Raw genomic sequence first — 54,292 nt, 5'->3', positions numbered from 1 at the left:
AAGTCAATCGTTCGGCGGCGTCCTTAGGACGCGCGCCCCCGGAGGGCAATGGTTTCGGCCCGCCGCGGCCCTCCTGTCCCCGCCCGCGTGAACATCGGCTGAAAGCGCGTGCGGCAACCAGAGCAGCCGCGCCGGTTCAGAAACCGCCCTTGCCCGCCGCCCGCATTGCGCTGGTATACAGCCGGCGATAGGCGGCCAGCATCTTCTCCGCATCGAATTCGGCTCGCGCCTTCTCACGATTGGCTGCGCCGATCTCCTCGCGCAGCCGCTTGTCGACCGCGAGCGTGACCAGTTCGGCCTCGAGCGCTTCGTCCTCAGAGTTGGCGGCGAGGTAATTGCGATTGGCGGCGGACACCATCTCGGCAATGTCGCCCACCCGCGGCGCGACCACCGGTCGACCGGCGGCCATCGCCTCGACGACCGAGACCGGAAACTGCTCGCTGTCGCTCGACAGCGCGAAAATGTCGAACAGCCCGACGACCCTGGCGGGATCGGCAATTGCGCCGGGAAGATGCACCCTGTGGTTGATCCCGAGCCGGTCGGCCTCGGCCTCTATTGCGGCGCGTTCCGGCCCTTCGCCGCAGATCACCAGATGCCAGTTGTCGGGCAGCGGCGCAAAAGCGCGGACGAGCCGCGGCAGGTTCTTGACCTTGCGCAAGCCCGCGAGCGTTCCCACCCAGTTTTCACCCGGCCGTTTGAGGAGCCGACGGATCGCGTCGTTGCGCGGTTTCTTGGCGAAGGCTTTGGTGTCTATGCCGTTGGCGATGCGCTTTACCCGCCCGAGCGGCTGCTGCCATTCGACCAGTGCGATCTCCTCGAGCTGCTCCGAGGGGACCACCAGCCCAGCCGCCTTGCCCAAGGCGATCCGCCGATACCAGGTACGGCGACGCATGCGCCGGACCAGTTCCTCCTCGTCGAAGCCGTCCTCGTGATGGATCAGCGGCGGCAGGTCGTAGGCCTCGGAAAACAGCGTATGCGCCATCACCGCATCCATCGCCCCCCAATTGTAAGTCAGCACGAGATCGTAACTGCGCATTGCGCGGGCGAGCCTGTGCAGACGACCCGGCGTCGGCAGGCCCTTGAGCGAGGGAAATTCCGGCTGCAATGTCACCGCGATGCCGCGGTGGATGCGCTCGGCGGCGCCGTTTTCCTCGCTTTCTGCCGAGACGATCGTGTGCCGCAGCCCCGGACCGAAGCCGTTGATCAATTGCACCGTGCGCAATTCCTTGCCCCCGGGAGCGAAGGTGGAATGCAGATGGAGGATATGCGGCTTCGCGGTCGCGGCCGTGGCGTTCATGCGACCCGAGCCAGCAGCGCGTCGATCGCCGCGCGGGTTTCAGGCTCGTCGAGCGTCGGGGCGTGTCCGGTGTCGGGGACGGTCACCGATGTCGCTTGTGGAATTCGACGTTTCATCTCGGCAAAGGTGTCGGTCGAAAACAATGTCGAATCGCCGCCGCGCACCACCAGCACCGGGCGCCCCGCCAGCGCTTCGTAGGCGGGCCACAGATCGGGCGGCACAGCACCGGCGTCGCTCTCGGCATCGAGGATCGGGTCGGCGATCTTCATGTCGTAGTCGAAAGCGATCCGGCCGTTGCTGCATAGCGTCATCCCGCGCTTGGCCATCGCCAGCCAGTCCTCGGTTTCGAAAGTGGGGTGCGACTGGCCGTGCACCTCTTCGAGCGCGCGGGCGGCGTGCATCCAGGTGGGGAAGCTGCGCCCCTGGCCGATATAGGTCTTGATCTTGTCGAGCCCGTCGCTCTCGACCACCGGACCGATATCGTTGAGCACCGCCGCGGCGATGCGCTCGGGCGCAAGCGTCGCCAGCATCATCGTTATAAGCCCGCCCATCGAGGTGCCGATCGCGACGAAGCGATCGACCGCTTCCTGCTCGAGCAGCGCCTGCACGTCGGCGACGTAGTTGGGCACCGCGTAGGTCGCGCTGTCGGACGCGTAATCGCTATTGCCGCGTCCGCGCATGTCCGGCGCCAGAACCCGCCAGCCCGCCGCCGACAGATGCAGCGCCAATTGCTCGAAATCGCGGCCGTTGCGCGTCAGCCCGTGCAGACACAGCACCGGCGGGCGCCCTTCCGCGCCGGGTACCTGGCTCGGGTAATCGCGGAAATACAGCGCCAACCCATCGGGGCTCTGCCAGCTCTTCTCGGAATAGGGCTTGTCCATGAGGTGGGAATGTCGTCCGTTTCGCTGCTTCGCCGTAAGTTGCGGCGCCGGCCTTGCGCCCGGTCGCCCGCTAGCCCACTATTGCTGCATGCGCGAAGAACCGCAAGCAGCGAGCTATCGAGCCGACACACCGATCGCCGCGTTGGCCGAGTGGCTGGGGGATCGGGTGGCGCCCGCAGATTTTCCCGAAACCGTGCTGCGTTTCCGCAACGACCGAGCGGCGGCAGAGGTCGGATTGGACGGTCTCGCCGAGCCGCAATGGCTGCAGCATTTCGGACGGTTCGCACCGCTTGCGGGCAACCTCCCGCAACCGCTTGCGCTGCGCTATCACGGCCATCAGTTCCGCGTCTACAATCCCGAGATCGGAGACGGGCGCGGCTTTCTCTTCGCCCAATTGCGCGACGTCTCGGGCCGATTGCTGGACTTGGGGACCAAGGGCTCCGGCCAGACGCCGTGGAGCCGCGCGGGGGACGGACGCCTGACGCTGAAGGGCGCGGTGCGCGAGATCCTCGCGACCGAGATGCTCGAGGCGCTGGGGGTCTACACCTCGCGGACCTTCTCCGTCGTCGAGACCGGCGAAGAGCTGATGCGCGGTGACGAGCCTTCCCCCACCCGCTCGGCGGCAATGGTGCGGCTGAGTCATGGCCACATCCGCATCGGCACCTTCCAGCGTCTGCTCGCGCTGGAGGAAATGGGTCACATGGCAGAGCTGGTCGATTACTGCCTCGAGCAGTTCCCCGGCCCGTCCCCGCCCGCCGATGCGCCGGGCCGCGACGAGCCGGCGGTGCGGTTGATGCATCAGGTGGTCGAACGGCTGGCGGATCTCGCCGCCAGTTGGATGGTCGCCGGTTTCGTCCACGGCGTACTCAACACCGACAATATGAACATAACGGGCGAGAGCTTCGACTACGGTCCGTGGCGGTTCCTCCCGCGCTGGGATCCCTCCTTCACCGCCGCCTATTTCGATCATGCAGGCCTCTATGCCTTTGGCCGCCAACCCGAGGCACTGCACTGGAATTGCGGACAATTGGCGGTCGCCTTGCGCCTGCTTACCACCGCCCCGCCGCTGATCGCCGCTCTGGAGCGCTTCGGCGACCTCTACATGGCGGCCGTCGGGCGGCGGTGGTGCTGGCGGCTGGGCGTGGCGAGCCGGGGAAGCCAGGCGGACACGGCGCTGGTGGGAGTATGTGAAAAGGCCATGGTGGCGAGCGGCGAGTCGCCCGACCTGTTCTTCCACCGCCATCGCGGCGGACGCGAAGCGGCGGGCGATCTCGCGGCTGCACTCGCGTCCTACGAAGCTGCAGACTCGCCGCATCCCTATTGGGACGAACCCGCGCCCCAAAGCATGCTGATCGAGGAGGTCGAAGCGCTATGGGCGGCGATCGATCAGCGCGACGATTGGCAGCCGCTGCAGGAGAAGATCCGTGCGATCCGCAGGATGGGAGATGCGTACGGCCAGCCGCCGACACCCGGCGGGCACTGACGCGGCCACCTTCGGCCGGCAAGACCGGGTACGGTGCCAAGCGAATTGACGCTGGGCGGATCAGGCACCAAATAGCTCCGCCCCGGATCCGGAGAGAAACAGGATCGGGGACTTCGGCGAGCGAGCATGGTAGCGCCGAGGACTGCGAAGAAATTCGACTTGAACGAGGTGCCGATTCCCGTGTCCGACAATCAGATCATCTCCTACCAGCCCGCGACGGGCGAAGAATTGTGGCGCGGCGAGATCGGCAGCGTCGACTCCTGCGTGGAACGGGCGCGCGAGGCCCTGCGCGACTGGGCCAATCAGTCGCTCGGCCAACGTATCGAACTGGTCCGTCGCTTCGCCAATGAAGTGCGCCGCCAGGCCGAGCCCTTCGCCGAACTGATCGCGCGCGAAACCGGCAAGCCATTGTGGGAAGCGCGCACCGAGGTGGAGGCGGTCATCGGCAAGGTGGAGATCTCGATCACCGCCTATGCCGAGCGAACCGGCCAGAAGAAGCTCAACAGCGCGCTGCAGGGCACTGCTGCGGTGCGTCACAAGCCGCATGGCGTGATGGCGGTGCTGGGTCCGTACAACTTCCCCGCGCACCTGCCCAACGGCCATATCGTACCCGCCCTGATCGCCGGCAATTGCATCATCTTCAAGCCCAGCGAGAAGACCCCTGCGGTCGGCGAATTCCTGGTGAAGTGCTTCCACGCGGCGGGCATCCCCGAGAACGTCGTGCAATTGCTGATCGGCGGCCCCGAGGAAGGCAAGGAACTGGTTGCGCATTGGCTGGTCGACGGCGTGCTGTTCACAGGCTCGGCGCGCGCGGGCGTGGCGATCAACCGCAAGCTGGCGACCGAACCGGGCAAGATCGTCGCGCTCGAGATGGGGGGCAACAATGCCATCGTCGTCACCGACACGCCCAAGGTCGACGATGCCGCTGTCACGATCATCCAGTCCGCCTTCACCACCGCCGGGCAGCGCTGCACCGCCGCGCGGCGGCTGATCGTGACCGATTCGATGTATGACGAGATCGTCCCGCGCGTGAAGACGCTGGCCGAACGGCTGATCGTCGGCGAACCCTTCGCCGATCCGCAGCCCTTCATGGGACCGGTGATCGACAACCAGACCGCCGACCTGCTCACCGAAAGCTTCGTCGCGCTGATGAGCCGCGGCGCCAAGCCGATCCTGCACATGAAGCGTCCCGACGAGGACAAGCCGTTTCTGACGCCGGGGATCCTCGACGTCACGGACATGCACGAACGCCCCGATGTCGAGCTGTTCGGACCGCTGCTCCAGGTGGTTCGCGTTCCCGATCTCAACGAGGCCATCACCGAGGCGAACATGACCCGCTATGGGCTATCCGCTTCGCTCGTCGGCGGGTCGCCGCAGGATTTCGAAATGTTCTGGAACGAGATTCGCGCCGGGATCATCAACTGGAACCGGCCGACCAATGGCGCATCCTCGGCCGCACCCTTCGGCGGGGTCGGCCTGTCCGGCAACCATCGCCCGGCGGCCTTCTATGCTGCGGATTATTGCGCCTACCCGGTCACCAGCACCGAGATGCAGCAACCGCGCGCCAGCCTGGGTGTCGGGCTCAAGGAATGAGCCTGCGCGGCCGCGTTACGGGTTGCTGGTGACGAGATCGATCTCGGTCACGCCCGAGGGCAGCCGGCGACCGTAAACCACGAAGGCGTTCTCGCCGCTGGTACCGCTCAGGATGTTGTCGCCGCCGGCCTTCACATGCTCTGCCGAATAGCCATTGGCGAGCGCGCGCGTGTGATAGAAGGCAAGCACATCGTCGAGCGGCACCGGCGTCAGGAAAGACACCACGCGCAGCGCGCAGCCGCCCTCGTCGGTGCCCGCCGCTTCCTGCGTGTTGCCGCGCGGATAGACCGGGAAGGTGCCGGGCAGCTTGGCCGCCCAGGCGGTGGTGTATTCGACCCGCGAGTCGCAATTGGCACCGCCGGGTGCGACCGCCGCCTGCGCTGCTTTCTGCATCGCCGGCGTCACCGTCTGAGCGGCTCCCAGATCGCGCGGTGCGGGTACGGCCCGCAGGGCATCGGCCCCGCCGACCAACTCCGCCGCGCGGGTGCGCGCCGCCGCAATCGCTTCGGGCGTGCGGTTGATATTGGGCAATGAGCGATCGCTCGATCCGGATAGCGCCGCGTTTCCTTCAGCGCTTCCGGCAAGATCGGGATCGGTCATCAGATCGTCGTTGAGCGCCTGTTCGGTCGCCGGATCGAGTTCTGCACCCGCCTCGGCATCCTCGGGTTCATCGCTGCAGGCAGCCAGCAGGGCGAGCGGCAGGGCGAAGGTGGCAAGGGTCAAGCGCATCGGGGCAACTCCGGCTGATAAGTCGAAGCGAGGCATACGCCAATGCGCGGTTGCTTGACCAGACGCCCGGCACCGCTTGCGCCATTGCGGGACGGATGGAACGCAAAGATGAAGACGCCGCAGCTCTCGGGATGAGAGATGCGGCGCCTTCCGCGGCCCGGTGGAACCGCGTCTCGATCCGGGGTGGGCCCGGACGAAACTGGCTGGTGTGTCAGCGGCAGCGGGTGCTGGAGCGGTCGATCTGCCGGCCGAGCAAGGCTCCGCCCGCCGCACCGAGAATGGCGCCCAGCGTCCGGTCGCCGCGACCTGCCACCTCGTTGCCGATCAGCGCGCCAACACCCGCGCCGATCAGCAGGCCGGTCGTGCCATTGTCCTTGCGGCAGTAGTAGCGCCCGTCGTTGCCGCGCCAGACGCGCGTGTCGCGGCGGACCGGCTGACCATAATTGGCAGCGTAGCGATCGTCATAGGAGCGGCCGCGGCCCCGGCCCTGGTAGCGATCGCGCCGGTCGCGACGGTCATAGCGATCGTCGTCATAGCGATCGGAACGATCCCAGCGGTCGCGGCGATCGGGCCGGTGGTCGAAAGTCAGATCGCCAAAGCTGCTGGCTGCCGTGTGATTCTGGCCGAAGGCCGTACTCGCGACCGACGCGTGCGTGGCGGGCGCCGCGGCGGCCGGGGCGGAAAGGGCAAGACCGGTGGCGGCGAGGGCCATTCCGGCGAAGGTGAATGCTTTGGCCATTTTTCAGTCCTTTGCTTCCTGCGATGCGCCATCGCGTCGCTCGATTTGTTCAGTAATATCGGCCTGATTATGAACGGCATGCAACCGGCGATTCAGCTTGTTCACTTTGCGACGAGCCGAGCTTTGGCAGCAGGCAAGTTGATGCTTGCAGCCTCTGATGAGCAGCCCTAGCCGCCGATGATGAACCAGCCAGACGCCGACTCGCGGCCTTCCGGATTGCCCGTGGCGATCGGCGCCTATGTGATCTGGGGGTTCCTCCCGCTCTACCTGCTGCTCGTGCGGGCGGTACCGGCATTCGAATTTGTCGCATGGCGGATCATCTGGACGCTTCCGATCTGCCTGCTGATCGTGGGGTTTAGGCGCCAGGGGCCCCAATTGCGCGCGGCACTCGCGGACTCCAAGAGCCTCCGCTGGCTGTTCCTCAGCGCTACCCTGATAGCGGTGAACTGGGTCGTCTACGTATGGGCGATCCAGAACAACCACGTCTATGCGGCGAGTCTGGGCTATTACATCAATCCGCTGGTCAACGTGCTGCTGGGCACGCTGCTGCTGGGCGAAAGGCTCAACCGGGCGCAATGGATCGCGGTGGCGCTAGCCGCGCTGGGCGTGGCACTGCTGGCGGAAGGCGCGCTGACCACCCTGTGGATCAGCCTGACGCTGGCGTTCAGTTTCGGCGTCTACGGAATGGTCCGCAAACAGGTGCCGGTCGGGTCGCTACCCGGGCTGACGATCGAATCGGGACTGCTGCTGGTCCCCTCGATCGGGGTTGCGGCCTGGTACGCGATGCAGACGGGCTCGTCCTTCGCGGTCAGCACCGAGTTGAGCCTGGCGATCGTGCTGGGCGGCGTGTTGACCGCGATCCCCCTGCTGATGTTCGCGGTCGCGGCCAAGCGGATGCCCTATTCCACGCTCGGCTTCATCCAGTTCCTCGCGCCCAGCATCGTCTTCGTGCTGGGTCTGACCGTGTTCGAAGAACCGCTCAAGCCAGCCCAGGCCGCCTGCTTTGCCTGTATCTGGGCGGCCGCAGCGATCTTCGGCTGGGACATGTGGCGGCAAAGCCGCGCGCCCAAGACCGCCTAATCGACGAGGCGCCAGGCCAGGGTTTCGCCGGCATGGAAGGGCACGATGGCAGTTTCGCCGCCGGAAACTTCATCGGGGACCGTGACCGATACTCGCTCGAGCGTGATGCGATCCTCGTTCGCGGGTAACCCATAGAAGCGGGGGCCGTTCAACGAAGCGAAGGCCTCGAACCGGTCGAGTGCATCCTCCTCGTCGAACACCGCCAGATAGCTTTCGAGAGCGAAGGGAGCGTTGAATATCCCCGCGCAACCGCAAGCCGATTCCTTGTCCCGGCGGTGATGCGGCGCGCTGTCGGTGCCCAGGAAATATTTGGCCGATCCCGAGGTCGCGGCGCGGCGCAGCGCCAGCCGGTGCCGCTCGCGCTTGGCGACGGGCAGGCAGAACATGTGCGGGCGAATGCCGCCCACGAGTATGGCGTTGCGGTTGATGTGAAGATGCTGCGGCGTGATCGTCGCCGCCACCTGCGGGCCCGCCGCCTCGAGGAAATCCACCGCCTGCTCGGTGGTGATGTGCTCCAGGATCACCTTCAGCTGCGGCAGTCGCGCGACGAGCGGAGCGAGCACGCGTTCGATGAATTCCGCTTCGCGGTCGAAAATATCGACTTCGGCATCTGTCACTTCGCCATGGATGCACAGTGGCATGCCAATGGCCGCCATCCGCTCGAGCACCGCGTCGATGCGGCGGATGTCGGTCACGCCGCTGGCCGAATTGGTCGTTGCGCCTGCGGGATAGAGCTTGGCGGCGGTGAGTACGCCGTCGGCAAAGCCGCGTGCCAGATCTTCGGGATCGGTGTCGTCGGTGAGGTAGGCGGTCATCAGCGGGGCGAAGTCCAGCCCTTCGGGCACCGCGGCCATGATCCGCGCGCGATAGTTCGCGGCCATTTGCGCAGTCGTAACCGGCGGCGAGAGGTTGGGCATCACGATCGCGCGGGCGAATTGCCTCGCGGTGTGGGGAACCACCGCGCGCATCGTCGCGCCATCGCGGAAATGCAGGTGCCAGTCGTCGGGCCTGCGGATGGTGAGGGACTCGGGAGCGGGTCGAGAGGTTTGACTCATGGGGTTTGCCTATGGCGTGCAGCGGCCTATCTGTCACCCATGCCAGCCACCCGTCTGTTCGACCGCGCCGTGATCCGGCTGTCCCCACAATCGGATGAGGAAGATGTTGCAGCTTTCCTCCAAGGGTTGGTCACCAACAATGTCATGGGCGCCTTACCCACCTATGCCGGGCTGCTCTCGCCGCAGGGCAAGACGCTGTTCGATTTCATCGTCTGGCCAGCAGGCCACGGTCAGCTGCTGATCGATTGCGAGAAGGATGGCGCCGACGAGCTGGCCAAGCGTCTCTCGCTCTATCGCCTGCGCCGCAAGATCGCCGTTGAAGTGGACCCCGAGGTGGCGGTGCATTGGGAAGCGCATCTTGGAGATGGCGCGGTGCCCGATCCGCGTCTGGCCGATCTCGGGCAGCGCTGGCTCGCCCCGACCAGCGCAGACGACGAGCCGACCGACGCAATCTGGCGCGCCCATCGCCTCTCATTGGGGGTCCCCGAAGGTCGCGCCGAGATGGGCGACATCCTGTGGCTCGAGGCCAACGCGATCGAACTCAACGGCGTCGCCTTCGACAAGGGCTGCTACATCGGCCAGGAAAACACCGCGCGGATGAACTGGCGCCAGAAGGTCAACCGACGGCTGGTGGTGGTCCCGCTGGATCGATCGGACGAGAAGCGTCGCCGCGCCGTCTATCCGGAGCTCGGCCCTGGACCGGGGTATGCGGTGGATCACCTGCGGGTCGTCGATCTCGATCCGGCCGATCTGCCGGCCTGGCAACGCCCGGCGGTCAGCCCGGCGGAGTGAATCCAGCCATCGAGGTGGTGAGCATTTGTTCCGCCCGGTCGCGCGCCGCCGTTTCGGGAAGGCCCAGCGAACGCGCCAGTGCAGCGCCGATCAACGCGTCGCCCATAGCAATCAGGACCAGCGCCAGCGTTTCCTGGTGGACGCGCATGATCTCTTCGTGCGTTTCGGCCTCTTCGGGAGCTATTTCGTCGACCAATTGGTGAATGGTTTCGACGATCGGGGTGAGCGCATCCTCATTGCCCGTCAGGATCATCCAGCTCGCCAGTGCGCCCGCGCCTTCCTTGTCGAAGGCATCGAAGGCGAGATCGACGACCTGACGCGGCGAACCCTGCCCGGCCCGGCTGGCGCGCACCGCCACCGCGATCGCTTCGCAGACATTCGTCGCGAGATGCGCTGCGAGCGCCTTCTGCAACCCTGCAGCAGAACCGAAATGGTGGAGCAGGTTGGCATGGGTGCGTCCAACGCGTGCTCCCACCGCCTTGAGCGTGATGGATTGCGGACCCGTCTCGATCAGCAACGTACGAGCCGCTTCGAGTGCGGCGAGCCGCGACTCTTCGGGGCTGAGGCGTTTACGACTTGCCATGGATTCCCATGCGTAATAGATTCCTAACCATTGTGGTGACCAGAAACAGCCCCATCGATCCCGGATCGGACCTAGAGCCCGGCAGGGCCGACGACAAGCGGCAGATCGCGGCGCGTGGAGCCACTCCCGAAGAACACGCGCTGATCGTGCGCGACCAGCGCTTCGACCGGCAGCACAAGACCGCGCGCTGGTGGCATTCGAACGATCCGGTCGCCACCGCCTGGTACAATTCGGTCAGCGCCAGCCTGCCGCGCGGCGAAGCCTTCTTCATCGACACGCTCAAGACCTTCCGCGCCGACCTCCCGCCGCGGCTCGCTGCCGAGGTCAAGGCGTTCACGCGGCAGGAAATCAACCACACGCGCGAGCATGTCGCCTTCAACCGGCTGGTGCAGGATCACGGCTACGACGTCGAAAGCATCGACCGCGGCATTCACGATATGCTCGCGCTGACCGAAGGCCGCCCGCCCGAATTCAACCTCGCGATCACCATCGCGCTCGAGCATTTCGCCGCGATCATCAGCCGCCAGCTGCTCGCCCATCCCGAATATCTCGCGGGCGCCGACCCGGTCGCCGCGGATGTCTGGCGCTGGCATGCGACCGAGGAAATCGAGCACAAGGGGCTGGTCTACGACGTCTGGCTCCACGCCACCCGCGACTGGAGCGCGTGGAAGCGCTGGAAAGTCCGCTCGCTGATCGCGCTGCTGATCACACGCAAATATTTCGGCAACCGGGTGCGCGATGCGATCGGGCTGCTGATGCAGGACGGGTTCGACCGCCGCACCGCAAAGCGCAAGCTGCGCGCCTTCCTGTGGTGGAAGCCCGGGATGATGCGGCGGATGTTTTTCGAATGGGCGGCGATCCTCAAGCCCGGCTTCCACCCCTGGCAGCACGACGACCGGGCGCTGATCGGGCTGGGCGACAGTCCCTACGCGGCCGCGGTGATGCCCGCCGAGTAGGCCCGACAGCGGCTTATTGACATTGATGTAAGTAACGACTATCTGACTTGACGACATTCAAGCGATGGAGTCGTTCCATGAACGCACCTGCCCAGATCGATGCCGCTGCCCCCAAGAGCAAGACCATGCGCCCCGCGCCGACGCCCGAGGGTCTCGAAATCATCATCCGCGACGAACGCTTCAACCGCGACGCCAAGCCGCGGCGCTGGTGGGCGGGCGACGCGTTCGGCACCGCCTGGCACAACGCGCTCTCGGCCACCTTCCCGCGCGGCGAGGCCTTCTTCATCGAAGCGGTCAAGGCGCACCGCGCCGGTGCCGACCCCAAGCTCGAGGCCGAGATTCGCGCCTTCGTCCGCCAGGAAATCAACCACACCCGCGAGCATGTCGCCTTCAACCGGCTCGCCGAGGATGCGGGCTACGACATCGCCAAGATCGACAAGCGCGTCGAGCAATTGCTGGCGCTGACCAAGGGCCGCCCGCCGATCGCCAATCTGCTCGTGACCATGGCGCTCGAGCATTACACCGCGATGATGGCGCATGAATTTCTCGCCAACCCGAGCCATTTCGAGGATTCCGACCCCGAAGTGCGCGCGATGTGGCGCTGGCACGCGGTCGAGGAAATCGAGCACAAGGGCGTCGCCTACGACACCTTCGAGCATGCGACCCGCGACTGGACCCCGTTCCGTCGCTGGATGCGCCGTTCGGTGGTGATGCTGATCGTCACCCGCCGCTTCCTCTTCAACCGCTGGATCGATGCGATGGACCTGCTGGCGCAGGACGGCATCACCGGCTGGAAGGCGCGCTGGGGCCTCTTCAAATACCTCACCGTGACGCCCGGCGTGCTGCGGCGGATTTTCCCCGCCTGGCTGAGCTATTTCCGCCCCGGCTTCCATCCCTGGGACCACGACGATCGCGCGCTGATCGGCAAATACGAGGGCGAGTTCGAAGCCGCGCTGATGCCGGCGGAATAGCTTCCGTTCTTCCAACATGGTCCGGCGCCGTCGAGCTAGGTCTCGGCGGCGCTGGAAGTGTATGGTCTGCTAGGCCGCGTCGAGAAGATCGACCGGTGCGACTCTGCCTTGCTCATCCAGATCGAGGGCGAAGCACGTCACCGCTGCCTCGTGTCCGCGCGCACGGCTGAACCGCTCGACGATCTTTCCGGCGGGCCGGAACCCCGTCTTGTGCAGCACGCGGCCCGATGCCGGATTGTCGAGGAAATGCTCCGCGCTTACCCGATTCCAGCCGCGCATCCGCGCGACCTCGAGGATCCCATGAACAGCTTCGGTTGCGATCCCGCGCCCCCACCAGGCACGCCCCACCCAATAGCCGAGCTCATGCCCGCCGCCGTCCAGTGGCTCCAACCCGATACAGCCCACGACCGGGGCTCCTGCCATCTCCGGCAGGGTGATCAGGAACTTCGCTTCATCCCTCTTGCGCGGCAGACAGGCGAATGCCTGCGCATCGGCCGGCGTATACGGCCACGGCGCGCGGGCGAGATTGCGCACCACGGTTTTGTCATTGATGGCTTCGTAGATCCCCGGCCAGTCTTCGGGCCAGATCGGACGCAGCATAACCCTCTGGCTGCGATGGAACATCGGACTTCTCCCCGGTGTGCCCCTGCGCCGCTCCCGCTAGGGGCCGCGCATGACAATTTCGCTTCTGCGGACGATTGAATCCGCGGCTTTTCGAGGGAGAAACGACAAGAGGGAGACGGACCCCCTGAAATCAGGATGGTCCCATCTCCCTCTGCGTCTGCCGGGTTTCGACCCGGCCGGGACCATCCTGATGGACGATCCTGTTATCGAATCATCCGATTATTCGGCGGCTTCCGCCTGCACGTCGACCGAGACGTATTTGCGGCCGAGCTTGCCCGAGTGGAATCGCACGATGCCATCGTTGAGCGCGAACAGCGTGTGGTCCTTGCCCATGCCGACATTGACCGCCGGGTAGAACTTGGTGCCGCGCTGGCGCACGATGATATTACCGGCGACCACTGCCTGGCTGCCGAACTTCTTCACGCCGAGGCGGCGACCTGCGGAGTCGCGACCGTTGCGGGACGAACCACCTGCTTTTTTATGTGCCATCGTCGGGTATCCTTACTTCTGCTCTTCGGCCTTGTCGGCCGATGCTTTCTTGGCGGGAGCCTTCTTCGCAGCAGGCTTCTTGTCGGCGACGGCCTTCTTGGGTGCCGCCTTCGCGGCTTCGGCCTTGGCTTCGCCAGCAGGCGCAGCGGCGGTCTTGTCGGCAGCCTTGGGCGCGTCGTCGGCCTTGGCAGCCGCAGCCTTGGGAGCCGCCTTGCTGTCGCCGACCTGCATGATGCGCAGCAGCGTCATCTGCTGGCGATGACCGGCCTTGCGGCGATAATTGTGCCGCCGGCGCTTCTTGAAGACGATCACCTTCTCGCTCTTGGCCTGAGCGATGATTTCCGCCGAAACGGTAACCTTGCCGGCTTCGGCGAGATCGTCGCCCTCGCCCGCGAGCAGGACATCGCCCAGCGTAACGGTGTCGCCGGCTTCGCCTGCGAGCTTTTCAACTGCGATCTTGTCTCCGGCGGCAACCCGGTATTGCTTGCCGCCCGTGCGCACGACTGCGAACATGGTGCTTTTCTCTCATTCAAAATGCTTTGCCGCGTTCTTGCGAAGACACGGCGCGCCCGTCGACCCGCCAGATGGCGAGGCCCGGAAAGATGGGTGCCGTTAAGGGAATGCCCCCACCAAGTCAACGCTCGACCGCGCGAAAATTCGTTTCAAAATTCTCCGGGGGTCGTTCGCCAACGCGGTGGCGCGACGGCTGAGCCGTGCTATCAGGCTGGCGATGCCTCACCCAGCCCGTCTTGCCCTTCCCGCCTTGGGTGTTCTCGCTCTGAGCGCCTGTGCCAGCCCTTCCGCCGACTATCCATCGCTGGCGATCCGCGACGTTGAGCGCGCGCGAGGCCAGTTCGAACCCATCGCGGTCGATCCGATAGCCGTTCCCGAGGTGCCGGTGAGCTATGAAGGCAGCCTCGAAGAGCGCCTGGCAGGGTTGGTCGGAGCCGCCCGCAGCGCCCACCAGCGGTTCGTCGCCAGCGCCCCCGCCGCGCGCCGGACCGTTGCGGCCACGGGCCGCACTGCTGTCGGCAGCAGCGCCTGGGGAGCCGCGCAGGTTGCGCTGGCCGACCTCGATTCGATCCGCAGCGATACCGCTATCGCTCTGGCGGATCTCGATATTCTGTATATTGCCGCCGCCATTGCGGCCGAGGATCGGGCGCAGATCGATGCCGCGCGATCGCTGGTCATCGAGCTGGTAGAGGAAGAAGACGAGCTGCTCGCCGAACTGCGCGAGCGCGTGGAACCATGAGTCTCGTCTGCGTCGAATGCCCGGTTCGCGACCGTGCGGCTTGTGCCGTGCTCGAGGAGGACGAGCGCAACGCGCTAGCCAGGGCCGGGCGGATGCGCGACCTGAAGCGCAACGAAACGCTGTTCGCTGCGGGCGAACCCGTGTCGAGCTGCGCAACGCTGGTTTCCGGTGCGCTCAAGGTCGCCACCATGGATGCCGAGGGGCGCGAGCAGATCCTGGCGCTCATCCATCCCGCAGGTTTCGTTGGCGAATTCTTCCGCCCCTTCGCCGAACACGATGTGATCGCATTGTCCGACAGTCGGCTTTGCGTATTCGCCGGCCCGACCATGGAGCAAGCGATCGATGCCTATCCAGCGCTGGCCCGTGCGCTGCTGCGGCGCGCGCAGGAGGACCTTCATGCGAGCCGGGTGCTGCAGGCGCTGACCGGCAAGGCTTCGGGCAAGGCACGGGTCGCAGCGCTGTTGCTCGGCTTCGGCCAGGCGGCGAGCGATTCGCCCTGCCATCCCGCAGCGCAGTTCGATCTGCCGCTGTCCCGGGGCGAGATGGCGAACATGCTGGGGCTGACCATCGAAACCGTCAGTCGCCAGATTACCGTACTCGAGCGCGAAGGCGCGATCGCACGCAAGGGAAAGCGCGGGATCGAACTCGTCGACCCCGCGCTCCTCTCCGAAGCGGCCGCCTGACCGCCTCTCCCCACTTGGCCCGCTAGATCGTGGCGACGATCGTCACCATGGCGATCGCCCAGGCCAGGATCAGGACGGGCAGGATCATCATCTGGACCATCGCATCGCGTCCGAGCAGACGTCCGGTGTGCGTGGAAATCCCCAGCCGCTTGAGTTGTTTCAGATCGAGCGGGCGCTGCCCGGCCTGCGGCGCAAGCCGGGTCCAGATCATCGGCACGCCGAAGCCCGCGAGGATGAAGATCGTGAAAATCGCCATGGGAATCGCGAGACCGGGGCTCTGCAGACCGATCCCGAGCACCGCGATGAAGCCGAGATAGAGCGCGACCGTCGCGCCATAGAGCGCCTTGGGCATTTCGAAGCTGCGATCGACCACCACCTGATGGCGTGGTTCCGCACGGATGATGGCATGTTCGGCGACGATCTCGCGAGTGAAATGCTTGGACATGATCGGAACTCCCGGTTGCTGTACAGCCGCTTTGCGCCGAACGGGAGCGGCGTTCCTTGACTACGATCAAACGCGAATAATTACTGCCAGCGAGCGAGCGCGTCGTGATCCTCGGCGCGAGGCTCGATCCAGTGCCAGCCGTCGCCGCGCTTCTCGCGCTTCCACAGCCAACTGGCCGACTTGAGGTGGTCCATAAGAAAATCGACCGCCTCCAGCGCGCCGCGCCGATGCTGCGCCGCCGCGGCGACGAGCACGATCCCCTCGCCGGGCGTCAGGACTCCGATCCGGTGCCAGACAAGCACACCGTCGAGCGCGAATCGCTCCTTCGCCTGCCCGGCCAGCCGCTCCATGCCGGGTAGGGTGAGCGGTCCGTAATGGGTGAGTTCGAGCGCCTTCACCGGCACCTCGGACGAGCCTGGGCGCACCTTGCCCAGAAAGCTCACGATTCCGCCAGACTGCGGATGCGCGGCGTTGAAGGCGGCGAGCGCCTCGCCGACCGACAGCCCGCTATCGAGCAGGCGAACATCGGTCGGGGTTTCGAGTGCGAGCCTAGCCACCGCTGACCGGCGGCAGGAGCGCCACCTCTTCGCCGTCCTCTGCAAGCAGTGCGGTCTTGTCGGCCAAGACCCTTCCGGCGCAGGCGAGATTGACCCGCTCCTCGCGCAATTTCGCGGCGACCTGCGGCCCAACCGCTGCGAGCAATCCGTCCCAGTCGAGCGGCGCCGGAGCCTCTCGCTCGGCCATCCCCGCCAGATCGCGCAAAGGCCCCAGAAAGACGATCCGGACCGCCATCAGCCACCGGTGACCGACATGTGGCGCGCCAGGGCGGGTGCTTCGCCGCGCGCGCGGATGGCGAAACTGTGGCGCTCGGGCTTGACCGCGAGGGCGCGATCCAGCGCGGCGTCGAGCGCGTGCGGCCCCGGATCGCTGCGCAGCGCGGCTCGCAGATCGACCGCCTCCCCGCCGCCAAGGCAAGGATAGAGCTGCCCGGTCGCGGTTACCCGCATCCGGTTGCAGGAGCCGCAGAAATTCTCCGTCAGCGGCGTGATCAGCCCCAGGCGTCCACCGGTCTCGGCGATATCGAAATAGCGTGCCGGGCCGCCGCTGCGATGTTCGGAGGGCTTCAGCGTCCAGCGCTGTTCGAGCCGTGCTCGCAAGGCATCGAGCGGCAGATAGCTGTCGATCCGGTCGCCGTCGATCTCGCCCAGCGGCATGGTCTCGATCAGCGTGATCGCGTGCCCCTCGCCATGCGCCCAGGCGATCAGATCGGGCAGTTTGTCCTCGTTTATTCCCTTGAGCGCCACCGTGTTGAGCTTGACCGCGATACCAGCCTCTTTCGCTGCGGCGATGCCTTCGAGCACCTGATCCAGCGCATCGCGGCGGGTGAGCTGCGCGAAGCGCGCCGGATCGATCGTGTCGAGCGAGACGTTGACCCGCCGCACCCCGGCGCGCGCCAGCTCGTCGGCATGGCGCGCCAGCTGGGTGCCGTTGGTGGTCAGCGTGATCTCGTCGAGCCCTTCGCCGACATGACGGCCCAGCGCGCGGACGAGATCGATCATGTCGCGCCTGACCAGCGGCTCGCCGCCGGTAAGGCGGATCTTGCGCACCCCGCGGGCCATGAAGGCGAGCGAGAGTCGGTGCAGTTCCTCGAGGCTAAGCACCTCTTTTTTGGGAAGAAAGCGCATCATTTCGGGCATGCAATAGCTGCAGCGCAGATCACAGCGATCGGTCACCGACAGGCGCAGGTAAGTGATACGACGCTGGAAAGCATCGATGAGCGGGCTGGTGTTCATGATGGCTCTACGAGCGGATCGCCCGCACCGGTCCCGTCGCTCTCGAAATATTGGCCCGTGATCCCGGGCGCGTTGCCAAGATAGGCTTCGAAGCCATCGAGCGCGGCGCCCTCGCCCGCCACCAGATTGACGCGCCGCGGCGCATGCGCGCGCGCCAGCCCGGCGGCGATCGCGAGGCGCCATTCGCGGTGGGTGTGGTCGGCGGGGGCCAGCGTGACCATGACATCCTCCCCGCTCTCGAGCGCGGCGGCAATATGCGCCAGCCAGTGTTGATGGAACAGCCCGGCCGCGGCGAGCGGCTCGGGCGGCAGATCGTCCACCGCGATCCGCTTCATCCGCGGCGCTCGCGGTGCAGCGTGATCCCGATCCGCTCGCCCGCCTCGGCGATTGCGAGCTTGACGATCTTGACGGTCACCGCCTCGATGCGCGCGTCCTGCAGGAAGAGCGTTTCGCAGACATGATCCGCAACCGCCTCGATCAGCTTGAAATGTACCCCTTCGGGGAGCGCGTCGGAGGCGGCGAATTTGAGATCCATGTAGTTCTTCGAGGCATCGAGCGAAGTGTCCGGCTCGTAGCGGTCGAGCGGCTTCAGCCGCGCGGTGATCGCGAATCGCAGCGGCTGCGGCTTGCCGGTCTCCTCCGAATAGATGCCGGTGAGGACATCGTGTTCGAAATCGGCGACTTCCAGATGCAGCGAATCACTCATGCGTCCCTCTAGCCCGGATTGGACCAGCGCGCGAAGATCGCGGTGGGGAGCAGCCGCGCGCCCTCGCCGGTTTCGGCGACCGCGAGATCGCCATGCTCGATCACCCCGGGGAGCCCCGCGAAGACCTCCTGAAGCAGACCTGCGAGCGCGAGGCTGCTCATTCGCACCGCATAGACGGTGAGGAACAGGAACTTGCTGTCGGCATCGAGCAGCCTGCGGCAATCGCCGACCAGCCCGGGCAGGCCCGATTCGAGCCGCCAGACCTCGTTGCCGGGGCCGCGCCCGAATTTGGGGGGGTCGAGGATGATGCCATCGTAGCGCCGCTCGCGCCGGACCTCGCGCGCGGTGAATTTCTCGGCGTCGTCGACCAGCCAGCGGATCGGGCGATCCTCCATGCCCGACAGCGCGGCGTTCTCGCGCGCCTGCGTCACCGATTTCTTGCTGGCATCGACATGGGTGACCCGCCCGTAACGGCTCAGCGCCAGCGAGCCGACCCCGGTGTAGCCGAACAGGTTGAGCGTCTCGGCGTCCTCGCGCCCGTCCAATTGCTCTCCCATCCAGCCCCACACTGGCGCCATGTCGGGGAAGAAGCCGAGGTGGCGGAACGGGGTGCACTGCGCGGTGAAGCGCGCCTCGCCATAGGACAGCGGCCAGCCCTCCTCGGGCACCGAGACGAAGAACTGCCAGCGCCCGCCGCCATCCTCGTCCGAGCCGGGGACGAATTCGCCATGCGCGTCCCACTCCTCGAGCCGCGGCGACCACATCGCCTGCGGTTCGGGCCGGATGAAGCGGTACGGGCCATAGGACTCGAACTTGCGACCATGTCCGCTGTCGAGCAGGCGATAGGCGTCCCAGCCCTCGCCCACCATCAGCACCGGGTCCCTGCGCAGCTCCGCCATCAGCCGCGCGGGCTCGCATGCGTCAGGATGAAATCGCGCACCGCATCGTAGCCGCCGGACAGCTCGGTATAGGCTTCTTCACGCGCGAACAGATCGCCGACCCGCAACGGCAACGTCGGCCGCGTCCCGGTCGCCCGCTCGACCGCATCGCGGAACTTCGCCGGGTGCGCGGTTGCCAGCGTGACGATGGGAACATCGGCAGGCAGGTCGAGCGAGTGGGCGGCGTGCAGCCCGATCGCGGTGTGCGGGTCCACCACCTCGCCCGCCCGATCCCAGGCCCAGCGCATCGCCTGCGCCATCGCGCTCTGGTCGGCGCGGGCGCTGGTGAAGAGCGAGGCGGCGCCTTCGCGCTGGGCATTGCTGAGCAGCATCGCGCGCGAGGTCTCGAAGCCGCGCATCTGCCCGGCCAGAGCGCTGCCATCGCGCCCGCCGATATCGAACAGCAGACGTTCGAAATTGGAGCTGACCTGGATGTCCATGCTCGGAGCGGCGGTCGCGGTGACCTCGCTTTGCGAATAGTCGCCGCTCGTCAGGGCCCGGTGGAGGATGTCGTTGACATTGGTCGCCACCGCCAGCCGCGCGATCGGGAGCCCCATCCGCGCGGCGACATGCCCGGCGAAGACATCGCCGAAATTGCCCGTCGGCACGCTGAACGCCACCGAGCGCTCGGGCGCGCCGAGCTGGAGCGCGGCGGCGAAATAGTAGACCACCTGCGCCATCAGCCGCGCCCAGTTGATCGAATTGACCGCGCCCAGCCGGTGCTTGGCGGTCATCGCCTCGTCGGCGAACAGCCGTTTCACCATCGCCTGCGCATCGTCGAAGCTGCCGTCGATCGCGATATTGTGGACGTTGGGGGCGCGGACCGTGGTCATCTGGCGGCGCTGGACATCGCTCACCCGCCCCTTGGGATGGAGCATGAAGATCTCGACCTTGTCGCGCCCGGCGACCGCATCGATCGCGGCGCTGCCGGTGTCGCCGCTGGTCGCGCCGACGATGGTGAGCGTGCCTCGCTCGCGCGCGAGGAATTCCTCGAACAGCAACCCGAGCAATTGCAGGGCGACATCCTTGAAGGCCAGCGTCGGCCCGTGGAACAGCTCGAGCAGCCAGTGCCGCTCGTCGAGCTGGACCAGCGGGGTCACCGCCGCGTGCGCGAAGCGGCCATAGGCTTCATCGCACAATTCACGGAGCCGCTCGAGGCTCAGGCTGTCCCCTACGAAGGGGTGCATCACGGTCGCGGCGAGCTGCGCATAGGGCATTCCGCGCATCGCCGCGATTTCGTCCTGCGAGAAATGCGGCCAGTTCGCGGGCAGATAGAGTCCGCCGTCACTCGCCAGCCCGGCAAGCGTCACACCGGCGAAATCGAGCGTCGGAGCGCTGCCTCTGGTCGAGATGTAATCCATCAAGGCTGCGCCTAGCTTGCGGCCCTGCGCTGGGCAAGCAAGCCGCGCTTTAGCGCGGCGAAGCCGGGTCGCTCCTGCGCCCTGCCGTGAGGCCCAGCTTCTGGCGCAGGACGAGACCGTAGATCACGAGAGCGGTCAGCGCGAACAGGAACCACTGACCCGCGTAGGCGAGGTGATTGTTGGGCAGATCGGCGGGGTCGGGCGCGGCCAGCGGTTGCAGCCCGGCGACCGGCTCGATCGCGACCAAGCGCACCGATTGGCCATAAGAAGCGACAATCCCGGTGACGGTCCCGCCCTCCCATGCAGGAGGGAACGGTTCGCGCGACCAGCCCACCGCGACATTCGCGCTGGTGCCGTCCGGCAGGAGGCAGCGCGCGATCTGCGCCCAGCCCTTCTCGCCGCGGCGCGAGGTACCCGCGATGCTGTCGAAGCCGGTTACCCGCTCGCACTCCACGGTGCTGCGGCGAAACAGGGCGGCCTCGTACTGCGCCGGGGTAGGCCAGGCGACGGCGGCCCGATCGCTCGCCGCGGCGTAGCGGGCGATTAGCGCCTCTTTCTCGTTCATCCGTCCCAATTGCCAGAAACCCAGCGCGATCATCACCGCCACCGCCGCCAGCACGATGACGGTGGACAAAACGGGGATGCGAGCAATCGTCGGTCCGCTCATTCGGACCGTCCGGCTTCACCGGCCTTGTTGCGATATTCCGCGATCAGCAGCAGCGCCTTGGAGACCCGCAGACCGCCCAGCACCGCGCCGATGGTGATCGGGACCCACAGCAAGATATGGACCCAGAAGGGCGGGCGGACCGCGGCGTCGAGCCAGATCGCCAGCCCGGTGATGAGCGCGCCGATGATCAGGGTGAGAAAGGCGGCCGGTCCGTCCCCGACGTTGAACCGCTCGTAATCGAGCTGGCAAGCGCTGCAGCGCGGCGCGAATTTGACCACGCCATCGAACAGGGCGCGCTCCCCGCAGCGCGGACAACAACCGAAAAGGGCGGCCTCCGCAAGGGAAGGCCGCCCCGATTCCGTGTCCGGCGAACCGGGCTGCATCAGTGGACTTCGGCGCCCCAGCCGCCCCAGACATAGACGGTGATGAAGAGGAACAGCCACACCACGTCGACGAAGTGCCAGTACCAGGCAGCGGCTTCGAAGCCGAAATGCTGGCGCGGGGTGAAGTGCCCCAGATAGCTGCGGCGCAGGCAGACGATCAGGAAGATCGTCCCGATGAGCACGTGGAAGCCGTGAAACCCGGTCGCCATATAGAAGGCCGAGCTGTAGGTGTTGCCGCCGAACTCGAACGGAGCGGCCGCATATTCATAGGCCTGGATCGAAGTGAAGATGATGCCCAGGATGATCGTCGCCCACAATCCCTTCTTGAGACCCTCGCGATCGCCATGGATCAGCGAATGGTGCGCCCATGTGACCGTGGTGCCCGAACACAGCAGGATCAGCGTGTTGAGCAACGGCAGCGAGAACGGATCGATCACCGCCTCGATCGCCTCGGGCGGCCATACGCCACCGATCACGTCGGACAATTCGCTGGGGAACAGCGCGAAGTCGAACCAGCTCCAGAACCAGCCGACGAAGAACATCACTTCCGACGCGATGAACAGGATCATGCCGTAGCGCATGTGCAGTTGCACCACGGGGGTGTGATCGCCGCGCTCGGCTTCCTTGACGATGTTCGAGAACCAGCTGAAGAAGGTCGCGATCAGACCGGCGATACCCAGGCCGAGCACCAGATGCGCGGCCTCCATCTCGTGCATGAACAGCACCATGCCGGTGGTGAAGGTCAAAGCCGAAAGCGAGCCTACGAACGGCCAGATGTCGGGTTCGAGAATGTGATAATCGTGATTTACGGTGCCAGCCATGGGTCTTTCGGTCCTCTGGATCGGATGTGAGGGCCCTTAAAGCGGCTCGCGCTCCGGGTCCAGTGCCTTACTCGCCGCCGCTTTCCGGACGGTCCTTGGCGCGGTGGAAGGTGTAGCTCAGTGTGATCTGCTCGACATCCTTGGCGTTCTCATCGGTGAGAATCGCGGGATCGACGTAGTAGAGCACCGGCATGCGGATCTCCTCGCCAGGCTGGAGCACCTGTTCGGTGAAGCAGAAGCACTGTATCTTGTTGAAGTAGCGCCCAGTCTGTTCGGGCTCGACGTTGAAGGTCGCGGTCCCCGTGATGGGCACATCGCTGTCGTTGCGGGCGGTGTAGAAGGCCAGATCGCGCTGGCCGATCTGGACCGTGTCGGTCGATTGCTCTGGCCGGAAGGTCCACGGCACGTCGGTTGCGGTGTTGCCGTCGAAGCGAATCGACATCGTTCTTCCACCTGCGCTCTGCGCCATCTTGGCAGCCAGCGCCGCATCGGATTCGCTGGCGCGCTGGGTCGTCCCGCCGAACCCGGTAACCTGACAGAACAGGTTGTAGAGCGGGACTGCAGCATACCCCATTCCCAGCATGGCGGCGGCGCCCAAGAACGCGAAGAAGGCGGTCCGCGCGTTGCGATTGTCGAGGGTGGCCGTAGTCATGCTCAGTCGCCCATCCTTACGATCGTGATCGCGTAGAACAGCACCACGAAGAACAGCAGCACCGCGCCCAGCGCGAGATTGCGGCTGCGCCGGCGGCGCTTGAATTCGGTTTCTTCTTCGGGCGTCATGCGGTCACTCCATTGACGACCAGCACCCGGTCCACAACCAGCACCGCGAATAGCGCGAAGAGGTAGAGGATGCTGAAGGCGAACAGCCTTTTCTCGGGCTTCATTGCATCGTCGGTGCCGGTCTGCCGGAAAGCGACGGGGAGCGAAAGCGCAAGGAAGGCAAGCGACAATGCGAGCGCCGCAAGTCCGTAAACCAGGCCGGTTCCGCCGATGAGCCACGGGGCGGCCGCGATCGGCACCAACAGCAGGGCATAGGCCAAGATCTGGCGGCGCGTGCTGGTCTCGCCGCGGGCGACCGGCATCATAGGGATGCCGACCTTGGCGTAATCCGACTTCACGAACAGCGCGAGCGCCCAGAAATGCGGCGGGGTCCAGAAGAAGATGATCGCAAACAGCAGCACCGGCATCATCGTGATCTCGCCGGTCACCGCGACCCAGCCGATCAGCGGTGGAAACGCGCCGGCACCGCCGCCGATAACGATGTTCTGCGGCGTACGGGGTTTCAGCCAGATGGTGTAGACCACGGCGTAATAGACGATCGAGAGCGCCAGGATCGCAGCCGCCAGCCAGCCGATCGCCAGCCCCATGACCAGAACCGAGGTCACAGACAGCGCGATCCCGAAGTCGCGGGCATCGCCGCGCTGCATCCGGCCGGCCGGGAGCGGGCGTTTGGCGGTCCGCTTCATCCCGGCGTCGATGTCGGCTTCCCACCACTGGTTGAGCGCCGCCGCCCCTCCCGCGCCCAGCGCGATGCACAGGATGGCGGTAAATCCGAGCACCGGATGGATCGCTCCGGGAGCTGCCAGCAGGCCGCACAGCCCGGTGAAGATCACCAGGCTCATCACCCGGGGTTTGGTCAGAGCAAAGAAGTCGCGCCAATCGGCGGGCAGGACAAGGGGTACGGTCTGGGGCATGGTGTGAGCGCCATATAGACGCACAAGGCCCGGCGCGAAAGGGCGTTAGAGCCGGTGCAGCCAGTCGAGCAGCAGGCGGTTCACTTCGTCGGGTTTTTCCTGCTGGGTCCAGTGCCCGCAGCCCTCGAGTATGCATCCCTCGACGTTCGGGACGAACATGCGGGTGAACCCCACCGGATCCTCGATCGCGCCGAACAGGAAGGATGCAGGGTCACGATCGCCGCCGATGAACAGCGCGGGCTGATCGATCAGCCTTCCGGCGAATTGCTGCAGCCATTCGTAATCGCGTTCATGGTTGCGATAGCGGTTGAGCGGACCGCGAAAACCGGAGGTTCGAAATTCGTCTTCGTAGAAATCGAGATCGGTCTCGCTCAGCCACTCGACCGGTTGCGGTTCGGGAAGTCCTTCGAGAAATGTGGCGCCCAGCGCCTTGTCCCAATAGTCTCCCGGCGGCACATCGCCCGAGATCGAATACATCATCCGCTGGACGAACTCGCGCGGGTCCGCCTCGGCCTCGGCCTCCGCGACGCCGGGCTCCTGGAAGTACTCTTGATAGAAGAACCGCCCCTTGGCGGTGAAATGCTCGCGGAAAACCTCGGTGAAAGGCCGGTTCGGCACCCCGCCGAAGGGCACCGAGAAACCCGCGACGGCGCGGAAATGCTCAGGGTTCGTCAGCGCCGAATTCCACACGATCGGCGCGCCCCAATCATGCCCGACGAGCACCGCGGGTTGATCGGGCGAGAGCGCCTGCCTCAATCCGACCAGATCGCCGACGATCCGCTCCATCGCATAGGCTTCGATCGCTTCGGGCTTGTCGGAACCGCCATAGCCGCGCACGTCGATCGCGCAGGCAGTGAATCCGGCTTGGGCGACGGGGCCGATCTGGTGGCGCCAACTGTACCAGCTCTCGGGAAAACCATGGACGAAGACGACCAGCGGTCCCTCTCCGGAGATCGCACAGCGCAGCGATAGCTCTCCAACATCGATCAGGCGCATCTCTGGACTGGTCCTAGTCATGAACATCTCCTCTGACGACAGGAATGCGTCGTCTGTGTGCCTGCCGTCAACGCAAACGGCCGGCCCCATTGGGACCGGCCGCTCGTTAATTTGTTATGACCGACCGCTCAGACGCTCGTTTCCTTCGGAACGTCCTGACGGTGGTCGTGGTAATCGTGATGTTCCTCGATCACCGGCAGGGTCTCGAACTGGTGGAACGGCGGCGGGCTGGACAGCGTCCATTCCAGCGTGGTCGCACCTTCGCCCCAGGGGTTGGCGGGGGCCTTCTTGCCGACGGTGAAGGCGTAGATCAGATTGGCGAAGAACAGCAGCATCGAAGCGGCCATGATGTGATAGCCGACCGAGCTGATGTTGTTCCAGTACTCGAACGCCGCCGGATAATCCGGGATACGCCGCGGCATCCCGTTGAGGCCGAGGAAGTGCTGCGGGAAGAAGATCACGTTCACACCGATGAAGAACCCCCAGAAGTGCAGGTGCGCGAGCAGTTCGGAATGCATCCGCCCGCTCATCTTGGGGAACCAGTAGTAGAACCCGGCGAACAGCGAGAACACCGCGCCCATCGACAGCACGTAGTGGAAGTGCGCGACCACGAAATAGGTGTCGTGGACCACGTCGTCGACGCCGCCATTGGCGAGATAGACACCGGTCACGCCGCCGACCGTGAACAGGAAGATGAAGCCGAGCGACCAGACCAGCGGGCTCTTGAACTCCATCGAACCGCCCCACATCGTAGCGATCCAGCTGAAGATCTTCACGCCCGTCGGGACCGCGATGACCATGGTCGCGGCGGTGAAATACATCTTCGTGTTCACATCGAGACCGGTGGTGTACATGTGGTGCGCCCAGACCACGAAGCCCACCACGCCGATCGCCACCATGGCGTAAGCCATGCCGAGATAGCCGAACACCGGCTTGCGGCTGAAGGTCGCGACGATCTGGCTGATCATGCCGAAGCCGGGCAGGATCATGATGTAGACCTCGGGGTGGCCGAAGAACCAGAACAGATGCTGGTAGAGCACCGGATCGCCGCCGCCGGCCGGATCGAAGAAGGTGGTACCGAAATTGCGATCGGTCAGCAGCATGGTGATCGCGGCGGCGAGCACCGGAAGCGCCAGCAGCAGCAGGAAGGCGGTGACCAGCACCGACCACACGAACAGCGGCATCTTGTGCAGGGTCATGCCCGGCGCGCGCATGTTGAAGATGGTGGTGATGAAGTTGGTCGCGCCCAGGATCGAGCCCGCGCCCGCCAGGTGGAGCGAGAAGATCGCGAAATCGACCGCCGGACCCTGACTGCCGGTGGTGGAGAGTGGCGCATAGACCGTCCAGCCGGTCCCCGCTCCCGGACCGGTCCCGCCCGGAAAGAAGAGCGAGGCCATCAGGCTCAAGAATCCGGCGACCGTCAGCCAGAAGCTGACATTGTTCATCCGCGGGAAGGCCATGTCTGGCGCGCCGATCATCAGCGGCACGAACCAATTGCCGAAACCGCCGATCATCGCCGGCATGACCATGAAGAACACCATGATCAGCCCGTGCGCGGTGATGAAGACGTTCCACATGTGCAGCGCGGTATCGATATCCGACGTGCCGGCCATGAACTCGGCCCACCAGGTCAGGTACTGGATGCCGGGTTCGGCCAGTTCCATCCGCATGATGCCCGAGATCGCACCGCCGATGATGCCCGCGATGATCGCGAAGATCAGGTAGAGCGTGCCGATGTCCTTGTGGTTGGTCGACATGAACCAGCGGGCGAAGAAGCCCGGCTTGTGATCGGCATGGTCATGCGCGTGATCGTCGGCATGGGCCTGGAATGCGTCGGCTGTGGTGGCCATGATGGGTGGTCTCTTCGTTCGCTGAAATTCGGTTTACGTGGTCGGCGACGTGTCTTGGGTCGGCGCAGCGCCCGCGCCCGGAGCACCGGGAACGGCACTCTCGGGCCCCTGAAGCGGCGGCAAGGCAGCGTCGGTCGCGGCAGCGGCTGCCTCGTCCTCGGCAAAGGTGCCGCCCTGCTCGCGAACCCATGCCCGCCACTGGTCGAGCGGCAGAGCCTCGACCGCGATCGGCATATAGGCATGACGCGCGCCGCACAGTTCCGAACACTGACCGTAATAGACGCCGGGCTCTTCGATCTCGAGCAGGCGCTCGTTCAGGCGCCCCGGAACCGCATCGAGCTTGAACCACAGCGACGGGACGGCGAAGCTGTGGATGACGTCGGCAGCGGTAACCTGCAGCCGGATCGGAACCCCGGCAGGAACGACCATGCGGTTGTCGACCGCGAGCTGCCCCGGTTCACCCCGGGCCAGGGCCTCTTCCTCGTCGAGCATGTTCGAGATTATCTCGAAATCGCCATTGTCGGGATAGGTGTAGCCCCAGTACCACTGGTAGCCGGTGGCCTTGATCGTGATCGCGTCCTCGCCGGGCACTTCATACTGCCTGGCCAGCAGGCCGATCGACGGAATCGCGATGGCCACCAGGATCAGCACCGGAACCACGGTCCAGATCACTTCAATGGTCGTATTGTGCGTTGTCTTCGACGGCACCGGATTGGCTTTGCGGTTGAAGCGCAGCACAACATAAAGCAGCAGCCCGAGCACAAACAGGCTGATCAGCGCCATCATCCAGACGAGCCCGATGTGCAGATCGTAAGCAAACCGCCCGTCCTCGGAAAACTGGTCCTGGATGTCCAGGAGGCCATCGCTCGGCATCCCCTTGCCCTCGACCGGCGCCAGCGGGCTGTAGGTGTCGGCGCCAGCCACGACCGCATCGGGGTCGGCGACATCGGCAGCCACTGCCGGATCGATCTGTTCCAGCGCGGCGGGCGGCGTCACCGCCGGTGCCGGGGCGACGAGATCGCCGGGCTCGAGGGTCGATTGCGCGCTCGCGGCCTGCCAGCCGAAAGCCAGCACAAGCGCAGCAAACAGGGCTGCGAAAATCCGGAAAGCCCCGCGATGGGCGGCAGAAAATTGAATGCTCGACATATTGTCCCGTTTCACTGGCACGGGCGGAATTCCCGCCGCGGATACCGGCCTGCGACGCGACACAAGTCGCCCAATGGCCGAGTTGTGTCGCCCTATAGGCAGGCTTTCACCGCGCCTCAAGCGCAAGGGGGCAAAAAATGCGCAAGGTCGTTTGCCTCTTGCGCAATGGCCGGCAAATCGCTTTGTGCTCGCGCTGATATGAACGACGAATACATCCTCGCCGATTTCCGCGCCAGCGAAGCGCTGCTCGAAGGGCATTTCCTGCTCTCCTCGGGCCGCCATTCGGGCCACTACCTGCAATGCGCGAGGGTGCTGATGAACCCGGATCGCGCCGCGCGGCTGGCGCGCGGACTGTGCCAGAAATTGCCCCGCGAGATTCGTTCGCAGGTCGATCTCGTGGTCAGCCCGGCGATGGGCGGTCTGATCATCGGCCACGAAGTCGGCCGCTGCCTCGAGAAGGACGCCATCTTCCTCGAGCGCCCCGAGGGCGAGTTCCATCTGCGCCGGGGATTTCGCATCGAACCGGGCCAGAAGGTGCTGATGGTCGAGGATGTGGTCACCACCGGCCTCTCGAGCCGCGAAGCGATCGCGGCGGTGGAACGCGAAGGTGGCGAGGTGATCGCCGAAGTCGCGCTCGTCGATCGTTCGGACGAGACGCTGGATCTGGGCGTCCCCTTCTTCGCGCTGCTCGACATCAATTTCCCGACCTATGCCGAGGACGAACTGCCGGCAGAACTGGCGGCCATTCCCATAACCAAACCGGGCAGCCGCAAGGTTTGAGCCAGACGCCTCACCCAGAGACGAGGCCCGTTCCGCTGCGGCTGGGCGTCAACATCGATCACGTCGCCACCATCCGCAACGCGCGCGGCGGCGAGCATCCCGACCCCGTCCGCGCGGCGCAGATCGTCGCCGCAGTGGGCGGCGACGGGATCACCGCGCACTTACGCGAAGACCGTCGTCACATCCGCGACGGCGATCTGCAACGTATCCAGGAAGCCACCGGCCTTCCTCTCAACCTCGAGATGGCGGCGACCGAGGAAATGCTCGCCATCGCGCTGGCGCACAGGCCGCACGCCGCCTGCATCGTTCCCGAAAAACGCGAGGAGCGCACCACTGAGGGCGGGCTGGATGCCGCGGGTCAGGACAACCGCCTCGCGCCTATCGTCGCGCGGCTGCTCGACCACGGCATCCGCGTCAGCCTGTTCATCGAGGCCGAGGAACGCCAGCTCGAAGCGGCGCTGCGGCTCAAGGTCCCGGTAGTCGAATTCCACACCGGCGAATATGCCCACGCCACCGGCGAAGAACGTGCGCGCGAACTGCGCCGCATCGCAGACATGGCCGCGCTGGCAGCAAAGAACGGGATCGAACCCCACGCCGGCCACGGGCTCACCTACGACAACGTCCAGCCGATCGCCGCCATTCCGCAGATCGCCGAGCTCAACATCGGGCATTATCTCGTGGGGGAGGCGGTTTTCGTCGGACTCGAACAGGCCGTGCGGCAGATGCGCGAATTGATGGACGACGCGAGGTGATCATCGGCCTGGGCTCGGACCTGTGTAATATCGAGCGAATCCAGTCCTCTCTCGATCGCTTCGGCGAGCGCTTCGAGAACCGCGTCTTCACCGAGACCGAGCGCGCCAAGGCCCGCCGCCGCCCCTTCACCATTGCGGGCACCTATGCCAAGCGATTCGCCGCGAAGGAAGCGTTCTCCAAAGCCATCGGCACGGGGTTCCGACGCGGGGTGTTCATGAAGGACATAGGGGTGGTCAACGCCGCTTCCGGCGCTCCCACTCTGGCGCTGGAAGGCGGCGCGGCGAAGCGGCTTGCGGAAATGGTTCCGCCCGGCCATGAGGCGCATATTCATCTCACCCTCACCGACGATCATCCATGGGCGCAGGCCCTGGTTGTCATCGAGGCCCTGCCCACATGAGTTCCGACACCATCGCCGCGACCGATCCTTCAGCGAAGAATGCGTCTGCCGACAGCAAGGGCGAGCGCGTCAACTGGCTTGCCGAACTGCGCGGGCTGGCGCTGATGCTGCTGGCGGTGTTCGCCTTCCACAGCTTCGTCGCGAAACCCTTCTACATCCCCAGCACGTCGATGCTGCCCAATCTGTTCGTGGGCGACCGGCTGGTGGTGAGCAAATATCCCTATGGCTGGAACTGGTCGTCGATCAGCTTCCATCTCGCTCCGCGCGGCGACTGGCGCATTTTTGGCGATACGCCCGAATACGGCGATGTCGTGATCCCCGTCCACCCCACCCGCGACGAGGACTACATCAAGCGCGTGGTCGCGCTGCCCGGCGATCGGATCGCGGTTCGCGACGGGCGGATCATCCTCAATGGCGAGGCGGTGCCGCAGGAGGTCGAGCCGGCACTGCGCATCCCCGCCGATTACGACCGGCATTTGTGCAATGGCGACCCCTGCATGGGCGATTTCGCCCCCTATCTGATGCGCGAGCCGAACGGCGAATCGGTCTATGAAATCCCCGTGCGGCGCGAAACGCTGCCCAATGGCGCGAGCTATCTCATCATCGATCACCAGGACCAGTATCTCGACAATTATCCCGAGATCACCGTGCCGGAAGGCCATGTCTTCGTGATGGGCGACAATCGCGACCATTCGGCCGACAGCCGGGCGGAGATCTTCGCGCAAGGGCTCGGCGGACCGGTGCCGCTGGAGAACATCGGCGGTCGCGCCGAGTTCATTACCTTCTCGCTCGATGGCACCACCAGCCTCAACCCGGTCAGCTGGATCACTTCGCTGCGCGCCGACCGCGCCTGGTCCACGCTGCGTCCGCCGCTTGCCGAACGGGCCGAATAGCACCATGAGCGGCCCTTCCGCCAACGCATCCGCGCAGGGCGAAACCGAGAGCCGCTTCGCCTCTCCCGCCGAACTTGCGAGAGAGGATCTGGGCAACAGCCCATCGCGCATTTCCGATCCGCGGCTGCTGTACGAAGCCCGGCGGGCGTTCGTCTGGACGCTGGTGGTCGGGGGGATGATCCTCACGGTTTACATCGCCCAGTCGCTGCTGGTGGTTTTCGGTGCCCTCGTGTTCGCCGCAATGATCGACGGAGGCGCACGCCTGCTTGGACGAATCCTGTCGATACCGCGCTATCTGCGCGTCTCGATCGTCCTGTTGCTGACCGTCGCCTTCCTCGTGTGGCTTGGCTACTTCATCGGCGCGACGATCTCGAGCGAGGCGGCGCAATTCCCTGCGATCGTCGAACGTCAGGTTACCGATTTGGTCCGCTGGTTACAGGCGCAGGGGATCGAGATCAGCCAATCCCAGCTGCAGAATTATGCAAGCAGCATCACCAGCGGGATCGGCACGCTCACCCGCGCGCTGGGCGGGCTGCTGGGCGGACTTACGACGGTGGTGCTGATCGTGATCATCGGGGTCTATGTGGCGCTCGAGCCGCAGCTTTACGAACGTGGGGTCGCCTGGACCTTGCCGCGCGCGAGACGGGCTTCCTTCTATCTGACCGCGACGCGGATGGCGCAGACGCTGCGCCGGCTGATGGCGGGACGCTTGCTGGGCATGCTGATCGAAGGCGTGTTCACCTATGTCATGCTGGCCTTCGTCGGCCCGCTGATCGGCGTCGGTGCGGTGCCGATGGCCGCGCTGCTGGCGATCCTGACGGGCCTGCTCGCCTTCGTCCCCAATCTCGGGGCCATCATCTCCGGCGTTTTGATGGTGTTGGTGGGTTTCTCCGGCGGGCTCGACATGGGGCTCTACACGATCTTCGTCTATCTGTTCGTGCAGAACTTCGACGGCTACGTCGTGGTGCCGATGATCGCCCGCAAGACGGTCGATCTGGCGCCTGCAGTGGTGCTGGCGGCGCAGCTTGTCATGGGCATCCTGTTCGGGATCATCGGCCTGTTCCTGGCCGACCCCCTGCTGGCGATGATCAAGGTTGCGCTGGAACGGCGCGCCGAGACTGCGGACGAGGAAGACCAAGCTGGAGAGGCGGCAAGGAATGGCGCGTAAGTTTCTCTATTTCATCGCATTCGTCATTGTCGCCGTGATCCTGGGCGGGGTCGCGCTGTCGATCTGGTCGCGCGAGGCGACCGAGATCGCCTTCGTGCCGCGCGGCGAATTCGTCGAGCAGGAGGCATTGCCCGCAAACGCCTATGAAGACCCGGGAATGTGGTACTCGCGCCCCGGGATCGGCACCGACGATCCGGCACGCTATCAGCCCGCCCTCGCCGAGCCTCCCGAAGATCCGGCGACTCGCGAGCCTTCCCCCGAAGCACCCGCCGCAGAGCGCACGCTGGGCGACGTCCCGGGCGCGCTCGCGCCCGAGAGCAGCCGCCGCGCCGATCCGATTGCACGGGCGGAAACGCCCGAGTTCGCGGTCTTCTTCGTTCCCCCGACCAGCTATATCCAGGCGGGTGGCGACTGGAACGCCAGCCTTGCCGACCGGACGACGCACGAACGCGCCCGCACCTTCCTGCGCGGGCTCGCCAGCCCGTTCAATGCCGCGGACGAGATCTGGGCGCCGAAATACCGTCAGGCCGCGGTTGGCGCCTTCCTGACCGACAAACCCGCAGCGAAGCTGGCGATCGATGCGGCCTATGCCGATGTGCGCGAGGCGTTCCGCTATTTCGTCGAGAGCGTGGATCCGGACAAGCCGATCGTGCTCGCCGGACACAGCCAGGGCGCGCTGCATATTCTGCGGTTGTTGATGGAAGAGGTCGCCGACACCGAACTCGAGAACCGCGTGGCCGCCGTCTACGCCCCGGGCTGGCCCATCTCGATCGACCATGACCTTCCCGCGCTTCCTTTTCCGGCCTGCGCGGCGCCCGGGCAGACCGGCTGCATCTTGGGTTGGTCCAGCTTCGCCGACGACAACGATCCCGATTTCCTGATGCGTCGCTACGGCAGCACGCCGGGTTTGGATGGTCAGCAGCGCGGCGACGGGCCGATCCTGTGCGTCAATCCCCTTACCGGTGGCGCCAATGGCGCGGCGCCCGCCAGCAGCAATCTCGGTACGCTAGTCCCCGACGAAAGCCTCTCGCGCGGCGAGCTCGTCCCGGCAGCGGTTCCGGCACGGTGCGATGCCGCAGGCCTGCTGCTGATCGGCGACCCTCCCGAGCTGGGCGAAGGCGTCTTGCCGGGCAACAATTACCACGTTTACGACATTCCACTGTTCTGGGCGAATGTGCAGAAGGACGTGCTGGAACGGGTATCGGCATGGACGCCGGCGGGATCGTAACCGACAGCGCGGCCGCGTTCGACGAGCAGCTGCCCGATGGCGGGGTGCTGCTCGGTCTCGATCTCGGCACCCGCACCATCGGCCTCGCGACCTGCGATGCCGGCTGGCGCTTCGCGACCGCGGGCAAGACCCTGCCGCGCGGCAAGTTTACCGCCGATTGCGGCAAGCTGCGCGAGCTCGTCCAGCAGCGCTCGATCAAGGGACTGGTGATCGGTCTGCCGCGCAATATGGACGGGCGCGAAGGACCGCGCGCGCAGGCGAGCCGGGCCTATGCGCGCAATCTCGCCGCCGCGCTGGCGCTGCCCGTGCTGCTGTGGGACGAGCGCTGGTCCACCGCCAGCGCCGAGGCGGCGATGATCGGGCAGGACATGAGTCGCGCCAAGCGCGCCGAGCGGATCGACAGCCACGCCGCCGCGATCATCCTCCAGGGCGCGATCGACACGCTGACCAATTGAGCTTTAGCCATTGTATTCGCCCGCGCCGCGCGGCAGGGCGAGCGGTAATGGCCGATGAGCACCCCCGTTTCGATCCCGCGCAGGCTGCGCCGTTCCTGACGGCGCGTTCGCACAATGGCTGGCTGGGACTCGCCTATCGCGACCATGGCGAGGACTGGGTCGAGCTCGAACTCCCCTGGCGCGAGGACCTGCTGGGCGAGGACGGCCGCGAGGTGCTCGCCTCGGGCCCGATCATCAGCCTGATGGACATGGCCAGCGGGCTGGCGATCTGGACCCGGATGGGCCACTTCCGCGCCATCGCGACGCTCGACCTGCGAGTCGACTACACCCGCCCCGCCCGCGCGCGATCAAGCGTTTTCGGACGCGCGCAATGCTATCGCCTGACCCGCTCGGCCGCCTTCGTGCGCGGCATCGCGCATGACGGCGACGCCGAGGACCCGGTGGCGCATATGCAGGCGGTCTTCATGTCGATCGATGCGCGTCACGTGGAGCTGCCCAGTGGCTGATCCGCGCGATATCGAGGTCGTCACGCCCTATGCGCGCTCGCTCGGCATCGCGCTCGATCGCTGGGAAGACGATGTGCCCGTGCTGCGGGTCGAATTCTCCGATGCGGTGCAGGGACGCCCCGGCGCATTGCATGGCGGCGCAATCAGCGGTCTGCTCGAGACCGCCGGCTACGGCGCGCTGCGCGCGGAATTGGCGCGCTCGGGGCGCGTGGCGCAGATGAAGCCGATCAACATCACCGTCCAGTTCCTGCGCAGCGGCAAGACGCGGCCAAGCTTCGCCAGGGCCCGGATCGTCAAGCTGGGCCGCCGGACCGCCAATCTCAGCGTCGAGGCCTGGCAGGACGACGAGGCCAAACCGATCGCCAGCGCGGTGATGAACATCCTGATGGGGGATGCGGAAGCCGCAGCCTAGCAACTCTCCGTCATCCCAGCGAAAGCTGGGATCGCTCGCCTCCCGGTCCTCTACCCGAAGGAGATCCCAGCTTCCGCTGGGATGACGCGTGTTGTTGTGCGCCCGAGCGCGCTTTTTCGGCGGTCCCTAGCGCAGTTCTCTTCGCAACCTAGCTAGCGCTCCTGCTCCTCTAGCCGCTGCCGCTCTGCCTCGTAGCGTTCGCGCATTCGCTCCTCTTCGCGTTCGATCCGTTCGCGGGTCGCTTCCTCGGCGCGGCGGCGGACTTCCTCGAACCGCTGCGAATCGACGCGCATGCCGTCCTCCCCGACCCGCAGGTCGAGATCCACGCCTTCGACATCGGTCGAATAGATCATCTCGCCATCCTCGAACCGCAGCCGCGATCCGTCCTCGAACGGGATGTCCTCGAGCTCGGGCACATCCTGTGGCTCGACCGGGCCGCCGGGATCGGCGCGCTCGGTCGGATTGGCCCGGGGGGCCCCACTCGCACCGCCGGCCTGACGCATGAAATCCTTCCAGATCTGCGCGGGCAAGCCGCCGCCGCTGATCCCGTCGAGCGGCGAATTGTCGTCGTTTCCGATCCACACCCCGACTACCAGATCGTTTGCATAGCCGACGAACAGCGCATCGCGATTGTCCTGCGTGGTGCCGGTCTTACCGAAATTGGGCCCCGGCAGCATCGCTGCGCGCCCCGTGCCCTGGTTGATCGCGTGGCGCAGCATGTCCTCCATGTCGGAATGAACCCGCCCAGAAAGCGTGTCGCTGCCGTCCCACAACCGATCCCACCAGTTCGGTTCCTCGCGGGCGAAGGCGTGGGGATCGACCGGATAGCGGTTGGCCGCGACCCCGGCATAGGCGGCGGTCAGCTCCAGCAGGCTCATGGTCGAGGTGCCGAGCGCGAGACTGGGATCGCCCTCGGCCAGAGCGGAGGTTACGCCCAGATCGCGCGCGGTCTCGATCACCGCCTCGGAGCCGACCTCGCCGAACAGCCGCACCGCGGCGACATTGCTCGATTGGGCAAAGGCTTCGCGCAGCGTCAGGCTTTCCGAATAGCGCTCGCGCGAATTCTTCGGGCGATAGCTGCCCTCCTCGATCGCGGTGTTGGCGATCCGGTCGTCGGGGTCCCAGCCGGCGCGCAGGGCGGCGAGATAGACGAAAAGCTTGAAGGTCGATCCGGGCTGGCGCTTGGCCTGGGTCGCACGGTTGAAGGTGGATTTGCCGTAATCGGTCCCGCCGATCATCGCCACCACCTCGCCATTGGGGCGCATGGCGACCAGCGCGACCTGCGCCCCGCGCAGTTCCGGACGTCCGGTCACCACCCGGGCGATCGACTGCAAGCGGCTGTCGAGCGTGGTGGTGAGCGTCTGGCGGGCGTAGCCCCCGCTGGTCCGCTCGCGCGCCTCGGGCAGCGCCCAGTCTGCAAAATAGGTTCCAGTGGGCAGATCGCTCTTGAGCCGGACATCGAGCGCGGGCGGACGCAGGCGCTGCGCCTCCGCTTCGCTCAGGTATCCGGCGGCGACCATGGCATCGACGACCATCAGCCGGCGCCGCTCCGCGCGGTCGTAATGTTTGACGGGGTTGAAGCGCGACGGCGCCTGCACCAGCCCCGCCAGCATCGCCGCCTGGCTGACGGTGAGGTTCTCGGGCCGACGGTAGAAGAAGTGCATGCTCGCCGCGCGCAGGCCGTAGACGTTGTCGCCGAAATAGGCGTTCGACAAATAACGCGCGAGGATCTCGTTCTTGGTCAGCCAGCTTTCCAGCCAGAAGGCGATCAGCATCTCGCGCGCCTTGCGGGTCAGCGTCTGTTCGGGGGTCAGGAAGGTGAATTTCGCCAGCTGCTGGGTGATGGTCGAGCCGCCGCCCACCCCCATGAACACCGCGCGCGCCACGCCCCGCGGATCGACTCCCCAATGGTCGTAGAAGCGCCGGTCCTCGATCGCCATGAAGGCCTCGACCACATGCGGTGGGAGATCGGAGACGACGACTGGTTCGTCGGTGACCGCGCCATTGCGCGCGATCGGCGTGCCGTCGGCGGCCAGCAACGTGACCATCGGCGGCGCGATCGGCTGGAGCGATTTGTTGAGCGGGGCGGTGATCGCCAGCCAGGCGACGAGCAGCACGAACAGCGCCAGCGCGGCGGCGATGATCCGCCCTGCCCACCAGCGCTTGCGCCGGTCGCGCCAGTAAGCGCGCTGCCACCAGCGTTCGGCGCCGCGCGGTTCGCGTTGCAGGCGATAGGTGCCGCCCGAATCGTGCTCGCCGGAAAGCCGGCGGTCGACCTCGTCGAGCCGGGCATCCCATTCGTCGTAAGCGGGATCCTCGCCCAACCCGTCGTGCAGCGAGTAATAGCCGCTGTGCGACGCCGGTTCGGGCTCGGGCTGCTTGCGGCGGAAAGGATCGAACAGGCCCATGCGGCTACTGTGTTAACAGAACAACACAGGAGGGGCCAGACCCGCCGGAGTCAGTTTTTGCCGACCACGCTCTCGGGCAGATCCTCGCCGAAGACGCGCTGGTAATATTCGGCGACCAGCATCCGTTCTTCCTCGTCGCACTTGTTGAGGAAGGAGAGCCGAAAGGAGAAGCCGACGTTCTTGAAGATCGCGTTGTTCTGCGCCCAGGTGATCACCGTGCGCGGGCTCATCACGGTCGAGATATCGCCGTTGATGAAGCCCTGCCGGGTCAGATCGGCGACCTTGACCATGTCGGCCAGCAGCTTGGGGTCGGCATCGGGGTTCTTGGCCGCGACGATCGCCTGCTCGGTCTCGGCGGGAAGATAGTTCAGCCCGATGACGATGTTCCAGCGGTCCATCTGGCCCTGATTGATCGCCTGTGTGCCGTGATAGAGCCCGCTGGTGTCGCCCAGCCCGACGGTGTTGGCGGTGGCGAACAGCCGGAAGTTGGGATCGGGGCGGATCACGCGGTTCTGGTCGAGCAGCGTCAGCTTGCCCTGCTGTTCGAGCACGCGCTGGATCACGAACATCACGTCCGGGCGGCCGGCGTCGTATTCGTCGAACACCAGCGCCACCGGGTGCTGGAGCGCCCAGGGCAGCAGGCCTTCGCGAAATTCGGTGACCTGCAGACCGTCGCGCAGCACGATGGCGTCGCGCCCGATCAGGTCGATCCGGCTGATGTGCGCGTCGAGATTGATCCGGATGCAGGGCCAGTTGAGCCGCGCCGCGACCTGTTCGATATGCGTCGATTTGCCGGTGCCGTGATAGCCCTGCACCATCACCCGGCGATCGTGCGCGAAGCCGGCGAGAATCGCCAGCGTCGTGTCGGCATCGAAGACATAGGCCTCGTCGAGATCGGGGGTGCGCTCGTCGGGTTTGGAAAAGGCCGGCACCTTCCAGTCGATATCGATGCCGAAGACCTCGCGCACGTCGACCTCGGTGTCGGGCGCGGCCAGCACGGTTTTGGAGGAGGCGTCGAAGCTCTTTTCGGTCATGTCGTTCATCGCTTCGGCGGGTTAGGCATTTATCCGCGCTGCGCCAACCCTATATTGGCTGACGATGCCGCAAGCCGACCTTTCCGAAAAACTCCGCCAGCGCCTTGTCGGCAGCGTTCGCGCGGTGTTCAACGATGTCGAGGGTGGCCAGCAACCGGTCCCGCCATCCGATGAAGCCCTGTTCGAGCGCGATTCGCCGATCCGGATGGTGCATGCAGATGTGGTGAGCATGATGGTGGGGGGCATCCGCAGCCTGTTGCTGCAGATGCTCCACCCGCATGCGCTGCAGGGCGTGCTCGACCATTCCAACTTCCGCAGCGACATGCATGGGCGGCTGCGGCGGGCCGCGCGCTTCATCGCCACCACCACCTTCGGTCATCGCGACGAGGCGATGAGCGCGATCGAGCGGGTCAACGGGATTCACGCGCATGTCGATGGGACCTTGCCCGATGGCAGCCCTTACTTCGCACGCGATCCGCGCACGCTGGCCTGGGTGCATGTGGCCGAAGCGACCAGCTTCCTGGCTGCCTATGTCCGCTACGTCCGGCCCGACATGCCCAACCACGCCAAGGACGAATATTACCGCCAGTTCGCGGTGATCGCCAAGGCGCTGGGCGCCGATCCGGTGCCGGTAGACCAGAGCGAGGCGGAGGCGATCTTCCGCGAATTACGCCACGATCTGGCGGCCTCCCCGCAGGCGCGCGAGATTGCCGAGCTGGTTCTCAACCAGCGGCCCGAGGGCGCGCCGCCTGCCGTGCAGAGCATTCTCGGCTCCGAGGCGGTGGCGTTGCTGCCGCCCTTCGCCCGCTCGATGCTCGGGCTCGACCGGCCGGGGCTGATCGCGCTGCCCGCGCGCGCCGCGACCTGGGGAATGGGCAAGACGCTGCGCTGGGCGTTCCGTCAGAGCTGAAGCCCCTCGATCCGGCAGCGTATCCCGAATTGAAACTTCAAGTGTAATCGAGCTTTAGGGAATGGCTGCTCGGACGATTCTCGTCAGCCCATCGCCGAACTCTTGCGCAGCAACTGATAGGCTTCCACCACCCGGCCCAGCCGCGCTTCGAACTTGCGGTCGCCGCCGTTGCGGTCGGGGTGGTAGCGCCGCACGAGTTCGGAATAGCGCCGTCGCAGGCGCGTCCGGTCGGCATCGAGCCCCAGCCCCATTTCCTCCAGCGCCTGCGCCTCCTCGCGGCTGAAGCGCCCGTCCATCGCCATCTCGGCCTCGCGCCGGGCGCGGCTGCGGATCCCGCCGGCGCGCGCCGAGATTGCATCGAGCGGATCGTCGAAATCGGCCCAGCGCGGCATCCCGTCCACCCCCGCAGTCGGTCGGAAGGTCGAACTTTCGGTCCGCCACCCGGACGCAACCCCCTGGGCATCCAGGATTTCATCCACGCTCATGCCTTCGAACCAGTCGTAGCCGGCGTTGAACTCGCGAACATGGTCGAGGCACATCCAGCGCCAATTGCCCGGCCCGTCGAAGCCGTGCCCCCCGCCGCCCGGTGCCCGGAATTCGCCTGCTTCGTTGCAGGCCGGATGTTCACACCTTCTTCCTTCCGCTTCATAGCGGCCATGAAACCTTGTCGTGCGCATTCGCATTAGGATGGGGAAGCCCGACGCGTTAGAAAACCCCCGGAAGGAGAAAATCGCATGGCCGGAACCGTACAGCAGGAAATGGAACGCCTGCTCACCGAGGCATTTACCCCGACGCGGCTCGAGGTGGTCAACGACAGCGCCAAGCACAGCGGCCACTCGGGCGACGACGGCAGCGGCGAATCGCATTTCACCGTGGTGATCGAGGCACCCGCCTTCGCCGAGAAGAGCCGGCTCGAACGCCAGCGGATGGTGAACAAGGCGCTCGGCGACATCCCCGGCGAACGGGTTCATGCGCTGGCGATCCAGGCCTCGGCGCCGACGCCATGAGCTACGATCTGTGGTACTGGCCCGGCATCCAGGGCCGCGGCGAATTCGTCCGGCTGTTCATGGAAGCGGCGGATATCCCCTATCGCGACCGGGCGCGACAGAGCGACGCGCAGGCGCTGGTCGAGGATATGGAAGCGCGCGAAAAGAGCGGCGGTTTCGCACCCTATGCCCCGCCCTATCTCGTCGCCAAAGACGGCGAGGATGAAATCGCCATCGCGCAGGTGGCGCATATCCTCGCCTGGCTGACCGACCGCCACGATCTGGGAAGCGGCGGCCCGCAGACCGATCTCCACCTGATCCAGCTCCAGCTGACGATCACCGATTTCGTCGCCGAGGCGCATAATACGCATCATCCGGTCGGGGGCGGTATGTACTACGAAGATCAGAAGGAGGCCGCCGCAACCGCAGCGAAGGGTTTCCGCGAGGAGCGCATCCCGAAATATTTCGACCATTTCGAGACCGCGCTCGGGGTGAATTCCGGGCCGTTCTGCCGCGCCGATGGCTTCGGCCACGTCGACACTTCGCTGTTCCAGCTGGTCGAGGGGCTTCGCTACGCCTTCCCCAACCGGATGGCGCAGATCGAGTCCGACTACCCGCGCATATTCGCCTGCCGCGATGCCGTTGCCGAACTGTCAGGCATCGCTGCCTATCTGCAATCGGAACGCCGGATTCCCTTCAACGAGGACGGCATCTTCCGCCACTATCCCGAACTGGACGCCCAATGATCACCCAGACCATCGTGCCGACCACCCACGATCTCGGCCAGTTCCAGGTCCGCCGCGCGCTGCCCGCGCGCGAACGCAGCATGATCGGCCCCTTCATCTTCGTGGACCAGTTCGGCCCCGCGCAGCTCGACATCGGCGCCGGGATGGACGTGCGCCCGCATCCGCATGTCAACCTGGCGACGGTGACCTGGCTGTTCGAGGGCGCCATCGATCATCGCGACAGCCTCGGCAGCTATTCGACCATCCGGCCTGGGCAGGTCAATCTGATGACCGCCGGGAGCGGCATCGTGCATTCGGAACGCTCGCCGCAGGAGCACCGCGAGACCGGGCCCCGGCTCTACGGGATGCAGACCTGGCTGGCGCTGCCCGATGGGCGCGAGGAGATCGACCCGGCGTTCGAGGCGGTGGTCGATCTCCCGGTGATCGCGGACAAGGGCGCGAAAGCGACTGTCGTGATGGGTGAATTGTGGGGCGAGCGCGCGCCGGTCACGACCTATGCCCAGACAATATACGCCGAAATCATGCTGGAATCTCGAGGCTCTATCCCGATCGAGCCGAGCGCCGACGAGCGCGCGTTGATGCTGGTCGGCGGCGCGGCGAGCATCGATGGCACCACGCTCGATCTCTACACGCTCACCGTGCTCGAGCCCGGACGCAGCATGACACTGAGATCGGACCAGGGCGGGCGAGTGATCCTGCTCGGGGGTGAAGCCTTAGCCACCCAGCGCCATGTCTGGTGGAACTTCATCAGCTCGAGCCGCGAGCGGATCGAACAGGCCAAGGAAGACTGGCGCGAGCGGCGGTTTCCCGAGGTACCGGGCGATTCCGAGGAGCGTATTCCTCTTCCCAGAGGCGCGCCGAAGACCGTCACCTACCCGTAAGCACCGGCCCCAGAAACGTCCAAGGGCGACCGGGCAGCGCTAACACAACGCAAATATCAGGAGAGTATCATGGGTTTCGAAGGCAAGAGCGTCTGGATCACGGGCGCGTCCTCGGGCATCGGCGCGGCGCTGGCGCGCGAATGGGCGGGCCGGGGTGCGCGGGTGATCCTGTCCGGCCGCGACGAGGCGCGGCTGAACGAAGTCGCCGCATCGCTCACCGCCGAAACGCTGGTGCTCCCCTTCGATGTCCGCGACGAGGATGCGATGCGCGAGGCGACCGCACGCGCGACCCAAGGGGCCGGAGTCGACATCTTCGTCGCCAATGCAGGGGTCTCGCAGCGCAGCCCCGCGGTCGATACTGCGATGCAGGTTTACCGCGACATTATCGATATCGACCTCACCGCGCAGATCGCCGCGACGCAGGCGCTGCTGCCGCACTTGACCCAGCGCGGCAGCGGCAAGCTGGTGTTCATCTCCTCGGTGGCGGGCAAGGTCGGGGTGCCGCTGCGGACCGCCTATTGCGCCGCCAAATTCGGGCTGATCGGCTACGCCGATGCGCTGCGCGCCGAATTGTCGCTGAGCGGGATCGACGTTCATGTTGTCTGCCCCGGCTCGGTCGCCACCGATGTCAGCCGCAACGCGCTGACCGGCGATGGCAGCCGGCGCGGCCGCAGCGACAAGGCCATCGACGAGGGCATCGCGCCCGGCGATGCCGCGAAGACGATCGTCGATGCGGTCGAGCTCAACCAGCGCGAGATCATCGTTGCGCAGGGGATGGAGGAAGCCATGGCCGAACTGCGCCGCACTCCCGACCAGTTGTTCGACCAGATTTCGCAGATGGTCGCAAAGGGCTATATGGCCAAGATGCAGGTGGAGGATCAGTGATGGAACAGACCCGCGTCACACTCGCCAACGGGATCGAACTCGACGTGGTGGACGAAGGGCCGCGCGACGCGCCGGTGCTGATCTTCCTCCACGGCTTTCCCGAGAGCCACCGCACATGGCGGCATCAGGTCGCACATTTCTCCAAGAACTTCCGCTGCATCGCGCCCGACCAGCGCGGCTATCGCGGCTCGTCCAAACCGCCCGCGGTGGAGGATTACACCCCCGACAAACTCGTGGGCGACATCTTCCTGCTCGCCGATGCGCTGGGGGTCGAGCGCTTTACCGTGATCGGACACGACTGGGGCGGCGCGATCGCCTGGGGGGTGGCACTGATGGGACAGATGAATAGCCGCGTGACCCGCGCGGTCGTGGCGAATGCCCCGCATCCGGCGATCTTCCAGCGGCTGCTCTACACCAATCGGGGCCAGCGCGAGGCGAGCCAGTATATGCGCGGGTTCCGCGATCCGGCGAACGACGCGCTGGTGCGCGAGCATGGGCTTGGCGGCATCCTGCTGCAGGAAATCCGCTGGGATGCGCCCGACAAGATGGAGCCCGAGGAGCGCGCGCAATTGCTCGAGGACTGGCAGGATCGCGACGCCGCCTTTGCGATGCTCAACTGGTACCGCGCCAGCCCGATCGAGATCCCCTCACCCGATGCCCCCTACGAACTGCCCGAAGGCTGGACCCCGCCGCCGCTACCGCCACTGACGATCCCCAAGCTGGTGATCTGGGCGCTGGACGATCTCGCACTGCCACCCGAGAACCTCGAGGGGCTGGACGAGGTGGTGAAGGATTTGACGCTCGTCGAAGTGCCTGATTGCGGACATTTCGTCCCTTGGGAAGCGCCCGGGGCGGTCAATGCGGCAATGGCGGAGTTTCTGGAGCGGACGGCCTAACCGCCCAGCCACTCCACCCATGCGCCGTGCGGATGCGCATTGGCGAGATGCACCGGCGCCTCGCCGCCGGGCCAGTATCGCACCTTGAGTTCGTGCTGGAAGGTCTCGCGATTGGTCTCCAGCGCGATATGCGCCAACGGCTTTTCGGCGGTGGCGGCGGCTCCGGCCTCCTCCATCGCCGTCTCGATCCGCTCCTGCGTGAACTCGGGCAGATACTGCCACATGATCGAATGCGCGATCACCCGCGTCACGCCGGCTTCCTGCTTTCGCGTCACTTCCTTGATCACCCAATCGCCCGCATCCATCCGTTCGATTTCAGGTGACATACGCTGCGCCAGCGCGATCGCTGCATCGATGCGGGCCATCCTGCCGGTCGCTTCGGGCCAGACATAGCTCTTGAGGCGCAGCGCCTGCCGCTCGTCGGTGAGGTCTACCGGCGCAATGTCGCTGCCGCGCGCATCGACGAAGCCGATGGCGCTCGCGGGCGGAGGCGAGCCGCGCCATTCGGGTGCAATCTGCACCCGGCTGCTGCTCGGTCCCGTCGTCACCCCGCCGAGATTGTAACGATAGCGGCCCATCATGGTGTTGATGCCGGCACTTGCGCCGATCTCGAGCCATTCGAACTGCGCGGTCGTGCGGCCGTCCGCCAGCCACAGCAGTGCCGCGGCGAAGCTGGCAGACCGCCCGGCTTCATTGGTCTGCGGCGGTCCGTCGAGCCAGGGCATCAGCTGCGCGTCATGCGCTTTCACGATCTCGCAAATGAGCGCATCGACATCGCCCTGCGAGGCAACGCGGCCTGCGTATATATCCTCCAGCCGCGGCTCCTCGCCCGTCAGCAGCAAATTGTGAATCCCGCCAGCGATCCGCAGCGGCATGGCGTCGCGCAGGCTCAGCCCCTGCCAGGCGAAGATGCGGCGAGCGGTGGCGGCGCGGCTGTTTTCCAGGGCCAGCAGCCCGCGTATGACCTGCGCCGTGCCCGGAGCGCTCGCCTTTTCGGCGTGCTGCGCCTGCCATTCGATCGCTTCGGGGATCGAAGCCAGATCCATCACGCCGTCATCGGCCATATCCGTTGCCCTTTTTCGTCCGTGACCCTATCTGCCGCACCGCAATGACCGACAGTCTAACCTTCGCCATTCCCAAGGGCCGCATCCTCGAAGAGGCGCTGCCCGTGATGGCCCGCGCCGGGGTGGTGCCCGAGGACGCTTTCCACGACAAGGCCAACCGCTCGCTGACTTTTGGCACCACCCGCGAGGACATGCGGCTGATCCGGGTGCGCGCCTTCGATGTCGCCACCTTCGTGGCGCATGGCGCGGCGCAGGCCGGGATCGTCGGTTCGGATGTGATCGAGGAATTCGACTACGACGATCTCTATGCACCGGTCGATCTCGACATCGGCCATTGCCACCTCGCGGTCGCCGAGCCCGAGCGGGTTGCGGGCGATACGTGCGGCGCCAGCCATCTGCGAGTCGCGACCAAATATCCCAATATCACCCGGCGGCATTTCGAGCGCCAAGGGATCCAGGCCGAGTGCGTCAAACTGAACGGCGCGATGGAGATCGCCCCGGTGCTCGGTCTCGCCGGGCGGATCGTCGATCTGGTTTCCACCGGTCGGACGCTCAAGCAGAACGGTCTGGTCGAGACCAGCCGGATCATGGAGATTTCGGCCCGGCTGATCGTCAACCGCGCAGCCCTCAAGACCGACCCCCGCGTGGGCGCGCTGGTCGAGGCGTTCCGCGCCGATGCCTCCGCGCGCAAGGCCGCTTGATGCAGTTCCTCGACGCCGCTGCCGCCGATTTCGAGCAGGTCTTCGCCAGAATCGTTCGCAACAATCGCGACAACGATGCCGATGTCGGCCGCGACGTCGCCACCATCCTCAACGAGGTGCGCGCTCGCGGCGACGATGCTCTGGTAGAATACACCATGCGCTTCGACGGGCACCGGCTAACCGACGACGGCGACTGGCGGATCTCGGCCGAACAATGTCGCGCCGCCCACGACGCGCTGGAGCCCACCTTGCGCGACGCGCTCCAACTCGCCGCCGACCGCATCCGCGCCTATCACGAGCAGCAATTGCCCCAAGACAGCGACCGCACCGATGGCATCGGTATGCGGCTCGGCTCGCGCTGGCTGCCGGTGGATGCCGCGGGGCTCTACGTCCCCGGCGGGCGTGCCTCCTATCCCTCCTCGCTGCTGATGAACGCGATCCCTGCCAAGGTTGCGGGTGTGAAGCGGCTCGCGGTCGCCACACCCACGCCCAAGGGCGGGACCAATGCGCTGGTGCTGGCCGCCGCGCATATCGCCGGGATCGACGAGATCTGGCGCGTCGGCGGGGCGCAGGCGGTGGCCGCGCTCGCCTATGGCACCAAGCGGATCGCCAAGGTCGACGTCGTCACCGGTCCCGGCAACGCCTGGGTCGCCGAGGCCAAGCGCCAGCTCTACGGCGTGGTGGGGATCGACATGGTCGCGGGACCGAGCGAGATCCTCGTCATCGCCGATGCCGACAACGATCCCGAATGGATCGCCGCCGACCTGCTCAGCCAAGCCGAGCACGATCCCACCAGCCAGTCGATCCTGATCACCGACGATCTGGGCTTCGCGCGGATGGTCGAGGATGCGGTCGATCTCCAGCTGATGAGCCTGCCCACCGCCAAGGTGGCGCGCGCGAGCTGGGAAGCGCATGGCGTGATCATCGTGGTCGAGCGGATGGCGGATGCAGTTCCGCTGGCCGATCGCCTTGCCGCCGAACACGTCGAGCTCGCGGTCGCCGATCCGCAGGCGCTGTTCGACCGGCTGCGCCATGCCGGGAGCGTGTTCTTCGGGCGGACCACCCCCGAAGCGGTCGGCGACTATATCGCCGGGCCCAACCATGTCCTCCCCACCGGGCGCCGCGCGCGCTTCGCCAGCGGATTGTCGGTGCTCGACTTCATGAAGCGGACCAGCTTCATCGACGCCGGACCCGGCGCGCTCGCCGCGATCGGCCCCGCCGCGGTGGCGCTGGCCGAAGCCGAGGGCCTGCCCGCGCACGCCCGCTCGATCGAATTGAGACTGAAATGAACAAGCCAGCACCCCGCTCTGCCCGCAGCCAGGCCCGATCGGCTGCGCGTCTCGCCGCCGTCCAGGCGCTCTATCAGATGCAGATGGAGAAGACCCCGCTCGCGCGGCTGCTACACGAGTTCCACATGCACCGCCTCGGCCACGAGGTCGAAGGCGAGGAATACGCCGAGGCCGAGGTCGAGTTCTTCGACGATCTGGTCGCCGGGGTCGATGCCCGCCGCGCCGAGATCGACGAGGCGCTGGTGGCCAAGCTGGCGTCGGGCTGGACGCTGGCGCGGCTCGACAAGACCATGCTCCAGGTGCTGCGCTGCGGCGCCTACGAGCTGATTGCCCGTCCCGATGTGCCCGTCGGCAGCGCGATCAGCGAATATGTCGATGTCGCGAAGGCCTTCTTCGACGACCGCGAGGCGAAATTCGTCAACGGCGTGCTCGACGCCGTGGCCAAGGACGTGCGCAGCTGACCGAAGGCGAGTTCATCGCCGCCCTGCGCGCGCTGGCCGGGAATCCCGCGGCGCGCGCGCTGGCGGACGATGCCGCGGTGCTCGAAGTGGGCGGCGAAACGCTGGTGCTGACGCATGATGTGCTGGTCGAGGGGGTGCATGTGCTCCCCGGCTCGGATCCCGCCGATATCGCCTGGAAGCTGGTGGCGGTGAACCTGTCCGATCTCGCTGCCAAGGGCGCGGAGCCGTTGGGAATCCTGCTCGGCCATATGCTCGGCGACGGCGATGCGCGCTTTATCGAGGGCTTGCGCGAGGTGCTTGCGGCCTACGATGTGCCGCTGCTCGGCGGCGACACGGTCAAGGGTCTGGGCCCACGCAGCTGGGGCGTCACCGCGATCGGCCGCGCGATGCATGTCCCGGTGCCCTCGCGCGGCGGGGCAGAGGCCGGCGACGGCGTGTTCGTGACCGGGGTGCTGGGAGCGGCGATGCTCGGCCATGCGGCGCTTACCGGCGGCGCCGAGGCGGATACGGCCGCCTATCTGCGCCCGGCGCCACTGCTTGCGGAGGGTCGCGCGCTGGCCCCGCACGTCACCGCGATGATGGATGTCTCCGACGGCCTGCTGCTCGATTGCTGGCGGCTTGCCGGCGCTAGCGGGGTCACGCTCGCGCTCGACGGCGCGGCGATCCCCGTGGCGGACGAGCGCCGCCGCGGCGAGTGCCTGCGCTGGGGCGACGACTATCAGCTGCTCTTCACCGCGCCCGCCGATACCGCCCTGCCCGTCGCGGCGAGCAGGATCGGGACCGTCGTCCCGTTGGATGGCGGGCACCTGCGCCTCGACGGCAGAGGCCTCTCCCTCGATGACGGGCTGGGCTACACCCACGGCTGAACCCGCCAAGGCCGTTCCGGCTTCGGGCTTGTAACGCTCACCCGCCGCGATATACCTTCCCTATCGTGCGCCCACACACTCGCGAGGGAGCGCACAAACAATAAGCGGGAGGGGGAAATTTCGTGGACCTTGTATTGATATCTATTTTGCTGGGACTGCTGGCCATCGTCTATGGCTTCGTCACCAGCCGCCAGGTCCTGCGCGCGGGCGCGGGCAATGAGCGAATGCAGGAAATCGCCGGCGCCATCCAGGAAGGCGCACAGGCCTATCTCAAGCGCCAATACACCACCATCGCCATCGTCGGCGTCGTCGTCGCCGTTCTGGTCGGGGTCTTTCTCGGCATCATTCCGGTGGTCGGCTTCGTTATCGGTGCGATCCTCTCGGGCGTCGCTGGCTTCATCGGGATGAACATCTCGGTCCGCGCCAACGTCCGCACCGCCGCCGCCGCGCAGAGCGGTCTGCAGCAGGGGCTCACCCTCGCCTTCCGCTCCGGCGCCATCACCGGCATGCTCGTCGCCGGGCTCGCGCTGCTCGCGATCGCGGTGTTCTTCTACTATCTCGTCGCGGTCGCCGGCCACGCCGCCAACAGCCGCGAAGTGATCGACGGGCTGGTCGGACTCGCCTTCGGTGCCTCGCTGATCTCGATCTTTGCGCGGCTGGGCGGCGGGATCTTCACCAAAGCCGCCGATGTCGGTGCCGATCTGGTCGGCAAGGTCGAGGCGGGCATCCCCGAGGACGATCCGCGCAACCCTGCGGTGATCGCCGACAATGTGGGCGACAATGTCGGCGATTGCGCAGGGATGGCGGCCGATCTGTTCGAAACCTATGTCGTCACCGTCGGCGCCACCATGGTGCTGACCGCGCTGCTGCTGAGCGGTCTGGGCGACATGCTGCTCCCGATGATGGCGCTGCCGCTGCTGATCGGCGGGGTCTGCATCGTCACCAGCATCATCGGCACCTATTTCGTCCGCCTCGGCGGCGGCACCAACATCATGGGCGCCATGTACAAGGGCTTCCTCGTCACCGCGGTGCTGTCGATCCCGGCGATTTGGCTGGCGATGCAATTCGCGCTCGGCGATTTGAACACCGTGATGGGCGGCGCCAATCTCGCCGCGGTCGATCCGGGCGCGCCGCTCGCCGAGGAAGGCACCGCGTCGCTCCTCCCCTTCACCGGCTGGGACCTGTTCGGATCGGCGATGATCGGCCTGCTGCTCACCGGGGTGATCATCTGGATCACCGAATATTACACCGGGACCAATTTCCGCCCGGTGCGCTCGATCGCCAAGGCTTCGGAGACCGGCCACGGCACAAACGTGATCCAGGGGCTGGCGATCAGCCTCGAATCGACCGCACTGCCGACGCTGGCGATCGTCGCCGGGATCATCGGCGCCTACCAGTTCGCGGGGCTGATGGGCATCGCCTATGCCGCCACCTCGATGCTGGCGCTGGCGGGCATGGTCGTGGCGCTCGACGCCTATGGCCCGGTCACCGACAACGCCGGCGGGATCGCCGAAATGGCGGGGCTCGACGACAGCGTGCGCGAGAAGACCGATGCGCTCGATGCGGTGGGCAACACCACCAAGGCGGTGACCAAGGGCTATGCGATCGGATCGGCCGGCCTCGCCGCGCTGGTGCTGTTCGCCGCCTACACCGCCGACCTTGCCGAGTTCTTCCCGCTGGCCGATGTCGATTTCAGCCTCGAGAACCCCTATGTCATCGTCGGGCTGCTGCTCGGCGCTTTGCTGCCCTATCTGTTCGGGGCGATGGGGATGACCGCGGTCGGCCGCGCGGCGGGCGATGTGGTCAAGGACGTCCGCGACCAGTTCCGCGAGAACCCGGGCATCATGCAGGGCACCTCCAAGCCCGACTATGCCCGCACGGTCGATCTGGTCACCAAGGCGGCGATCAAGGAGATGATCGTCCCCTCGCTGCTGCCGGTGCTGGCGCCGATCGTGGTCTATTTCGTCATCACCGCGATCGCAGGTCAGGAGAACGGCTTTGCCGCGCTGGGCGCGCTGCTACTTGGCGTGATCGTCAGCGGGTTGTTCGTCGCGCTGTCGATGACCGCGGGCGGCGGCGCCTGGGACAATGCCAAGAAATACATCGAGGACGGCAATCACGGCGGCAAGGGCAGCGAAGCCCACAAGGCCGCGGTGACCGGCGATACGGTGGGCGATCCCTACAAGGACACCGCAGGTCCGGCGGTGAACCCGATGATCAAAATCACCAACATCGTCGCGCTGCTGCTGCTCGCGGCGCTGGCGGGCGGTACGGTCTGACCCGCGCCTGCCGCTGACCACATGGACCCCGTTCGGAGCGATCCGGGCGGGGTTCGTGTTTGCGGATGCTTTAAAGCTTCTTAAGCGCAAGGCTGCTAGAGCAGCGACCGCGACGCAGATGCTCGCGCTAGCAGGGATCGATCGGTGTCCGGCATTGCTTCGAGATTGGACGCTACGGCAGCAGCGCAGGATCTGCGCTGTCCGGCAGCGACCCCGGGCGACGTCGTCTGGCTCGACGGTGCGGAGGCGCTTGCCGGATCGTTCGCCAGCGAATGGAGTGCGCTGGCCGATCATGCCGCCGCGCCCAACCCCTTCTACGAGGAATGGAATCTGCGGTCGGCCCTCGCCGAACTCGCGGGCGGCGAGGATCTGACGATCCTCGCCTATCGCGAAGCGGGGGCGCTCGCCGGCCTGCTCCCCGTCGCCCGCGCGGGGACCTATTACGACCGGTCGATCCCCCATCTTGCCGGATGGCTGCACGACAACGCCTTTTGCGGCACCCCGCTGATCCGGCGTGGCAGCGAGGAGAGGTTCTGGCGGGCTGCGCTCGCCGTGCTCGACCGGCGCGCGGGCACGGCGTTCTTCCTCCACCTGCGGCATCTCCCAAGCGATGGTCCCGCGACGCTGGCGCTGCGCCGGGTGCTCGACGAAACGGATCGCGCCGCCACCGTGGTGGGTCGCGAGGAGCGCGCGCTGCTCGCTTCCGATCTCGGCTCGCAGGCCTATTTCGAAGCCGCGTTGAGCGGCAAGAAACGCAAGGAACTGCGCCGCCAGGCCAAGCGTCTGGGCGAGCTGGGAGAACTGCAGGTCGAGCGCCCGACCGGAACCGAAGGTCTCGAACGCTGGATCGACGATTTCCTCGCTTTGGAACACGCGGGCTGGAAGGGCGAGGAAGGCTCCTCGCTTGCCACCCATCCCCCGGTAGCGGGCTATTTCCGCGCCGCGCTTCAAGGCGCCGCGCGGGCGGGCAAGCTCGAGCGGCTGGCGCTCACGCTCGACGGCGCCCCGATCGCCATGCTCGCCACCTTCCTCGCGCCGCCCGGCAGCTTCTCCTTCAAGACCGCCTTCGACGAGCGCTATGCGAAATTCTCGCCCGGCGTGCTGCTCCAGCAGGAAAACCTCGCGCTGCTCGATCGCGGCGACATCGCATGGTGCGACAGCTGCGCGGCGGCAGATCACCCGATGATCGAGCGGATCTGGCGCGAAAAACGCGCGACGATCGCCGTGAATATCGCGCTCGGCGGGCCGCTGAAGCGGACAGCCTTCCGCCTGCTGAGCCGGCTCGAACGCAGCGCCGAACCATGGGGAATGAACTGCGATGGATAGCACCGCAACCGCAATGCCCGCCGACCAGACGAAGATTCCCCGGCATACCGGCCCCGGCAATGCCGCGATCTTCGACGCCGCAACGCGTCAGCGGTTCGGGCAGCTCTATCCCGAGCAGCCGCATGTCCTCGCGCATGCGCTGGGTTCGCACCCTTTGCTCGAGCTCGACAGCCTCGCCGCGCTGGCGGGGCGGCTGCCCGAGTCCTCGATCGAATACAATCGCGGCGATCTGCCGATCGGAGTGGACGGCAAGCCGGGCGCGACCGGGCTCTCGATCGAAGACACCATCCGCCGCATCGCCTCGGCCAACAGTTGGGCGGTGCTCAAGAACATCGAGCAGGACCCGGCCTACGAGGTACTGCTGCTGGGCCTGCTGGGCGAATTGCGCGGTGAGATCGAGGTCCGCACCGGGGCCATGCTGCGCCCGCAGGGGTTCGTCTTCATCTCCTCGCCCGATGCCGTCACCCCCTATCATTTCGACCCAGAGCACAACATCCTGCTGCAGGTGAAGGGCTCCAAGGTGATGACGCAATTCCCCGCCGGAGACGCCCGCTTCGCTCCCGACGAGGTCCACGAGACCTACCATTCGGGCGGCGCGCGCGAACTGCGCTGGCAGGATGATTTCGCCGCCGCAGGTCAAGAATTCGCGATCGGTCCGGGCGAGGCGGTGTTCGTGCCGGTCATGGCGCCGCATTTCGTTCGCAACGGGCCCGATAGCTCGATCTCGCTCTCGATCACCTGGCGCAGCGACTGGAGCTTTGCCGAGGCCGATGCGCGCGGCCTCAATCGCGTGCTGCGCGCCGCCGGGCTCAGCCCCGCCGCTCCGGGCCGCTGGCCGCGCACCAACCGCACCAAGGCCAACGCCTACCGGGTGCTGCGGAAACTCGGCGCGGTGGATTGACGCTGCGGCGGGCGGTCCGCAAAGCGCCTGTCATGACCGAACCGACCGAACCGATGCCAGACAATTCCACCCCCGCCGAACTCGTTGCGGGTCTCGTCGAACTGCTCACCGTGACCCGCGAGGGCGACGACAGCTTCGTCGGCCAGCCGCAGCCCGGCGGAGTCGGGCGGGTGTTCGGCGGCCAGGTGATCGCGCAGGCGCTGCAGGCGGCGCAGGCCACCGCGCCCGACGGCATGGCGGCGCATTCACTCCACGCCTATTTCCTCCGCGGCGGCGAGGAAGGCGTGGACATCGACTACCAGACCGCGCGCGATTTCGACGGCCGCAGCTTCGCCAACCGCCGCGTGGTGGCGCGCCAGCAGGGCCGCCCGATCCTCAACCTCACCGCCAGTTTCCAGCAGGCGGAAGAGGGGCTGAGCCACGACGACTACACCATGCCACAGGTCACCCCGCCCGAGGAGCTGACCCCCGACACCGAGCTGCGCCGCAAGTTCGTCGCCCAGCTCGACCATGTCTCCGATCTCCAGCGCGCGCTGATGCTGCGCCCGCGGCCGATCGAGATGCGCACCAGCGACAGCCTCCACTGGATGAACTCCGAACCGCGCGCCCCGCAGGCGCACAGCTGGTTCCGGACCGTCGCGCAGCTGCCTGCGCTTAGCGACGACCCGGCGCTCCACCGCGCGGTGATCGCCTATGCCAGCGACTACACGCTGCTGGGCACCGCGGCGCTGCCGCATGGGCTGAGCTGGGCGCGGGGCGAGCTGAACGGCGCCAGCCTCGACCACGCGATCTGGTTCCACCGCCCGGCGCGCGCCGACGAATGGCTGCTCTACGCCACCGACAGCCCGTGGAGCGGCGCGGGCCGCGGCTTCAACCGCGGGCGAATCTTCGACCGCGAGGGCCGGCTGGTCGCCAGCGTCGCGCAGGAAGGCGTGGTGCGGCGGCGGCACAAGCGGACCGCCTGATACTTCGGGCACAGCTGAGCCATCTGACACGGGGGGACACGCCGCGATGGCGGAAATCCGCGGGTTGCGGGGTGCAAGGTTACGCTTTGCCGAAAGGTTGGGCGCTTTGCGTTTGTTGATGAAACACATCCGGGGGGCGGCGTAAGGACGACTCGCGGGGCGCCTGTGACGCAAGCGCTGCGGGAGGGGTGCGGGACTGGACGATGCAAAGAGCCGACTCGATGCTAACAGGCCGGCGGCGTGTAGGAAAATGCTTTGCCGGGCCCGTCAGCGCGGGAGGAAGTAACCGCCCTCGCCTTCGCGGACCAGGCCGGTATCGGCGAGCGTGGCGAGCACTTCGGCGACGCGGGATTTGCGCTTCGCGGTCGCCCGCCCCTTGAACAGCGTGGCGAGGGCAGCGGCTGGCAGCGGCGCTTCGGCTTCGAACAGCACATCGCGCAGAGCGCGGATCTGTTCGAGATCCTTGGCGGGCCAGCTGCGTTCCTCGACCACGCCTGCGCCGATACCGGCAGCATCCAGCCCCATGTCGAGATCGTCCTGCCCCTTCACCTTATGGGCGAGGCGCGGCTGCTGGTATTCGGGCCGCAGCCAGCGGACGAGGCCGCGCTTTTCCTCTGCCGCGCGTTCCTGATTGAGCGCGACGAGCCGGACGAGCAGTTCCTCCTCCGCCGCTTCCTGATCCTCGGACTTGTGGGGGCTGGGCGTGGTCGCGCCGGGCTTGCCGATCAGGCGCTTGCCCAGGTCTTCCCAGCCGTATGCGGCGAAGACTTCGCGGTCGATCTCGTCGTGAATGTCCTTGAGCACCTCAATCAGCCCGGCCTCGTGAATATCGCGCTCCTTTTGACTGAATGGCTCGCCCACGCCCTGTTCCAGTTCGCGCAGGCGTTCGAGCACATTGTACATTTCGGTCATGGTTAAGAAGTCGTGCTGGGTCAGCCGCCCCTTGCGAAAGGCATCGAGGCGCTCGCCAAGTTGGTCGAGTGTAGCGGACTGCGCCTCCGTCAGCGTGGGGAATGGGTAGGGTCCGGACTCATTCACAGCCAGAAGGCGACGGCAGTGGCGAGCGCCACACTGGATAGGAAGTTGGCGGCAAGC

General features: G+C 66.3%; 62 protein-coding genes. 31 read left to right on the top strand and 31 right to left on the bottom strand.

Going from position 1 to position 54,292, the window contains the following annotated elements; translation table 11 throughout:
* Positions 1–136: 136 nt before the first annotated feature.
* Positions 137–1,297, bottom strand: a complete 1,161-nt coding sequence (locus tag Q9K01_RS14980; protein WP_305930930.1) for a glycosyltransferase family 4 protein — start codon at positions 1,295–1,297, stop codon at positions 137–139.
* Positions 1,294–2,178 carry an alpha/beta fold hydrolase gene (locus Q9K01_RS14975; RefSeq protein WP_305930929.1) on the bottom strand — a complete coding sequence of 295 codons (885 nt, stop codon included), beginning with the start codon at positions 2,176–2,178 and terminating at the stop codon, positions 1,294–1,296. The genes Q9K01_RS14980 and Q9K01_RS14975 overlap by 4 nt, the downstream gene beginning before the upstream one ends.
* An 88-nt stretch (positions 2,179–2,266) precedes the next feature.
* Here Q9K01_RS14975 and Q9K01_RS14970 point away from each other — a divergent pair, with 88 nt between their 5' ends.
* A complete protein-coding gene (locus tag Q9K01_RS14970; protein ID WP_305930928.1) occupies positions 2,267–3,661 on the top strand; it encodes a protein adenylyltransferase SelO family protein in 1,395 nt (464 codons plus the stop codon).
* 180 nt (positions 3,662–3,841) lie between these two features.
* Complete coding sequence (gene astD, locus Q9K01_RS14965; protein ID WP_305930927.1) at positions 3,842–5,254, top strand: succinylglutamate-semialdehyde dehydrogenase; 1,413 nt, start codon at positions 3,842–3,844, stop codon at positions 5,252–5,254.
* A gap of 15 nt (positions 5,255–5,269) precedes the next feature.
* Here astD and Q9K01_RS14960 read toward each other — a convergent pair whose 3' ends face one another.
* Together Q9K01_RS14960 and Q9K01_RS14955 are read right to left on the bottom strand one after the other, a co-directional pair.
* Positions 5,270–5,983, bottom strand: a complete 714-nt coding sequence (locus tag Q9K01_RS14960; RefSeq protein WP_305930926.1) for a hypothetical protein — start codon at positions 5,981–5,983, stop codon at positions 5,270–5,272.
* Between the two features lie 211 nt (positions 5,984–6,194).
* The gene (locus Q9K01_RS14955) at positions 6,195–6,722 is read right to left on the bottom strand and encodes a glycine zipper 2TM domain-containing protein (protein WP_305930925.1); all 528 of its coding nucleotides are present in this window, start codon (positions 6,720–6,722) and stop codon (positions 6,195–6,197) included.
* A gap of 177 nt (positions 6,723–6,899) precedes the next feature.
* Between Q9K01_RS14955 and rarD the strand changes: the two genes are divergently transcribed.
* Positions 6,900–7,802, top strand: a complete 903-nt coding sequence (gene rarD / locus Q9K01_RS14950; protein WP_422785334.1) for an EamA family transporter RarD — start codon at positions 6,900–6,902, stop codon at positions 7,800–7,802.
* Here the strand turns inward: rarD and pyrC are convergent.
* Positions 7,799–8,857, bottom strand: a complete 1,059-nt coding sequence (gene pyrC / locus Q9K01_RS14945) for a dihydroorotase (protein ID WP_305930924.1) — start codon at positions 8,855–8,857, stop codon at positions 7,799–7,801. The genes rarD and pyrC overlap by 4 nt on opposite strands.
* A 39-nt stretch (positions 8,858–8,896) precedes the next feature.
* Between pyrC and ygfZ the strand changes: the two genes are divergently transcribed.
* Complete coding sequence (ygfZ, locus tag Q9K01_RS14940; protein WP_305930923.1) at positions 8,897–9,649, top strand: CAF17-like 4Fe-4S cluster assembly/insertion protein YgfZ; 753 nt, start codon at positions 8,897–8,899, stop codon at positions 9,647–9,649.
* On the opposite strand, the gene Q9K01_RS14935 is transcribed toward ygfZ, so the two are convergent.
* Positions 9,633–10,232 (bottom strand): TetR/AcrR family transcriptional regulator, encoded by a 600-nt coding sequence (locus tag Q9K01_RS14935; RefSeq protein ID WP_305930922.1) that lies wholly within the window; start codon positions 10,230–10,232, stop codon positions 9,633–9,635. The two genes, ygfZ and Q9K01_RS14935, sit on opposite strands and share 17 nt — an antisense overlap.
* Before the next feature lie 8 nt (positions 10,233–10,240).
* On the opposite strand from Q9K01_RS14935, the gene Q9K01_RS14930 reads away from it, so the two are divergent.
* Together Q9K01_RS14930 and Q9K01_RS14925 are read left to right on the top strand one after the other, a co-directional pair.
* Positions 10,241–11,188 carry a metal-dependent hydrolase gene (locus tag Q9K01_RS14930; RefSeq protein WP_305930921.1) on the top strand — a complete coding sequence of 316 codons (948 nt, stop codon included), beginning with the start codon at positions 10,241–10,243 and terminating at the stop codon, positions 11,186–11,188.
* A 77-nt stretch (positions 11,189–11,265) separates the two neighbouring features.
* Positions 11,266–12,159, top strand: a complete 894-nt coding sequence (locus Q9K01_RS14925; protein WP_305930920.1) for a metal-dependent hydrolase — start codon at positions 11,266–11,268, stop codon at positions 12,157–12,159.
* Positions 12,160–12,228: 69 nt separating this feature from the next.
* On the opposite strand, the gene Q9K01_RS14920 is transcribed toward Q9K01_RS14925, so the two are convergent.
* The 3 genes from Q9K01_RS14920 to rplU form a co-directional block, all read right to left on the bottom strand.
* Positions 12,229–12,783, bottom strand: coding sequence for a GNAT family N-acetyltransferase (locus tag Q9K01_RS14920; RefSeq protein WP_305930919.1), 555 nt, complete (start codon positions 12,781–12,783; stop codon positions 12,229–12,231).
* Positions 12,784–13,002: 219 nt separating this feature from the next.
* Positions 13,003–13,272 carry a 50S ribosomal protein L27 gene (gene rpmA / locus Q9K01_RS14915; protein WP_305930918.1) on the bottom strand — a complete coding sequence of 90 codons (270 nt, stop codon included), beginning with the start codon at positions 13,270–13,272 and terminating at the stop codon, positions 13,003–13,005.
* Between the two features lie 12 nt (positions 13,273–13,284).
* Positions 13,285–13,785 (bottom strand): 50S ribosomal protein L21, encoded by a 501-nt coding sequence (rplU, locus tag Q9K01_RS14910; protein ID WP_305930917.1) that lies wholly within the window; start codon positions 13,783–13,785, stop codon positions 13,285–13,287.
* A 250-nt stretch (positions 13,786–14,035) separates the two neighbouring features.
* Here rplU and Q9K01_RS14905 point away from each other — a divergent pair, with 250 nt between their 5' ends.
* Both Q9K01_RS14905 and Q9K01_RS14900 read left to right on the top strand, forming a co-directional pair.
* On the top strand, positions 14,036–14,524 hold the full coding sequence (locus tag Q9K01_RS14905) for a hypothetical protein (protein ID WP_305930916.1): 489 nt from the start codon (positions 14,036–14,038) through the stop codon (positions 14,522–14,524).
* Positions 14,521–15,207 carry a Crp/Fnr family transcriptional regulator gene (locus tag Q9K01_RS14900; protein ID WP_305930915.1) on the top strand — a complete coding sequence of 229 codons (687 nt, stop codon included), beginning with the start codon at positions 14,521–14,523 and terminating at the stop codon, positions 15,205–15,207. The genes Q9K01_RS14905 and Q9K01_RS14900 overlap by 4 nt, the downstream gene beginning before the upstream one ends.
* A 22-nt stretch (positions 15,208–15,229) precedes the next feature.
* Here Q9K01_RS14900 and Q9K01_RS14895 read toward each other — a convergent pair whose 3' ends face one another.
* The 17 genes from Q9K01_RS14895 to coxB form a co-directional block, all read right to left on the bottom strand.
* On the bottom strand, positions 15,230–15,652 hold the full coding sequence (locus Q9K01_RS14895; protein WP_305930914.1) for a hypothetical protein: 423 nt from the start codon (positions 15,650–15,652) through the stop codon (positions 15,230–15,232).
* A gap of 80 nt (positions 15,653–15,732) precedes the next feature.
* The gene (locus Q9K01_RS14890) at positions 15,733–16,209 is read right to left on the bottom strand and encodes a molybdenum cofactor biosynthesis protein MoaE (RefSeq protein WP_305930913.1); all 477 of its coding nucleotides are present in this window, start codon (positions 16,207–16,209) and stop codon (positions 15,733–15,735) included.
* Entirely contained in the window at positions 16,202–16,444 is a 243-nt protein-coding gene (locus Q9K01_RS14885; protein ID WP_305930912.1) for a MoaD/ThiS family protein, read from the bottom strand. The genes Q9K01_RS14890 and Q9K01_RS14885 overlap by 8 nt, the downstream gene beginning before the upstream one ends.
* Positions 16,444–17,445 carry a GTP 3',8-cyclase MoaA gene (gene moaA, locus Q9K01_RS14880; protein WP_305930911.1) on the bottom strand — a complete coding sequence of 334 codons (1,002 nt, stop codon included), beginning with the start codon at positions 17,443–17,445 and terminating at the stop codon, positions 16,444–16,446. The genes Q9K01_RS14885 and moaA overlap by 1 nt, the downstream gene beginning before the upstream one ends.
* Positions 17,442–17,780 carry a Rossmann fold domain-containing protein gene (locus Q9K01_RS14875; protein WP_305930910.1) on the bottom strand — a complete coding sequence of 113 codons (339 nt, stop codon included), beginning with the start codon at positions 17,778–17,780 and terminating at the stop codon, positions 17,442–17,444. Before Q9K01_RS14875 ends, moaA begins: the two co-directional genes overlap by 4 nt.
* Positions 17,777–18,151 carry a dihydroneopterin aldolase gene (locus Q9K01_RS14870; protein WP_305930909.1) on the bottom strand — a complete coding sequence of 125 codons (375 nt, stop codon included), beginning with the start codon at positions 18,149–18,151 and terminating at the stop codon, positions 17,777–17,779. The genes Q9K01_RS14875 and Q9K01_RS14870 overlap by 4 nt, the downstream gene beginning before the upstream one ends.
* An 8-nt stretch (positions 18,152–18,159) precedes the next feature.
* Positions 18,160–19,050: an RsmD family RNA methyltransferase gene (locus Q9K01_RS14865; RefSeq protein ID WP_305930908.1), complete on the bottom strand. Its 891-nt coding sequence runs from the start codon at positions 19,048–19,050 to the stop codon at positions 18,160–18,162.
* Positions 19,050–20,450: a threonine synthase gene (gene thrC / locus Q9K01_RS14860; RefSeq protein ID WP_305930907.1), complete on the bottom strand. Its 1,401-nt coding sequence runs from the start codon at positions 20,448–20,450 to the stop codon at positions 19,050–19,052. Before thrC ends, Q9K01_RS14865 begins: the two co-directional genes overlap by 1 nt.
* Positions 20,451–20,499: 49 nt before the next feature.
* Complete coding sequence (locus tag Q9K01_RS14855) at positions 20,500–21,117, bottom strand: SURF1 family protein (RefSeq protein WP_305930906.1); 618 nt, start codon at positions 21,115–21,117, stop codon at positions 20,500–20,502.
* Complete coding sequence (locus tag Q9K01_RS14850) at positions 21,114–21,500, bottom strand: DUF983 domain-containing protein (protein WP_305930905.1); 387 nt, start codon at positions 21,498–21,500, stop codon at positions 21,114–21,116. Before Q9K01_RS14850 ends, Q9K01_RS14855 begins: the two co-directional genes overlap by 4 nt.
* A complete protein-coding gene (locus tag Q9K01_RS14845; protein ID WP_305930904.1) occupies positions 21,500–22,321 on the bottom strand; it encodes a cytochrome c oxidase subunit 3 in 822 nt (273 codons plus the stop codon). Before Q9K01_RS14845 ends, Q9K01_RS14850 begins: the two co-directional genes overlap by 1 nt.
* Positions 22,322–22,388: 67 nt before the next feature.
* Positions 22,389–22,973 (bottom strand): cytochrome c oxidase assembly protein, encoded by a 585-nt coding sequence (locus Q9K01_RS14840; RefSeq protein WP_305930903.1) that lies wholly within the window; start codon positions 22,971–22,973, stop codon positions 22,389–22,391.
* Positions 22,974–22,975: 2 nt separating this feature from the next.
* Complete coding sequence (locus Q9K01_RS14835; protein ID WP_305930902.1) at positions 22,976–23,101, bottom strand: hypothetical protein; 126 nt, start codon at positions 23,099–23,101, stop codon at positions 22,976–22,978.
* Positions 23,098–24,015 (bottom strand): heme o synthase, encoded by a 918-nt coding sequence (locus Q9K01_RS14830; RefSeq protein WP_305930901.1) that lies wholly within the window; start codon positions 24,013–24,015, stop codon positions 23,098–23,100. The genes Q9K01_RS14835 and Q9K01_RS14830 overlap by 4 nt, the downstream gene beginning before the upstream one ends.
* Before the next feature lie 45 nt (positions 24,016–24,060).
* Entirely contained in the window at positions 24,061–25,032 is a 972-nt protein-coding gene (locus Q9K01_RS14825) for an alpha/beta fold hydrolase (RefSeq protein WP_305930900.1), read from the bottom strand.
* 107 nt (positions 25,033–25,139) lie between these two features.
* The gene (gene ctaD / locus Q9K01_RS14820; RefSeq protein ID WP_305930899.1) at positions 25,140–26,861 is read right to left on the bottom strand and encodes a cytochrome c oxidase subunit I; all 1,722 of its coding nucleotides are present in this window, start codon (positions 26,859–26,861) and stop codon (positions 25,140–25,142) included.
* A 33-nt stretch (positions 26,862–26,894) separates the two neighbouring features.
* Positions 26,895–28,265: a cytochrome c oxidase subunit II gene (gene coxB / locus Q9K01_RS14815; protein WP_422785333.1), complete on the bottom strand. Its 1,371-nt coding sequence runs from the start codon at positions 28,263–28,265 to the stop codon at positions 26,895–26,897.
* Here coxB and pyrE point away from each other — a divergent pair.
* The 9 genes from pyrE to Q9K01_RS14770 are packed head-to-tail and all read left to right on the top strand — an operon-like array spanning position 28,206 to position 34,599.
* A complete protein-coding gene (pyrE, locus tag Q9K01_RS14810; protein WP_305930898.1) occupies positions 28,206–28,787 on the top strand; it encodes an orotate phosphoribosyltransferase in 582 nt (193 codons plus the stop codon). The two genes, coxB and pyrE, sit on opposite strands and share 60 nt — an antisense overlap.
* On the top strand, positions 28,784–29,539 hold the full coding sequence (locus tag Q9K01_RS14805; RefSeq protein WP_305930897.1) for a pyridoxine 5'-phosphate synthase: 756 nt from the start codon (positions 28,784–28,786) through the stop codon (positions 29,537–29,539). The genes pyrE and Q9K01_RS14805 overlap by 4 nt, the downstream gene beginning before the upstream one ends.
* Complete coding sequence (gene acpS, locus Q9K01_RS14800) at positions 29,536–29,937, top strand: holo-ACP synthase (protein ID WP_305930896.1); 402 nt, start codon at positions 29,536–29,538, stop codon at positions 29,935–29,937. The genes Q9K01_RS14805 and acpS overlap by 4 nt, the downstream gene beginning before the upstream one ends.
* Positions 29,934–30,830 (top strand): signal peptidase I, encoded by an 897-nt coding sequence (gene lepB / locus Q9K01_RS14795; protein WP_305930895.1) that lies wholly within the window; start codon positions 29,934–29,936, stop codon positions 30,828–30,830. The genes acpS and lepB overlap by 4 nt, the downstream gene beginning before the upstream one ends.
* 4 nt (positions 30,831–30,834) lie before the next feature.
* Positions 30,835–31,998, top strand: a complete 1,164-nt coding sequence (locus Q9K01_RS14790; protein ID WP_305930894.1) for an AI-2E family transporter — start codon at positions 30,835–30,837, stop codon at positions 31,996–31,998.
* Positions 31,988–33,226, top strand: a complete 1,239-nt coding sequence (locus tag Q9K01_RS14785) for a DUF3089 domain-containing protein (protein WP_305930893.1) — start codon at positions 31,988–31,990, stop codon at positions 33,224–33,226. Before Q9K01_RS14790 ends, Q9K01_RS14785 begins: the two co-directional genes overlap by 11 nt.
* Positions 33,205–33,681, top strand: a complete 477-nt coding sequence (ruvX, locus tag Q9K01_RS14780) for a Holliday junction resolvase RuvX (RefSeq protein ID WP_305930892.1) — start codon at positions 33,205–33,207, stop codon at positions 33,679–33,681. The genes Q9K01_RS14785 and ruvX overlap by 22 nt, the downstream gene beginning before the upstream one ends.
* Before the next feature lie 47 nt (positions 33,682–33,728).
* Positions 33,729–34,187: a PaaI family thioesterase gene (locus Q9K01_RS14775; protein WP_305930891.1), complete on the top strand. Its 459-nt coding sequence runs from the start codon at positions 33,729–33,731 to the stop codon at positions 34,185–34,187.
* Positions 34,180–34,599: a PaaI family thioesterase gene (locus Q9K01_RS14770; RefSeq protein WP_305930890.1), complete on the top strand. Its 420-nt coding sequence runs from the start codon at positions 34,180–34,182 to the stop codon at positions 34,597–34,599. Before Q9K01_RS14775 ends, Q9K01_RS14770 begins: the two co-directional genes overlap by 8 nt.
* 152 nt (positions 34,600–34,751) lie before the next feature.
* Here Q9K01_RS14770 and Q9K01_RS14765 read toward each other — a convergent pair whose 3' ends face one another.
* Both Q9K01_RS14765 and cobS read right to left on the bottom strand, forming a co-directional pair.
* Positions 34,752–37,007, bottom strand: a complete 2,256-nt coding sequence (locus Q9K01_RS14765; protein WP_305930889.1) for a transglycosylase domain-containing protein — start codon at positions 37,005–37,007, stop codon at positions 34,752–34,754.
* A 50-nt stretch (positions 37,008–37,057) separates the two neighbouring features.
* Entirely contained in the window at positions 37,058–38,050 is a 993-nt protein-coding gene (gene cobS / locus Q9K01_RS14760; protein ID WP_305930888.1) for a cobaltochelatase subunit CobS, read from the bottom strand.
* A 55-nt stretch (positions 38,051–38,105) separates the two neighbouring features.
* Between cobS and Q9K01_RS14755 the strand changes: the two genes are divergently transcribed.
* A complete protein-coding gene (locus tag Q9K01_RS14755; RefSeq protein WP_305930887.1) occupies positions 38,106–38,951 on the top strand; it encodes an oxygenase MpaB family protein in 846 nt (281 codons plus the stop codon).
* An 83-nt stretch (positions 38,952–39,034) separates the two neighbouring features.
* Here Q9K01_RS14755 and Q9K01_RS14750 read toward each other — a convergent pair whose 3' ends face one another.
* Positions 39,035–39,628 (bottom strand): J domain-containing protein, encoded by a 594-nt coding sequence (locus Q9K01_RS14750; protein WP_305930886.1) that lies wholly within the window; start codon positions 39,626–39,628, stop codon positions 39,035–39,037.
* Positions 39,629–39,685: 57 nt separating this feature from the next.
* On the opposite strand from Q9K01_RS14750, the gene Q9K01_RS14745 reads away from it, so the two are divergent.
* The 5 genes from Q9K01_RS14745 to Q9K01_RS14725 all read left to right on the top strand — a co-directional run bounded on the left by Q9K01_RS14745 (position 39,686) and on the right by Q9K01_RS14725 (position 43,345).
* The gene (locus tag Q9K01_RS14745) at positions 39,686–39,958 is read left to right on the top strand and encodes a BolA family protein (RefSeq protein ID WP_305930885.1); all 273 of its coding nucleotides are present in this window, start codon (positions 39,686–39,688) and stop codon (positions 39,956–39,958) included.
* Complete coding sequence (locus Q9K01_RS14740; protein WP_305930884.1) at positions 39,955–40,683, top strand: glutathione S-transferase; 729 nt, start codon at positions 39,955–39,957, stop codon at positions 40,681–40,683. The genes Q9K01_RS14745 and Q9K01_RS14740 overlap by 4 nt, the downstream gene beginning before the upstream one ends.
* Positions 40,680–41,564, top strand: coding sequence for a pirin family protein (locus Q9K01_RS14735; RefSeq protein ID WP_305930883.1), 885 nt, complete (start codon positions 40,680–40,682; stop codon positions 41,562–41,564). The genes Q9K01_RS14740 and Q9K01_RS14735 overlap by 4 nt, the downstream gene beginning before the upstream one ends.
* A gap of 69 nt (positions 41,565–41,633) precedes the next feature.
* Positions 41,634–42,449, top strand: coding sequence for an SDR family NAD(P)-dependent oxidoreductase (locus tag Q9K01_RS14730; protein ID WP_305930882.1), 816 nt, complete (start codon positions 41,634–41,636; stop codon positions 42,447–42,449).
* Positions 42,449–43,345 carry an alpha/beta fold hydrolase gene (locus tag Q9K01_RS14725; RefSeq protein WP_305930881.1) on the top strand — a complete coding sequence of 299 codons (897 nt, stop codon included), beginning with the start codon at positions 42,449–42,451 and terminating at the stop codon, positions 43,343–43,345. Before Q9K01_RS14730 ends, Q9K01_RS14725 begins: the two co-directional genes overlap by 1 nt.
* On the opposite strand, the gene Q9K01_RS14720 is transcribed toward Q9K01_RS14725, so the two are convergent.
* Positions 43,342–44,409 carry a DUF2332 domain-containing protein gene (locus tag Q9K01_RS14720; RefSeq protein ID WP_305930880.1) on the bottom strand — a complete coding sequence of 356 codons (1,068 nt, stop codon included), beginning with the start codon at positions 44,407–44,409 and terminating at the stop codon, positions 43,342–43,344. The two genes, Q9K01_RS14725 and Q9K01_RS14720, sit on opposite strands and share 4 nt — an antisense overlap.
* Positions 44,410–44,453: 44 nt before the next feature.
* Here Q9K01_RS14720 and hisG point away from each other — a divergent pair, with 44 nt between their 5' ends.
* The 8 genes from hisG (at position 44,454) to Q9K01_RS14680 (ending at position 53,197) form a co-directional block, all read left to right on the top strand.
* Positions 44,454–45,110, top strand: coding sequence for an ATP phosphoribosyltransferase (hisG, locus tag Q9K01_RS14715; protein WP_305930879.1), 657 nt, complete (start codon positions 44,454–44,456; stop codon positions 45,108–45,110).
* Entirely contained in the window at positions 45,110–46,399 is a 1,290-nt protein-coding gene (gene hisD / locus Q9K01_RS14710; RefSeq protein WP_305930878.1) for a histidinol dehydrogenase, read from the top strand. The genes hisG and hisD overlap by 1 nt, the downstream gene beginning before the upstream one ends.
* A complete protein-coding gene (gene nusB / locus Q9K01_RS14705; RefSeq protein ID WP_305930877.1) occupies positions 46,396–46,860 on the top strand; it encodes a transcription antitermination factor NusB in 465 nt (154 codons plus the stop codon). The genes hisD and nusB overlap by 4 nt, the downstream gene beginning before the upstream one ends.
* Positions 46,857–47,726: a thiamine-phosphate kinase gene (gene thiL, locus Q9K01_RS14700; RefSeq protein ID WP_305930965.1), complete on the top strand. Its 870-nt coding sequence runs from the start codon at positions 46,857–46,859 to the stop codon at positions 47,724–47,726. Before nusB ends, thiL begins: the two co-directional genes overlap by 4 nt.
* Before the next feature lie 122 nt (positions 47,727–47,848).
* The gene (locus Q9K01_RS14695) at positions 47,849–50,005 is read left to right on the top strand and encodes a sodium-translocating pyrophosphatase (protein ID WP_305930876.1); all 2,157 of its coding nucleotides are present in this window, start codon (positions 47,849–47,851) and stop codon (positions 50,003–50,005) included.
* Between the two features lie 165 nt (positions 50,006–50,170).
* Positions 50,171–51,331 (top strand): GNAT family N-acetyltransferase, encoded by a 1,161-nt coding sequence (locus Q9K01_RS14690; RefSeq protein WP_305930875.1) that lies wholly within the window; start codon positions 50,171–50,173, stop codon positions 51,329–51,331.
* A gap of 13 nt (positions 51,332–51,344) precedes the next feature.
* Positions 51,345–52,232 carry a transcriptional regulator gene (locus Q9K01_RS14685; RefSeq protein WP_422785336.1) on the top strand — a complete coding sequence of 296 codons (888 nt, stop codon included), beginning with the start codon at positions 51,345–51,347 and terminating at the stop codon, positions 52,230–52,232.
* 53 nt (positions 52,233–52,285) lie between these two features.
* Positions 52,286–53,197 (top strand): acyl-CoA thioesterase, encoded by a 912-nt coding sequence (locus Q9K01_RS14680; RefSeq protein WP_422785335.1) that lies wholly within the window; start codon positions 52,286–52,288, stop codon positions 53,195–53,197.
* A 267-nt stretch (positions 53,198–53,464) separates the two neighbouring features.
* On the opposite strand, the gene Q9K01_RS14675 is transcribed toward Q9K01_RS14680, so the two are convergent.
* Positions 53,465–54,235 (bottom strand): hypothetical protein, encoded by a 771-nt coding sequence (locus tag Q9K01_RS14675; RefSeq protein ID WP_305930872.1) that lies wholly within the window; start codon positions 54,233–54,235, stop codon positions 53,465–53,467.
* Positions 54,236–54,292 lie beyond the last annotated feature (57 nt).

The organism is Qipengyuania benthica, from assembly GCF_030717865.1.
GTDB lineage: Bacteria > Pseudomonadota > Alphaproteobacteria > Sphingomonadales > Sphingomonadaceae > Qipengyuania > Qipengyuania benthica.
This window is presented reverse-complemented; position numbering and strand designations above follow the sequence as displayed.

Coding starts and splice junctions, on each gene's coding strand:
- Q9K01_RS14765 (WP_305930889.1), bottom strand. CDS start 37,007: ATGGGCCTGTTCGATCCTTTCCGCCGCAAGCAGCCCGAGCCCGAACCG.
- hisG (WP_305930879.1), top strand. CDS start 44,454: ATGACCGACAGTCTAACCTTCGCCATTCCCAAGGGCCGCATCCTCGAA.
- pyrC (WP_305930924.1), bottom strand. CDS start 8,857: ATGAGTCAAACCTCTCGACCCGCTCCCGAGTCCCTCACCATCCGCAGG.
- Q9K01_RS14970 (WP_305930928.1), top strand. CDS start 2,267: ATGCGCGAAGAACCGCAAGCAGCGAGCTATCGAGCCGACACACCGATC.
- Q9K01_RS14735 (WP_305930883.1), top strand. CDS start 40,680: ATGATCACCCAGACCATCGTGCCGACCACCCACGATCTCGGCCAGTTC.
- Q9K01_RS14840 (WP_305930903.1), bottom strand. CDS start 22,973: ATGACTACGGCCACCCTCGACAATCGCAACGCGCGGACCGCCTTCTTC.
- Q9K01_RS14835 (WP_305930902.1), bottom strand. CDS start 23,101: ATGACGCCCGAAGAAGAAACCGAATTCAAGCGCCGCCGGCGCAGCCGC.
- Q9K01_RS14975 (WP_305930929.1), bottom strand. CDS start 2,178: ATGGACAAGCCCTATTCCGAGAAGAGCTGGCAGAGCCCCGATGGGTTG.
- Q9K01_RS14900 (WP_305930915.1), top strand. CDS start 14,521: ATGAGTCTCGTCTGCGTCGAATGCCCGGTTCGCGACCGTGCGGCTTGT.
- Q9K01_RS14730 (WP_305930882.1), top strand. CDS start 41,634: ATGGGTTTCGAAGGCAAGAGCGTCTGGATCACGGGCGCGTCCTCGGGC.
- Q9K01_RS14885 (WP_305930912.1), bottom strand. CDS start 16,444: ATGGCGGTCCGGATCGTCTTTCTGGGGCCTTTGCGCGATCTGGCGGGG.
- ctaD (WP_305930899.1), bottom strand. CDS start 26,861: ATGGCCACCACAGCCGACGCATTCCAGGCCCATGCCGACGATCACGCG.
- ygfZ (WP_305930923.1), top strand. CDS start 8,897: ATGCCAGCCACCCGTCTGTTCGACCGCGCCGTGATCCGGCTGTCCCCA.
- Q9K01_RS14850 (WP_305930905.1), bottom strand. CDS start 21,500: ATGCAGCCCGGTTCGCCGGACACGGAATCGGGGCGGCCTTCCCTTGCG.
- Q9K01_RS14920 (WP_305930919.1), bottom strand. CDS start 12,783: ATGTTCCATCGCAGCCAGAGGGTTATGCTGCGTCCGATCTGGCCCGAA.
- Q9K01_RS14895 (WP_305930914.1), bottom strand. CDS start 15,652: ATGTCCAAGCATTTCACTCGCGAGATCGTCGCCGAACATGCCATCATC.
- Q9K01_RS14980 (WP_305930930.1), bottom strand. CDS start 1,297: ATGAACGCCACGGCCGCGACCGCGAAGCCGCATATCCTCCATCTGCAT.
- Q9K01_RS14755 (WP_305930887.1), top strand. CDS start 38,106: ATGCCGCAAGCCGACCTTTCCGAAAAACTCCGCCAGCGCCTTGTCGGC.
- pyrE (WP_305930898.1), top strand. CDS start 28,206: ATGAACGACGAATACATCCTCGCCGATTTCCGCGCCAGCGAAGCGCTG.
- rpmA (WP_305930918.1), bottom strand. CDS start 13,272: ATGGCACATAAAAAAGCAGGTGGTTCGTCCCGCAACGGTCGCGACTCC.
- rarD (WP_422785334.1), top strand. CDS start 6,900: ATGATGAACCAGCCAGACGCCGACTCGCGGCCTTCCGGATTGCCCGTG.
- Q9K01_RS14720 (WP_305930880.1), bottom strand. CDS start 44,409: ATGGCCGATGACGGCGTGATGGATCTGGCTTCGATCCCCGAAGCGATC.
- Q9K01_RS14875 (WP_305930910.1), bottom strand. CDS start 17,780: ATGAAGCGGATCGCGGTGGACGATCTGCCGCCCGAGCCGCTCGCCGCG.
- Q9K01_RS14845 (WP_305930904.1), bottom strand. CDS start 22,321: ATGGCTGGCACCGTAAATCACGATTATCACATTCTCGAACCCGACATC.
- Q9K01_RS14955 (WP_305930925.1), bottom strand. CDS start 6,722: ATGGCCAAAGCATTCACCTTCGCCGGAATGGCCCTCGCCGCCACCGGT.
- cobS (WP_305930888.1), bottom strand. CDS start 38,050: ATGAACGACATGACCGAAAAGAGCTTCGACGCCTCCTCCAAAACCGTG.
- Q9K01_RS14785 (WP_305930893.1), top strand. CDS start 31,988: ATGGCGCGTAAGTTTCTCTATTTCATCGCATTCGTCATTGTCGCCGTG.
- Q9K01_RS14745 (WP_305930885.1), top strand. CDS start 39,686: ATGGCCGGAACCGTACAGCAGGAAATGGAACGCCTGCTCACCGAGGCA.
- hisD (WP_305930878.1), top strand. CDS start 45,110: ATGCAGTTCCTCGACGCCGCTGCCGCCGATTTCGAGCAGGTCTTCGCC.
- Q9K01_RS14750 (WP_305930886.1), bottom strand. CDS start 39,628: ATGCGCACGACAAGGTTTCATGGCCGCTATGAAGCGGAAGGAAGAAGG.
- Q9K01_RS14870 (WP_305930909.1), bottom strand. CDS start 18,151: ATGAGTGATTCGCTGCATCTGGAAGTCGCCGATTTCGAACACGATGTC.
- nusB (WP_305930877.1), top strand. CDS start 46,396: ATGAACAAGCCAGCACCCCGCTCTGCCCGCAGCCAGGCCCGATCGGCT.
- thrC (WP_305930907.1), bottom strand. CDS start 20,450: ATGGATTACATCTCGACCAGAGGCAGCGCTCCGACGCTCGATTTCGCC.
- Q9K01_RS14925 (WP_305930920.1), top strand. CDS start 11,266: ATGAACGCACCTGCCCAGATCGATGCCGCTGCCCCCAAGAGCAAGACC.
- rplU (WP_305930917.1), bottom strand. CDS start 13,785: ATGTTCGCAGTCGTGCGCACGGGCGGCAAGCAATACCGGGTTGCCGCC.
- Q9K01_RS14930 (WP_305930921.1), top strand. CDS start 10,241: ATGCGTAATAGATTCCTAACCATTGTGGTGACCAGAAACAGCCCCATC.
- Q9K01_RS14935 (WP_305930922.1), bottom strand. CDS start 10,232: ATGGCAAGTCGTAAACGCCTCAGCCCCGAAGAGTCGCGGCTCGCCGCA.
- coxB (WP_422785333.1), bottom strand. CDS start 28,265: ATGCCCTTCGAGCAGCGCTTCGCTGGCGCGGAAATCGGCGAGGATGTA.
- Q9K01_RS14865 (WP_305930908.1), bottom strand. CDS start 19,050: ATGGCGGAGCTGCGCAGGGACCCGGTGCTGATGGTGGGCGAGGGCTGG.
- Q9K01_RS14825 (WP_305930900.1), bottom strand. CDS start 25,032: ATGACTAGGACCAGTCCAGAGATGCGCCTGATCGATGTTGGAGAGCTA.
- Q9K01_RS14775 (WP_305930891.1), top strand. CDS start 33,729: ATGGCCGATGAGCACCCCCGTTTCGATCCCGCGCAGGCTGCGCCGTTC.
- Q9K01_RS14855 (WP_305930906.1), bottom strand. CDS start 21,117: ATGAGCGGACCGACGATTGCTCGCATCCCCGTTTTGTCCACCGTCATC.
- Q9K01_RS14830 (WP_305930901.1), bottom strand. CDS start 24,015: ATGCCCCAGACCGTACCCCTTGTCCTGCCCGCCGATTGGCGCGACTTC.
- ruvX (WP_305930892.1), top strand. CDS start 33,205: ATGGACGCCGGCGGGATCGTAACCGACAGCGCGGCCGCGTTCGACGAG.
- lepB (WP_305930895.1), top strand. CDS start 29,934: ATGAGTTCCGACACCATCGCCGCGACCGATCCTTCAGCGAAGAATGCG.
- Q9K01_RS14725 (WP_305930881.1), top strand. CDS start 42,449: ATGGAACAGACCCGCGTCACACTCGCCAACGGGATCGAACTCGACGTG.
- Q9K01_RS14685 (WP_422785336.1), top strand. CDS start 51,345: ATGCCCGCCGACCAGACGAAGATTCCCCGGCATACCGGCCCCGGCAAT.
- Q9K01_RS14790 (WP_305930894.1), top strand. CDS start 30,835: ATGAGCGGCCCTTCCGCCAACGCATCCGCGCAGGGCGAAACCGAGAGC.
- moaA (WP_305930911.1), bottom strand. CDS start 17,445: ATGAACACCAGCCCGCTCATCGATGCTTTCCAGCGTCGTATCACTTAC.
- Q9K01_RS14960 (WP_305930926.1), bottom strand. CDS start 5,983: ATGCGCTTGACCCTTGCCACCTTCGCCCTGCCGCTCGCCCTGCTGGCT.
- Q9K01_RS14740 (WP_305930884.1), top strand. CDS start 39,955: ATGAGCTACGATCTGTGGTACTGGCCCGGCATCCAGGGCCGCGGCGAA.
- Q9K01_RS14680 (WP_422785335.1), top strand. CDS start 52,286: ATGCCAGACAATTCCACCCCCGCCGAACTCGTTGCGGGTCTCGTCGAA.